The organism is Pseudomonas sp. Irchel s3b2, from assembly GCF_900187445.1.
Taxonomy (GTDB): Bacteria; Pseudomonadota; Gammaproteobacteria; order Pseudomonadales; family Pseudomonadaceae; genus Aquipseudomonas.
This window is the reverse complement of record NZ_FYEB01000001.1, coordinates 1,321,591-1,378,082: the sequence shown is the minus strand read 5'-3', so window position 1 is coordinate 1,378,082 and position 56,492 is coordinate 1,321,591. Positions and strand designations below refer to the sequence as shown.

Genomic DNA, 56,492 nt, shown 5'->3' with positions numbered 1-56,492 from the left:
CGCTTACGCTTGGTCGACATTTTGGTCAGGATGTGGCTCTTGAAAGCGTGCTTGTGCTTGATACCGTTAGCAGTTTTCAGAAACCGCTTAGCAGCACCACTTTTAGTTTTCATCTTTGGCATGTTCGGATACTCCGCATTCAGTTGATAAACATAATCAGAAGGCCTGCCGTGCCCTATTGATTACTTCTTCTTTTTCGGGGCGATGACCATGATCAGCTGGCGTCCTTCCATCTTAGGATGCTGTTCGACCGAACCGTACTCGAGCAAGTCACCTTCAACTCGCTTGAGGAGTTCCATCCCCAGCTCCTGGTGGGCCATCTCACGGCCGCGGAATCGCAAGGATACCTTGGCCCTGTCCCCATCACTCAGGAAACGTACCAGGTTGCGCAGTTTTACCTGGTAATCCCCTTCCTCCGTCCCTGGACGAAACTTGATTTCTTTAACCTGAATCTGCTTCTGGTTTTTCTTGGCCGCGGCAATCTGCTTCTTCTTCTCGAAGATCGATTTGCCGTAGTCCATCAGCTTGCAAACAGGAGGTACTGCATCGGCGGAAATCTCCACCAAATCCAGCTTGGCCTCTTCAGCCTTAAGAAGCGCGTCTTCAATTGACACAATCCCAAGCTGCTCACCTTCAGCTCCAATTAACCGAACCTCGCGTGCCGAGATATTCTCGTTGATCGGGGCTTTCGGTGCAGCTCGTTTATCTTGTCTCATTTCACGCTTAATAATAATTACTCCGAATCTGGGCGACCACGCCGGGAAACCGCTTGCGCGAGAAACTCAGCGAACTGGGCGACGGGCATCGAGCCCAGGTCAGCACCTTCACGAGTACGCACAGCGACAGTCTGCATCTCGACTTCCCGATCTCCGATAACCAAGAGATAGGGAACCTTGAGCAAAGTATGCTCGCGGATTTTAAAGCCGATCTTTTCATTTCTCAAGTCAGACTTGGCACGAAATCCGCTTTCATTGAGGGTTTTTTCAACCTCAGCGGCAAAATCGGCCTGTTTATCAGTGATATTCATGATCACTGCCTGGGTCGGCGCCAGCCACGCGGGGAATGCACCCTCGTAGTGCTCGATCAGGATTCCGACGAAACGCTCGAACGAACCCAGGATCGCCCGGTGCAACATAACCGGGTGCTTGCGACTGTTGTCTTCGGAGACGTATTCGGCTCCCAGACGGACAGGCAGGTTAAAATCGAGCTGAAGGGTACCACATTGCCAGACACGGCCGAGGCAATCTTTCAGCGAGAATTCGATTTTCGGACCGTAGAACGCACCCTCGCCCGGCTGCAGATCATACGGCAGGCCAGCACTATCAAGGGCTGCAGCCAGTGCAGCTTCGGCGCGATCCCACAACTCGTCGGAACCAACGCGTTTTTCCGGACGAGTGGACAGCTTCATCTCGACGTCTTTGAAACCGAAGTCGGCATAGACGTCCATGGTCAGCTTGATGAACGCGGCGGATTCGGCCTGCATCTGTTCTTCAGTACAGAAGATGTGAGCATCGTCCTGAGTGAAGGCGCGAACGCGCATGATGCCGTGCAGCGCACCCGACGGTTCGTTACGGTGGCAGGCACCGAACTCGGCCAGACGCATCGGCAGCTCGCGGTAGCTTTTCAGGCCCTGATTGAACACCTGCACGTGGCACGGGCAGTTCATCGGCTTGATGGCGTAGTCGCGGTTTTCCGACTGAGTGGTAAACATGTTGTCGGCGTAGTTGGCCCAGTGCCCGGATTTCTCCCACAGGCTGCGGTCAACGACTTGTGGAGTTTTGATCTCCAGATAGCCGTTGTCGCGCTGAACCTTGCGCATGTACTGCTCAAGCACCTGGTACAAAGTCCAGCCGTTCGGGTGCCAGAACACCATGCCAGGCGACTCTTCCTGGGTGTGGAACAGGCCCAGACGCTTGCCGATCTTGCGGTGATCGCGCTTCTCGGCTTCTTCGATGCGCTGGATGTAAGCCGCCAGCTGCTTTTTGTCCGCCCATGCGGTGCCGTAAACGCGCTGCAATTGCTCGTTCTTGGCATCGCCACGCCAGTAGGCGCCGGACAGCTTGGTCAGCTTGAAGGATTTCAGGAAACGCGTGTTCGGCACGTGCGGACCGCGGCACATGTCGACGTATTCTTCGTGATAGTACAGACCCATGGCCTGCTCGTTCGGCATGTCATCGACCAGACGCAGCTTGTAGTCTTCGCCGCGGGCCTTGAACACTTCGATCACTTCGGCGCGCGGAGTGACTTTCTTGATCACGTCGTAATCTTTCTCGATCAGCTGCTGCATGCGCTGTTCGATGGCGGCCAGGTCGTCCGGCGTGAAAGGACGCTCGAAGGCGATGTCGTAATAGAAGCCTTCGTCGATGACCGGACCGATGACCATCTTGGCCGTCGGGTACAGCTGCTTGACCGCATGGCCAACCAGGTGGGCGCAAGAGTGGCGAATGATCTCCAGCCCCTCTTCATCCTTTGGCGTAATGATTTGCAGCGTAGCGTCGCTGCCGATGATGTCGCTGGCGTCGACCAGCTTGCCATCAACCTTGCCGGCCACGGTGGCCTTGGCCAGACCGGCACCAATGGATGCGGCGACCTCGGCTACGGAAACCGGGTGATCGAATGAACGTTGACTGCCGTCGGGAAGAGTAATAGTTGGCATGGCGCCTCCTCTCCTAGTGGTGACCCCTACCAAAGGTCACGTGGGTTGGGATGAGCCAGTACAAGATCCGATCCAGGCCATTCAATGACGAACGCCTGCCTTACAGCGGCAGGAGCCTTGCGGCCAACCGGAAAACCGAACCAGAGTGACTGGGATTCAAATCAGGGTTATTCGCGCCTTTGCCGCTACCGGGACTGAAGGTCATCCGGAGCCTGCAAACGCCCGAGCGAGGCATGCTAGCACAGATGAATGGTCGTCGCGGCGGCAAGGTTTTCTGCTGGGGCAAATCAGGCATTTTTATGCCAGAGTGATGAACTTGAACCCCGCTTTACCTCTCAGATAACAAGACATTGACCCAAAAGGAGCATCCCAGCATGCATCTGAATCGTTTATTCGCCATCGTCGCACCCGTCGTCCTGTTGCTGCCGCTGGCTGCCCATGCCGATTGGCCAAAGGGCGAGCGCGAGAAATACATGGCTCAGTGCACTCAGGCGGCTACTCCGCAGATCGGCGCTGCGGCAGCCAAGTCTCACTGCGCTTGTGGTGCCGATGCGATCAAGTCGTACCCGGCCAGCGACATTCAGTCATTGATGGATAACAAGGCCAGCCCGGAACTGCAACAGAAGGCACTGGGCCAGATAGCCAAATGCAAGGCCAATCCACCGGCGAAAAAATGAGCAAAAAGTCCTTTTGACTCGGCCTAACGCTGATAAAAAGTGATGGTTTTCAGCTTTTTCGTACGATTCATGCAGGTTTTTCAGCTTTTTTTATTGTCTTTACTTTCGGCTGAAAGCCTTTTAAACCGGGGCTTTCAGCCACACGAAGCAACAAAGCAAACGCGACTGTAGGGCAAACAGCACACCCAGGGGGCTCCCAAAGCGAACATTTCGACTATGATAGTCCGGTGTGCCCAGTTGGCCTGAGCAGCACAGTACTACTGAAAATATAAGTTTCTTGGAGATACACCATGTCTAATCGCCAAACCGGCACCGTTAAATGGTTCAACGATGAAAAAGGCTTCGGCTTCATCACTCCTCAAGGTGGCGGTGACGACCTGTTCGTACACTTCAAAGCTATCGAAAGCGACGGTTTCAAAAGCCTGAAAGAAGGCCAGACCGTTTCCTTCGTGGCTGAGAAAGGCCAAAAGGGTATGCAAGCTGCACAAGTCCGCCCAGAGTAATTTTCTGGCGCACTAAAAAAACCCCGTCCATGTGACGGGGTTTTTTATGGGCGAAACAAAAGCCTGAAGCAATCAGCCGCAGTTGACGCGGGTGACCACCAGGTTGTTGTCGGTGTTCAGGTTCAGGCGATCGGAACGGTACTCCAGGGTCACCATGTCGTCAGGCTTGAGGAACCGGGCATTCTGCGCGCCTGCGCGGGTACGTGCCTGCTCGAGCAATTCGGGCGAAGCCTTTTTGCCAATGGTGAATTCGGCAGCCTTTGCTTCACAACGGCTGTGGCCGGTGTCGGTCGCCACAGGATCCTTTGCCGAATCGGTGGACGTACTGCTGCAACCGGCCAGCAGAGTGGCGGCCAACAAAGTACCCAATGACGCGAGCTTCCAAGGCATGAAGCCTCCTTTTTTCAATAGTTAAGCTGAAATCGTGCGACCGCCATTTTGGCGTTTGGTTTCAGGCAGGCGCTATCACCCTGCCCTCGATCCGTGCCACGGCGAGTGTGCCTGAGCATCGCCATGCCGTTCATCATTCAATCGTGACTGAATATGAACAGCGCTCAATAAACGTCGATGTAGTCGAAAGGCGGTTTCGGCCAGTTCTGCTTGAGCGCATTGAAAATCTGCGTGACCCAGACCTCATCGCTGGCCGCGACCCGCCCGACATAACCGGACCCCTTGGCCCAGGTCTCCAGGCGAAACAGCAACCCTTCGATATCCGTGCCGCCCACAATGCCCGACGAAATGTAGGCGATACCGCCCTTGGTGACCCGCAACTGAGTGTGTTCATCATCGCTGGCAGAAGCCAGCAGCCGACGCACGGCTTCGAGGGTCAAGCCGTCAGGAGTGTTCAAATCGATCTGCACAGCACGGTCCTTGAAAATTCGTCAAAGACCAAGTGTCGCATAGCCCTCCCCTCATGCCTAAGTCGGAGTGCCAAACGTCCCGCAAAATGGTTAACTCGACACTCAGCCTTTCCCGACTTCACGAGCGCCATCATGACCACCGTAAGCATCGACGCCGACATCAAAGCCAAGTGGCCACAGGGTCATAGCTCTTACAGCCCGGGCAGCCCGGAAGAGTTGGCAATCATTGGTATCGATTTGCTGGTCAAGGAGCTGGGGACGCAAGCCGCCCAGACATTCATCACACAGGTTCTCGCGAAGTACCCCGCCGACTACATGGGCGCAACAGAAACCGAATAACGTAAATACCCGCAGGCTGGCACCTGCGGGCCTACGGCTTACTTCAAACGAGCCAGACGCTGGGTCAGCAGGTCGAAGAAGCCCTGAGCGTCGCCGCTTTCAACCCAGAAGGCATTTTTCGGTGCCTTCAGGCCGTCATACCAGTCGACAATGGTCTGGCCGAAGGTCGGCCCTTCGCGGCTATCAACCACTACGTTGACCGAACGCCCGGTGAACAACTCTGGCTTGAGCAAGTAAGCGATGACTGTGGCGTCATGCACCGGGCCACCCGGAATGCCGTAGTGCTCCATGTCGCCTTTGACGTACTCGTTGAGAATATCGCCCACCAGCTTGCTGGCATTGTTGTTCAGGGCGGCGATCTGCTTCAGGCGCGCTTCACTGGTCAGGATCTTGTGGGTCACGTCCAGCGGCAGGTAGGTCAGCTTGACGCCACTTTTCAGCACCACTTCCGCAGCCTGAGGGTCGGCGAACAGGTTGAATTCGGCCACCGGGGTGATGTTGCCGCCGTTGAAATGCGCCCCGCCCATGATCACCACTTCCTTGATGCCCTGAACAATTTCAGGCTCCTGGATCAGCGCCAGCGCCAGGTTGGTCTGTGGACCGAGCATGGCGATGGTGATGCTGTGGGGTTTGGCTGCTTTCAGGGTATCGATCAGATAGTTGACCGCATTGCCTTCGGCCAGGCCTTTTTTCGGCTCGTGCACTGTGACACCCGACAAGCCTTCCTTGCCGTGGATATTTTCGGCATAGATCGGCGTGCGCATCATCGGTTTCGGTGCGCCCGCATAAACAGGTACCTCCTCGCGCCCTGCCCACTCACGGGCCAGACGGGCATTTCGCGAAGTCTTGTCCAGACGCACATTGCCAGCAACGGTGGTCAGCGCACGAATGTTCAGCTCTTCCGGCGATGCCAGGGCAAACAGCAAGGCGACCACGTCATCGGCACCCGGATCGGTGTCGATGATCAAGTCGATCTTTTCCGCCGCTTGGGCGCTTGTTGCGGTAATCAGTGACAAAAGCAGCAGACTCCGGAGCAGGTGGTGCAGTTTTTGAGCATAGCGGTGCATAGCGCACTCCTTGTGCGTGGGAAGAACGGAAAGTTAAAACGTTACTCCAGCCACCAGCACGATGTTGCAGTACGGCTGACATTCGCCTGTACGAATGATCGCCCGTGCTTGTCGGCTGAGTACTTTGAATTGGTCATGACTGAGCAATTCGCGCCGGCCCAGCGCACCTTCGGCATACAGTTCATCCAGCGCGCTCAAGGCCGACGGTTTTTTGTCCAGAATCTCATGGGCCAGCACATGGCTTTCGACCTGCATTTCGCTGAGCACAACCTTCAAGGTACTGACGAAATCCGGAATCCCGTGGGTCAGGGCCAGGTCGATCAATTCGACGCCAGGCGGAACCGGCAGGCCGGCATCGCCGATCACGACTGTATCGCCATGGCCAAGGGAGGCGATCAGCCGCGACAGCGCGACGTTGAGCAAAGGAGTCTTTTTCATGGTGCTTTAAAGGCCTGTACGTCGGACAAGGTGGGAATCGAAGGTTGCGCACCAGCCCGGGTGACCGACAGCGCTGCGGCGACCTGGCCGAAGCGGATCGCCTCGACCTCGCTTTTGCCGGCCGCCAAGGCTGCTGCGAAACCACCGACGAACGTGTCGCCGGCTGCGGTGGTGTCGACCGCCTTCACTTTCGGTGCCGGGAAATGCTCGAAGCGTTTGCCATCGGCGAACAATGATCCTTGAGAACCCAGGGTGATGATCACTTTGCCGGCACCCATGGCGATCAAGCGGGCCGCGGCGGTTTCGGCGGTGCTCAGGGAGTCCACCGGCAAACCGCTGAGGGCCGAGGCTTCGCTTTCGTTGGGGATCAGGTAATCGATGGCCGCATACCAATCCGCCGGCAGCGGGCGACTGGCCGGCGCCGGATTGAGAATCACGGTTTTACCCAGCTCATGACCGCGCTTCAGAGCATGACCGACCGTGGCATCCGGCACTTCCAGCTGACAGATAATGACATCCGCCGCTTGTAACACCGCGTCGAAACGGTCGATCACTTCGGGCGTCAGCGCACCGTTGGCACCGGCAACAATCACGATCGCGTTCTGACTATTGTTATCGACCACGATCAACGCCACGCCACTGGAATCTTCAACCGTGCAGACCGCCTGGCAATCGATCTGCTCGGCCAACAACGCTCCGCGCAGCGCTTCGCCATAGGCGTCGCTGCCGACACAACCGACCATCGACACCTGCGCGCCCAAGCGCGCCGCAGCCACGGCCTGGTTCGCGCCCTTGCCGCCGGAAACCGTGGTAAACGATTGGCCGATCAGCGTTTCACCACCACGGGGCAGCCGTGGCGCCCGGGTTACCAGGTCCATGTTCAGGCTGCCTATTACCACTACTTTTGCTGGCATACATCACTACTCGTCAATTCTGTTTCTGCGGTGCTTTCGGTTTCAGCAGTGCTTTTTGTTTAGCGATTGTCTGTTTTCAACGGAAGTGGGCGAACACACCGGCCAGCGGCGCAGTCGATTCGCGCAGGACAATACTGGGTGTCACGATGCGCTGATCGGTCGCCAGATCCGGTGTGGCAATCCGGCGCAACAGCACTTCGGCCGCCATCTCGCCAAGCTGCAGGATCGACTGCCCCACGGTGGTCAGTGCCGGATAGACGTAACGGCTCATCTGGATATCGTCGAAGCCGATCACCGACAGCTCGGTGGGCACACGAATATTGCGCTCGGCGGCGGCACGCAACACACCGATACCAATCATGTCGTTACCGGCGAAGATCGCGCTGGGCGGGTTCTTCACCAGCAGGATCGCGGCGGCGTTGTAACCGCCGGTGCTGGTGAAGTCGCTTTCCAGCATGCGCTCGCGCGGCACTTCGACACCCGCCTCCTTCAAGGCGCGGCAATAACCGGCCAGACGCATCTGCGCCACGCTTGTGCTTGCCGGCCCACCAATCGTGGCGATGTCCCGATGCCCCAGATCCAACAGGTGCCGGGTCGCCAGATAGGCCCCATATTCGTGATCGATGCGCACCAGATCCGCATTAACGCCTTCGAGCCCTCGGTCGACGATCACCATTGGCGTACGCACACCCGCCAGACCTTCGGCCAGGCCACTGTCACCACCAGCCGAGGCAACGATCAAGCCGTCAATGCGCTTTTCCAGCAACACGCGAAGGTAGCTGCGCTGTTTGTCCGGATTGTCGTCGGAGTTGCAGAGGATGACGCAATAGCCGTTGCGCTCGCAGTAATCCTCGATGCCACGGGCTAACTCGGCGAAGTACGGGTTGAGGCTGTTAGGCACCAGCAGGCCGATGGTCGCGGTGGTTTTCGCTTTCAACGACCGAGCCACGGCACTGGGCACGTAGTCGAGGCTTTTGATCGCAGCTTCGACCTTGATCCGCACTTCGTCACTGACCGGCCGCGTCTTGTTCACCACGTGGGAAACCGTGGTGTAGGAAATGCCCGCGAGTGCCGCTACATCCTTGATTGTTGCCATGACTCAGGTCCGCCGGCTTGCGCGCTGACTGCGATAAGTATCAAGCACCACCGCCACCACGATCACCGCACCGGTGATGATGCGCTTGGTTGGTTCGGTCGCGCCGATCTGCGCCAGACCGGCCGCCAGTACTGAGATGATCAGGACGCCGAAGAACGTACTGATGACCGAACCGCGCCCACCCATCAGGCTGGTGCCGCCGATCACGACCGCGGCGATCACCTGCAGCTCCAGGCCGGAGCCGGCATTCGGGTCCGCCGCTTCCAGGCGAGAAATTTGAAACAACGCAGCGATACCGGCCAACAGCCCCATCAGACTGAACACCAGAATCTTGTAGGGTTTGGGATTGATCCCCGCCAGACGCACCGCCTCTTCGTTGGTGCCGATGCCGATCAGGTAACGACCGAACACCGTACGCGTCAGCACAGCCTGGGCAATGAAGATAATCAGCAAGGCGATGATGAATGACGGCGAGATGCCGAACGCGATGGGGTTGGACAGCCAGGCGAAGGCATCACCTATGTAGGCGGTGCGCGAACCGGTCATCTGGTACGCCAGGCCCCGCGCCATTTCCAGCACGCCGAGGGACACGATGAACGACGGAATCCGCCACGCCACGGTGATCGAGCCAGTGATAGTCCCGGCCAATGCCGCTACCGCCATGCCGAGCAAGGCCGCAGGCAAGACGCTCCAGCCCCAACCGAGAATCGCCACGCTGACCGCCGAGGCCGCGAGCGCCAGCACCGAACCCACCGACAAATCGATACCGCCGATGATCAATACGAAGGTCATGCCGACCGCCAGCACCATCAAATCGGGAATCTGGTTGGCCAGTGTGCTGAAGGTGTCGTAAGACAGGAAATGGCTGCTCAGGATCGAGAACAGCGCGACCATCGCCAACAAGGCACCGGCCAGGCCCAGATAAGTGCCGAGGCCGTAAAAATTGCCACTACGTTTGCCGGCCAAAGATGCAGTATTCATGGAAGATCCCTAGGCGCTGCTTCATTGAGCAACGCATCACGTTTTTGGTAGCCGGCGAAAGCGGCGGCAAGCAAATCATCCTGGGTCCAGCTGTCACGCTCGAAAGTGTCGATCAGACGCCCTGCCGATAGCACACCGATGCGATCACAGATCAGCATCAGTTCGCGCAGGTCGCTGGACACCACCACCAGCGCTTTGCCCTGACGGGTCAACTCACCGAGCAATGCGTAGATATCGAACTTGGCGCCGACGTCGATGCCACGGGTCGGCTCGTCGAACAGCATCACCGTGCAGTCGCGCTCGAGCCAGCGGCCGATCACGACTTTCTGCTGATTGCCGCCGGACAGTTCCGAGACCAATTGCGCCGGACTGGAACTGCGAATGCGCATGGCGTTGATCTGACGCTGGGCCAGAGACATCTCGTCACCGTTATTGACGAAGCCACCGCTGGAAATCACCGGCATATTGCCCAAGGCAATGTTGGCGCTGATCGATTGCGTCAGCAGCAGGCCTTCGCCCTTTCGGTCTTCAGTGATCAGGGCGATGCCGTGACCAACCGCGTCGGCCGGCGAACGAATACTCACCACCTGAGCCGACGCCCCCAGCGCGACGGTGCCGCTGTCGGCTGTATCGGCGCCGAAGATCAGGCGCAGCAACTCGGTGCGCCCCGCGCCGATCAAACCGGAAATTCCGAAAATTTCGCCAGCGCGCACTTCGAAGGACACATCGCGGACTTTGTCGGAACGGGTTAGCCCTTTGACCGTCAAGGCCGGCGCACCAATCTTGCGCGGCCCCATGTCGATGTGCTCGCCCAATTCACGGCCGACCATCAGGGTGACCAGTTGCTCGCTGTTGTAATTGGCCATCGGCTCGACACAGACCAGGTTGCCGTCGCGCAATACCGCGATACGCTGAGCCACCCGCGCCAGTTCTTCAAGGCGGTGGGAAATGTAGATGATCGACACGCCTCGGGCTTGCAGGCGAGTGATCTGCTCGAACAGCATTTCGACTTCACGAGCTGTCAGCATCGCCGTCGGCTCGTCGAGGATCAGCACGTGGCAATCGCCGATCAGGTTGCGGGCGATCTCCACCATCTGCTGATGGCCGATACCCAGTTCGCCAACCAACGTATCTGGATCAATAGCGTCGAGGCCGACCTGGGCCATGGCCTCGATCGCCGCCTTGCGCAGTTGCTTGCGGCTGATCCAGCCGCCGTGGCTGGGCAGGTTGTCGAGAAACAGATTTTCTGCCACCGACAACGTCGGCAATAGATTGAGCTCTTGCATGACCATGCGGATGCCCAGCTCTTCGGCCTGGCTCCGGCTGCCGGGACGGTAATCCTGCCCCTGGAATTGCATCTGGCCGGTGGTCGGCGTGACCAGCCCACCAATGATCTTCGACAAGGTGCTTTTGCCGGCGCCGTTCTCACCGGTCAACGCCAGCACTTCGCCGCGCATCAGCGTCAGGTCGATACCGGTCAGGACGGGTTGGGCGTAGGTCTTACCGATACCGCTGACCGAGAGGACAGCGTTCGGGGCGCAAACGGACATAAAAACTCTCCATGTGCTCGCCCCAAGAGGCGAGCACTGTTGTGTCGCCAGAAGGACTACCGGGTAACCAGCTCTACCGGAGTTTCGATGACGCCGTTGACGCCGCTATCGACTTTCTTGCCGTTGATGATATTCAGCGCGGTCTCGATGCCGAACACCGCTTGCCGGGCAGCAAACTGGTCAGCGGTGGCCAGGACGCGACCATCCTTGAGCATTGGCTTGATGGCATTGATGTTGTCGTAACCGACCACTTGCACCTTGCCGGCCTTGCCCGCCGCGCGCACGGCAGATACTGCGCCGACCGCCATACTGTCGTTGCCGGCCAATAGGGCCTTGATGTTCGGGTATTCGCTGAGCATCGACGAGGCCACCTTGCCGCCCTTGTCGATTTCCCAATCGCCGGACTGCAGGGACACGACTTTGATCTGCGCCGCTTCCATCGCATCCTTGAAGCCCGCCGTGCGCTGCTGGGCGTTGGTGGTGGTGGACACGCCTTCGATGATGCCAACTTCATCACCGGCCTTCAGTTGTTTGGCCAGGTATTCACCCACCAGACGCGCGCCTTTGCGGTTATCCGGGCCTACGAACGGAACCGTGATGTTTTTGCTTTTGACGACGGCCGGATCGAGTTGGTTGTCGATGTTGATCACGGTAATACCGGCATCGACCGCTTTTTTGATGACCGGAACCATAGCCTTGGAGTCAGCTGGCGCGATGACCAGCGCATTGACCTTGGCCAGAATCATCTGCTCAACGATACGCGTCTGGCCGGCTGTGTCCGTTTCGTCCTTGATGCCATTGGAGATCAGGTCGAAATCGCCGGAATGGTCTTTCTGGTAGGCCTTGGCGCCGTCTTCCATGGTTAGGAAGAATTCATTGGCCAGGGATTTCATGACCAGGGCGACTTTAGGTTTTTCAGTGTCGGCGAAAGCCGAAGAGATAGGCAAAGCGGCGGATGCGGCAGCCAGCATAGCGACAGCGAGAAGACGTCCAGCGAATGGTAGCTTCATGGGTTCACTCCGATCTTATGATTATTCTGAGCAACGCTTTGCACTGGGCTCTGACCCTCACGGATCAAGCCATCAAGGAGACCGCGCAAACGTTTGCGTAGACCGAACTATGCGAACCCTGTCGGGATTTGTCAACGACCTGTTCTGTGGCCACTCCTTCTCATCAGGCCTCCTGAAAAAGCCCCCTTAAAAGAGCATCGACCTGCGCGGGGGTTCCTTAGCACCGATTTTCGATTTTGCAAGGCGACTTCTTCACCAGAGGTCGGAGAACCGAACGTAAAAGCCACACCTGTTCGGAAACCCGGACGATGGAGTGCGAAAATTTCGCCGACCTCCAAAATAATAGCTATAAAAATCATCACGTTAAAAGATCATCTTCTCCAACGTGTGGCTGGTACAGATCCTGCTCTTCTTCTACACCCCCGGCGTTCAGATCTGCCTGGGGCGCTTTTAGATGAACCTGCATCCGCACCGTCTCACTACTAGAGAAAACAATAATGAAATCTGCCTTCAACACTTTTATTCCGGGCGCCTTGGCCCTCCTGCTTCTCCTTCCGACCGCCCTTCAGGCAAAAGAAGTCGAAACCCGACAGAAACTGGCGAACGTGGTGATCCTGGCCACCGGCGGCACCATTGCTGGCGCGGGCGCGAGCGCTGCCAACAGCGCCACCTATCAAGCGGCGAAAGTCGGCATCGAACAATTGATCGCAGGGGTTCCGGAACTGAGCCAATTGGCCAATGTTCGCGGCGAACAGGTCATGCAGATCGCATCCGAAAGCATCACCAACGACAACCTGCTGCAACTGGGCCGTCGCGTGGCCGAGCTGGCCGACAGCAATGACGTCGATGGCATTGTCATCACCCACGGCACCGACACGCTGGAAGAGACCGCTTACTTCCTCAACCTGGTGGAAAAAACCAACAAGCCGATCATCGTCGTCGGCTCCATGCGCCCTGGCACCGCCATGTCGGCCGACGGCATGCTGAACCTGTACAACGCCGTCGCCGTGGCCAGCAGCAAAGATGCGCGCGGCAAAGGCGTACTGGTGACCATGAACGATGAAATTCAATCGGGTCGCGACGTCAGCAAAATGATCAACATCAAGACTGAGGCATTCAAAAGTGCCTGGGGTCCACTGGGCATGGTGGTCGAAGGCAAATCCTACTGGTTCCGTCTGCCGGCCAAGCGCCACACCATGGACTCGGAATTCGACATCAAAACCATCAAGAGCCTGCCTGATGTCGAAATCGCCTACTCCTATGGCAACGTCAGCGACACCGCCTACAAAGCCCTGGTGCAGTCGGGAGCCAAAGCCATCATCCATGCCGGCACCGGCAATGGCTCGGTCTCGTCCCGCGTGGTTCCCTCCCTGCAAGCCTTGCGCAAGGACGGCGTACAAATCATTCGTTCTTCTCACGTCAACGCCGGTGGTTTCGTACTGCGTAACGCCGAACAGCCTGACGACAAGTACGACTGGGTTGTGGCTCACGACCTGAACCCGCAAAAAGCCCGCATCCTGGCCATGGTTGCATTGACCAAGACCAACGACAGCAAAGAGCTGCAACGGATGTTCTGGGAATACTGATCCGCCCTCGCCCGACCCGTTCCGGGTCGGGCACCGTTGTCACCACTCGCCAGCCTTGGTGAGTGGTTCACGACCTTTTCTGATAAAAAAATCTCCATCGTCCTACACCAAACGGAAAAAACTACTGTCAGAGGATTTTCTTGAATTTTAAGCAGTTGCGAAAATGCCTACAGTTAAATACTGTATGCACGTACAGCTTAATAAGGATAATTCCGTGGCCACTCCCTCTGCCTCTCCTGACGCCTACGAACGCCTGGGTATGCGCGTTCAGAAAATCATCAATTCCCCCACCGCACAGAAAGCCAAAGCAGCACTGATCTTCCGTCTTCCGGACGAACCCGTGGATGAGTGGGAACGCTTGCTCGAAGAAATCGATGAGAACGACAACGTCACCCTCGCCCATCGCGACGATGGCGGTGTGCAGATTTTCTGGGTTGTGCCGAAGGAAGATTGAGTCGATGAGTGTCCGCTGGTTTGCTTTACTGTTTCTGCTCATCACCCTCGGCGCCCAGGCTGGCGCCCCACGCACCTTCAACGAAGCCAAGAAAGTCGCGTGGAAGTTGTACGCACCGCAATCCACCGAGTTTTATTGCGGCTGCAAATACACCGGCAACCGCGTAAACCTCGCCGCCTGCGGTTATGTGCCGCGCAAAAACGCCAAGCGCGCCTCGCGCATCGAGTGGGAGCACATTGTCCCGGCCTGGCAGATCGGCCATCAACGCGAGTGCTGGCAACAAGGCGGTCGCAAGAACTGCACGCGGTACGACCCGACCTATCAGAAAGCCGAGGCCGATCTGCACAATCTGGTGCCAAGCATCGGCGAGGTGAATGGCGATCGCAGCAACTTCAGCTTCGGCTGGTTGCCGGTGCAAACCGGTCAATACGGTTCGTGCCTGACACAGGTCGACTTCAAGGCGAAGAAGGTCATGCCCCGCCCTTCCATTCGCGGCATGATCGCCCGCACGTATTTCTACATGAGCAAGCAGTACGGCTTGCGCCTGTCAAAACAGGATCGGCAACTGTATGAAGCCTGGAACAAGACCTACCCAGTACAGGCCTGGGAACGTCAGCGCAATCAGAGCGTAGCGTGCGTGATGGGGCGCGGCAACGAGTTTGTCGGCCCGGTAGACATGAAAACCTGCGGCTGACCGGCTGCTTAAAAAAACAAAGGCCTGGGGCATTACACCCCGGGCCTTTGTTCGTTTCTAACCACCACTTTTTTGTAGCGCCGGTAGCCCATCAAATTGAGCGACTCCCAGACGATTACTGAGCCGTCGGGTGTTCAACGACCAGTGACTCGATGTTCCTTTTTTTCGCCCGGGTGAGCGCTGCCGTCACCTCAGCTTGCTTGGCTTCTGCCTCGGTTTTCGAATTGAACGGCCCGATCAGAATACGAACCTTTCCATTCTCCCTGATGACGCTGGAAACGAAGCTATGCTCAATCAACCAGCCGCTCAGGTCGCTGACTGCCTGGGGGGTTTCGCCGCGCACCTCGACGTCCCATTGTGGACCGGTTGTCGCCGCGGGTGCGGAAGTGACTGCCGGTTGCGGCTTTTGAGCGTCAACCCCCTTACCCTCATCGCACCCGACCAACGTCAATAATGCGATTACCAAGGCCATTTTGCGCACAACGCTTCCCTCTGAATGCTGAAAGCCGCGATTTTAACACTCATGGATCCGTCTCGAGTGCCGCAAAATTGGCGCAAAACAACGAGAATGATGGTTGCTGCCTCTGTATAGTTACATCTTGGGAATTAATGCAGCATCTGCGCGTCAGAAAGAGGCACCCAAACTGCGAGACTTCGCACTAATCTATACCTATACCGACCTCTGCACTGTCCGAATCAGGTGCCCTACAAAGCAATCAAGGAGAAAATCATGCTGATACTCACCCGCAAAGTCGGTGAAAGCATAAACATCGGTGACAATATTACGATCACCATTCTGGGCGTTAGCGGCCAGCAAGTCAGGATTGGCATCAACGCCCCGAAAGACGTTGCGGTGCATCGCGAAGAAATCTATCAACGCATTCAGGCTGGCCTGACCGCCCCAGACAAGCCGCAAACACCCTGAATCCTGCGGTGGTCAGTAGCCAGCCCATTCAGCCTCGAATAACGGCTGGCTAAAGATTCAGGCACCGCTTTGCTCTGCGCCAGCCTCTCTTTGCGAAACAGTCTCAACGTGGAGCCGATACTACCGCCCCATCTCATCAGATGTTTCGAAATTACTGCGAGAAAAAGCTTCCTCCTTCCCGGCTAACCAAACGTTACCCCACGCGCCATTCCCGTGGCGGCCACGACCATCAGCACCAACAGCAGCGCTTCGATATGACTGATACGGGCAAACAGCGTTGCGCGCCCGGTATCGATAACCGCCCCACGCCCTAGCGCAATCCGCCATTTGATCAGCGCCACCATCGGCGCAATTTCAAGCAACAGAATGAAGACGAAAAGTGTCATTTTGAGATGAAACAGCGGTTGGTGGAGATAGTAATCAGTGCCTTTATCGTACCCACCAAAGGCCCGCACTCCTCCCGTGATTAACAGAACGACCGCAGATATCCCCCACAGATTGTCTGCAATCAAAACACTGCGAGCTTCCCCCACACCGGCAGTCAGACGACGCAAGGCCGTGCCGCGGGTCAGTACTGCCCAGAAACCCAGCGCAAAGGCCAAGAGGTGGATCGCCGCCAGAAACCAGTGAGCCAGCATCGACATACTCCTTACAGACGAAGTTGAAACAGCCCTACAGTAGTAGCCCATCGGAGGATATTTGCCCATGTGCATGGCTCCGCTGATTACCCGCACATCACCACCGCCAGGGCGACCAATATTCCGGGTGTTTCAACTTCAGACCCAACTGGTAAATCGCGGGCGCAAAAAAGCCGGGCTCCTGATGGATACCCGGCTTTTTGAGAAAGTTTGGACTTAATCGATTCTTTTTGAAGTCGAAGTACGAGCGTTGCTTAATCCTTTCACATTATGATCACCCGGCGTAGAGGCCGAAATGGCAGAGGCCTTCGTTACTCCTCGTGTATCCCGGGAATTCGCGATGCCCGAAGTCACTGAACCATGGCCGCGATCACTGTTACGATCGCTACCGTAGTGGTTGCCACTGACGCCACGGTCGCGAACAGCTTTGCCTGCGTGATCACTGCTCAAGCCATTGCCGTGGCCATTGCTGACGCCGCCGGAATGACCTGAACCACCGTGGCCACCGCTGCCACCATGACCACCACCGTTACCGCCGCCATTGCCTCCACCATTGCCTCCGCCGTTACCACCACCACCACCACCACCACCACCACCACCACCATCCTTCGCGTAGGCGGAGCTCATGATGGACAGGTCAGCGGGCAATAATGGGGCGGCTGCAAGCATCATCACGCAAGACATGACAGCTGCAAAACTCTTGTTTTTTAATAACATGGTGGGTTCCGTGAGGTTGTTGTTGCACGGAGTAATTGACCGTCTCCACCCCAAACAGTTCAGAGACCGACGACCAACGGGCAGGCAATGTGCCGTTATCGAACAATGCACATTGCTTCCCGTGATTTTGCTGGTCGTTATGCTACGAAGGCGCGATTAAAATTTTGGGCTTTCATGTCAATCGAACGCGTCATTGAGAACTTCGTAGATGATTCCGGTAGCGATCGCCACCAATATCAAGTCTGTACCAGCCTGCCGCCACTCGTAGCCATCGTAGTGCGGAAGCCTGCCAAGCAATCGACCATCGAGTTTTTTGGCAATCCCCGGCGGTAGCGGTTTTCCGCGGGCGAGATTTTTTTGAATGCCGGGTGGCAAGGCGGGCCCGGGGCTCCAGTAGTCGCGATAACCGCCCACGATTCCAAGGACGCTACTGTGGTTGACGCTGGGGCCGTGACTCCAATCGTCACCCCCTGAACCTTTGCCTTTGTTGCCATGGCTGGGGTCCCCATGGTCCTGGATGTTTTGTGGATTTCCCTTGCCGCTTCCCTGGCCCTTCCCGTTTCCCGGGTCGGCCAATGCAGTCATTGAACCGGACGCCAAGGCAAGACACGTCATAGCGGCAATCAACGAGCGAGATCTAAACATATCCGTTCTCTCAGAAAGGGGATGTCCCCTGCAATGTAGACGGTTATGGCTGTGTTAGTTCAGAAACGTGTTCACTGGAGTTGGCGACAGGGCCGGATGGGAAAATCGAACGAATGGAGAGTAGAGCTGGCCCAGTCAGTTGATGGCTGGGGGTTTCGAGCAGGAATGCATTCAGGCGTTGATGGAATATGACGAAAAGACGATCGAGTATTGGGAGATGGGCGCCGAGTTGCCATTTTGCAAAATTTTTGCAAATCGCAGGCAACAAAAAAGGGCCCACCTTTCGGTGAGCCCTTCTAGACCGCCCAGCAGAGCGGATTTTGTTTGGTAGGCGCGATTGGACTCGAACCAACGACCCCCACCATGTCAATGTCTGCTTGAGCAAGCTGCAAGCCCTGCTGCTCTTGGTTTTCACAGAACGCCCATTCACATCATGAGGCGTCAACAATGGCCAATATTCGCTCCCTTCCGTCCGGCAACTGGAACGCTCAGGTACGAGTAAAAGGTAAATCTCCACAGTCGAAAACCTTCAGCACCAAGGCTGAAGCAGAGTCATGGGCGAAGCAGATCGAAGCCGTGACGATGGATCGCAAGCATCACACCATTTATACGTTGGGCATGACGTACTGCGAAACCATGCTCAAGGGGAAAGGTAGCTATGACCACGCACTGAAGATCGTGGAGCATCTGAGCAGGCACTTCACTCAGCCCATCCAAGACATCACCCCGCAGATGATCAACGACTTCAAGATTATGCGATTGAAGACGGTGAAGCCATCCACGTGCAGGACGCAGCTCGCATTCATGTCACGGTTCTACAGATTCGCCAAACGTGGCTTGCTGATCGACATCCACAACCCTGTCAGTGACATCGCCCTTCCAAAGCCTGACCGATCTTCTGACAAGGTTATCCGTGCAAGTGAGCTTGAACAGCTACTGGCGAAACTATCTCCCACCATGAAACTGATTGTTGAACTGGCATACGAAACCGCCATGCGGCGATCTGAAATCCTAAAGCTGACGAAAGACTGCCTGCACCTCAACGACCGCATTGCCGATGTGATCGACGGAAAGAACGGCACTAGGTCAGTCCCCCTCACCCACCGTGCAGTGGAAATACTTCAGCTCGCCCAACTGCTGGCCACTGTGGAACGTCACTCGAACAACCTGATCTTCACGGTCACTCCCCATGCCGTGTCTCAGGCTGTGCGTCTGGCACGTGTAAAGGCAGGTTTGGATAGTAGTGTCAGACTGCACCAGCTCAGGCACACCAGAATCACCAACGTGGCGAAGAAGGGATTCAACAACGCCCAGATCATGATTGTCTCAGGGCACAGGGATACGCGATCCGTAGCACGTTACTCACATCTGAACGTTAGGGACGTGCTGCATCTCATCGACTGACCAACGGAGACGGACTGCCACCCAAGATGCACCAAGGGCGGCAGTCCTCCATTCAAACATGAGTGGCTAACGCCGACGCAATTGGCGCCGGGATCGCAAGATTGGTCTCAACAACGGTTGTTAAGCGAGACCGGTCGTCGAGGCCCTGACTGGTATCACTTAAATAGCAATTGACAGTTTATGAGCCCTCGGATAAAGTGATCCCACGTTAAGCGATACCAAGGGATCACACGATATGTCTCGTACCTTCATCTACTGCCGAATCTTCACCGCCACCGAGCTCACCGATCTCATCCAGAATCAAGTGCTGGAAGTGAAAGCTGCTGGCTTCGATGTACAGGCGAGCCAGGTAGTTGAGGAGATCATCTCAGGTAGCGTTGCAGCCAAGAAACGTCCCGGTTTTCAGAAGCTCTTGCATCGTATGGAATCGTCTGACGCACTGATCGTGACCAAGCTTGACGGTCTAGGCCGTAACGCCATGGATGTACGCAAGACCATTGAGGATCTGGCAGAGCATGGCATCCGGGTTCACTGCCTTGCCCTTGGCGGTGCAGACCTAACATCAGCAGCAGGCAAGATGACCATGCAAGTGCTAGAGGCAGTGGCTGAGTTTGAGCGTGACTTGCTGATTGAGCGTACACAGGCTGGGCTGGCTCGTGTCAAGAAAGAAGGCATGAAGCTAGGAAGACCGGAAGCACTAGGCACAACTAAATCGATTCTCACTTTGAAGGATCAGGGGAGATCGCAGTCTGAAGTGGCTGCGGAGCTTGGTCTTGGTATTGCCACAGTGAAGCGGCATTGGAATAAGGTAATGGTAGTGAGTACACCGAAAGGAACGCATGTACTAGGACAGCCGAAAGCTTAGAGCCTCAACATCCAGAATTTGAACGAACACAACTGCCGAGCGTTGCTCAGGCATTTATAACACCGTGCGAATAGTCAACAGGGAAATGCAGATGTTAACAAAACATCGCTGCAAGGCTTCTCATCGAATGGAAAGTGGCTACACTGCTCTTTAATAACGTATGACCACCGCCACACTGCTAGAACCAAATCCTATTACAACACTAACACAACCAAGGAGCAATATTATATGACAACCATCACAGAAATCCGGGCTGTACGTGCCACACTGGAAAACTTCTACCATGCCGTAATTATTCCTTACTGCAAGGCTGAAGGAACTGATCCCGTGAAAATGTTAAAAATTGTAGTTCGCCATACTGCACGCCTTGCCGAGCAAGACCAACTTGATGCTCACCGCAGTGCCTACTTCACACTGCCTGCATCAGGATCACCATACGAATACACCAATCGACCCAGCATAGTTTTGGCTCACTAAATACACAACAACTCCGAGCTCTGCGTCCAGATCCCCCAACCACACACCGCATCAATGTAATTTCGTTACCAATAGTCGTGTCCAACTAACTCGCCTGCATTACTGCGGACGCTGTTGGCTGGCTATTGCTCCAAAAAAAACCAATTGGCACTACCTGTGAGGTACGCCTATATCCCAATCAAACAAGGAGACACCATATGCAAGAATCTCATATCAAAGCATCCGCACTTAACGAGACCGCTGAACTAATCGCCTATCACCATGCTAAAGGCGAACATAGCTTTTGCCAACGACATCCTCATCAGGAACGGCCCTTTGGCGCTCATCTCCGACCAGGACTATCACTATACAGATGACAGGCCTTCCATCTCCGAAATAAAAGAAGAGCAAGCCTTCATCCGCCAACATATGATCAGCCTAAAGACCCACCCAGAGAAAGCCACACAAGAGCAATCAGATGCGATTGTTCGAGCCTTATACAATCTGTTAGACGATAGCCTTAAGCACCTTGAAGTCAGCTCACCAGCCTAGGATCACGCAGGTTGCTTGCAGCTAGACTTCTATATCAGTGATCGGCGGACCAGCTTAACCAGCAATCCCCAGGCATGATGTAGTGAAGCAGTAACAATATCAGAGCCGCAACAATAGAGGTGAAAACCAACCCATAACAAACAAGGAGATTATAAGAGTGTCAAACTATATCATCATACATAAAGCATCTAACTTGATCGTAAAGCTGATTGCGTCGAGCATCAAGTTAAAAGACTCTATGAAGTTTCGAGCAATTCGAGTGTCCGATGCCATGCTGGCCAAGTACGATAAGCTGCTAAAGCTGAAGTCCCGCAATGGTACCTTGGTAGACGCAGGTGAACTAGCTACCGTCAGCCCTGCGTTTTTTGAATTACTACAGGCTCACCGCTAAACCCAACTATTTGTTGGCCAAAATCCATATAAAAAGTCCTACCCCTAGCTACCCTACAGGGCGGGAGTTCTTACATGGGTTTCAGCCAATGAATGCGGGGGTGCAATTACCGAAATCGGGCAAAGCACACCCTCAGCAAGATAGTACAGAAACTAACCCGGCAGCTACCCCAGAGGAATTGCCTATGACATGAACTTGAACAGGAGTATTACCTATGCAGCACGCACTCACTTTGAATTTGACCTCAAGCACTGCCGATACTATTAGTCTTGCTCGATCTCCCAGGCTGTTATCCCCAGCAGAGCTCGATGCTCTGGACGCACGAATAGCCTCTAATGCTGACAATTGGCTGGCCGACAATGCCCCGAAGCCAAATACTAAAGCCAAGACTGACCTAGAGCCAAAGAGAGCCACAGGACGGAAACCCAAATCCATTAATAACCCGTTCTTTGGGTTTATTGGATGCACTACATATTGGGGTCGATACCCTGCCTTTGCATCGGACGTTATAGAAGGGGTTGCACGGTTAGACTGGCATGATCGCCCTGTAGGCGTAGGCGGGAAATCCATGCCATTGTCTGTACGAGATCTCACTGTGATCTTGGAAAGTCTTCCCGATGTTACGACTGAGTCGGTGATGGAACTACTGCGGCTGGGTGCAAGACATGCTCGGCGTTACGTCAAGGCGATTGAGCTGATCATGCCATGGATGATGGTTAGCCGGCCTCGGTCGCTTTGCAGAGAGATGGAGGGCATCGACTCTGATCCTACGCCATGTGCATGGAAAGATCAGGATGCACTGTTAAAGCCAAGTGCCGAAGAGTTGGCCAAGTTACATTACGACTTGCGTACCCTAACGCAGTACAAGAGTGCTGAAGAGTACGAGACCGAAGAGGCAATAGGTAGTGCGTTCACTGGCGATGTCGTAGCCAAAACGTCACGACAACAGCATTCAAAGAAATATGAGGTGCTGTCGCTACTGGCGAAGGGAACTCCGATTAAGGCAATTGAGCGTGAGACTCGCGTGCAGCCGAAGACTATCAGGAAGTGGAGAAATGAAGTATTCGCACTGGCAGCATAGGGGGGGTACAGTTTCGGCCGCATGTATCATAAGAGCAATCTCTCTGCGGAAGCGGAGAGATGGACTGCCTCTCCGAGGGAGTCTTGCTTTTGACTAGATGTACCTTGGGAGTGAATGCACGGTGAAGGAACTTCACGACTGGAAACCTTGTGGAGAGGCGACAACTTGAAGTAGTACTGGGATAATTGATATTTATATCATCCCAGCATTTGAATCTAAGCTTTCGCTTGAGGCGTACTATCGTCAGCTTAGGTTACTACATGATGCTACGCATCCGTCTTGCACTGCAAACAAGATCAATAGCAACAGCGAAGCTGGATTGTGTTTATGTGCAAGACCGGAAGGTCACGGGTGTTATCTCCAAGGAACGACAGTTAAAGTGTATGGGCGGATTGATACATCAATATATCCGCCCAGCCTCTCTGAAGGATAACTCTAAGGCTATCACCTCTATCAAGGTGATTCCATTTTGAAGTGACATCCTATTTAGAATGTTCCTTCTGTGCAATTTAGAATGTTCCTTCTGTGCAATCCACTTCAAGACATAGGCAGGAAACATTATATCTCTCTCCCGCCAATCCGAATACAGTTCCTGCAACATGGTAGTGCATGTGCACACTCGTTAATCGGTACACGATTGAAAGCTAACCGCTTTCGGTGCAATCATTAATAAGCCCCTACCCTTCTACACTATCAATGGTGAAGTTGATGAACGCTGAACAACAGATCAACATGAATCGAGCATCAGCCTTAGTCAGTTCAGAGATATCCATCAATGCATGACGTATACCGTCGGAGTCATTAGTATAACCGTACAGCGATGAAAAGGCCTTCTTAAGTGCAGGATGCAACTTGTGGCTATTTTCCAAAATTTTCAGCGCCCCATCGAGAGTAGCAGAAGAACTGCCAACCAGTTGTTTGGCTAAGGACTCAACAGCACTGATGCTCTCTTTGATCGAGTTCCGATAGTCAGGATTCTCCCTATTCGTCAGAAAGCCCAATGAAGTTTGTAAGTGTGTAGTGACACCAGCGTAAGTGGACGCATTAGTGATTGCATCTTCGATCTCTTTGATTTCTTCCGGTGAAGTGATTTCGGTAATCTTCCCAGCAACAAACCGATATGCGGAGTTCTCCCGATCCAACACTTGATTGCAAAGTCTAATGAACCTAGCAGCTCTATCAGTTCTTTCGGTTTTGTATTGTGGTCCGTGCTCTACCGTAAACTCAACAAAGCTATAAACTCTGTCCCACGTGCAGCCAAAAAAATTCTGGCGGACTACTAATAAAAACGCATCCCATCGCAGATCTATTGTGTCGACAGGCTTTTTGTAATGTAAGGAGTACAAGGCTTTCGCATATGTATCGAAATTTGAGCCTCTTACGAACCTATATCCTTTATCCGCAGGAGCGTACATACTCCAGTATGTTTCAGTCAGTACATTCCATAACGATATGCGAAGCTCCAAATCCATTCCGTTAGCTTGAATTATCTTCGTAGCTGGAGCTAGCCCCATTCGCTGTGAGAAATCCATTGTCACCTCGTTCGTCTGATCGCTCTGAATGGCCAAGTCTGACCAGGCCTTTATGGGAGCATTGTACATGGTGGCGGGTCGCCAGTTGTTACGCAGAATGCTTCTCACGAAAACCTACAGATAACGCGGATTAACTCAAGGAAAAACCTATGCTCGTCACTGGTTCAACCTAGTGCTGGCGCCAAATATATCGCTGTAGCCCCCATCCCATAAGGGCCGTAACCACCGAATGCCAAGCAAGTCGCCTTCCTCTCTCTAAAACCTTAGTTTTACGCTGATCAACCGCTTTTCACCCTGAATTGTCGGTCCTGTGAGTCCAGCGCCTTGGCAGCAATGTCAACGCTTTAGGCTTGCAGCTATCCATCATGAGGGGCTGCGGAGTCGCAGCAGAGGTGTAGTCTCAGGAGTTGGGCTGTACGATGTTGATTCCACCATCAAGGACGATTCCCATGTCAGACAATCTAGACGCCAACATTGCCACAGCTGACGTACTGACTCTGCTGTTGCATAACCAGCACGCATTAGCTGCTGCAATCGAGGAAGTGACCCTATGGGCAAGGGCAACTGGTTCAACCGAGACTCATGACAACGCCATCACAGCACTGAACACCCTCGACATGAATGCATCCGCCATCACCGCTGGAATCCTAAAACTGAGACGGTAGCCTCTATCAAAGAAGTCTACTTGTCTGGTAGTTCGATAACGGCCAACAAACCGCTATCAAATATCTATTGCTGATAGCTTTATGATTAGATTATCATAGATCTATCTAAACAGATGTTAAAGGATAGTCAAGCCATGAACGCCCACCTCTACTTGCGAGCCAGTACCAAAGACCAAGACGCGCTACGTGCCAAGGCATCGCTTGAGGCGTTCGCTGCTGACAAGGGCCTCTCCATCGCTGACACCTACAGCGAAAACATCAGCGGCACCAAGCTCAACCGTCCAGAGTTGATACGTTTGCTCGCCACTGCCGAGAAGGGTGAAGTGTTGTTGGTTGAGTCTGTAGACCGCCTGAGTCGTCTGTCACAGGCTGATTGGGAAACGCTCAAGACTGCGATCAAGGACAAAGGCTTGTGTCTGGTGATTGCCGACCTGCCCACCAGTCATATGATGGTGGAGGACAAGGGCATCACGGGCCAGATCATGGAAGTGATCAACAACATGCTTCTTGACCTAATGGCGACGATGGCAAGGCTGGACCAAGAAAAGCGTGTTGAGCGTATCAATGAAGGATTGAAGAACAAGAAGCTCGCTGATCCTGAGTGGAAGCCAGCAGGGAAGGCCAAGAATGCAGCGATGTGGGACAAAGTTGTTACCCTCATGACCAAACATCCCGGTATGTCTGCCGATGATGTGGCTAAGCTCGCTGAGTGTGGTGTTGCTACTGTGTACAGGATCAAGCGTGAGATGAAAGACTGATTTAATCGCGTCTTCCATGCTGCCTACAGGCCCGCCAAGAGCGGGCTTTGTCATATCTGTGACCTGGCTAACTGCGCGATTGATCGTCTGTAACAGACTCACAGACTGCTCCAGAAGGGCTCTCAGCTTATTTACAGGTTTCAGACGTTTCCATTCGCCCCCTCTGCACACCGCTCAACAGTTCGGGTAGAACCGAGTGAATCTCACGGCCAAGTGCCCATCATTATTTTTCTGGCTGGCGTACAGATCGACCCCCACCCCATACAAGTCTGTCTGAAACGGGGGGCCAAAATCCTGTGGAAAGCGGTCTTGGTCACTTCTTGCAGGGGTAGGCACCATGTAATGCACCCAGTATCAGGTGTGAGCTTGGGAGATGAAGGATGGTTGGATTGTCTTGCAAGTGTTTAACGACAATCCGCACGGCTTGTTTATTCACCAACTTGGGAGGAAAACAGGTTTTCATGTCTTTCGGTAGGAATTCATCCAGCAGGTACATCGTGTTCATTACGCCGATGACTTGACCGTTGCAGTAACTGGACGCCGAAGGATCACGGCTCACCCTTGTCTCTTGAAAGCGTATGGCCTCTGAACAGTCCGCGAGTAAGTCAATGCCATCAGCCATGGCAGCACCACTCTCCATCAGCCCTACCAGTGCAACCGCCACAGCTATCCCTGCCTTCATGATCATATTCCCGTATATGGCGAACTGAGCGTGCTGACCCGACTTCTAATGACTACTCGTCATCGTCTTCCTCATCATCTGATAAAGTGGTCCCTGAAATAGTCCCGCTGTTTTCATCGATGTAGGACTGGCAGCCTTCGTTAAAAGATTGGGATGGAGTGCTGCAAGACGACTCATCATCTATATCGTTCTGCTCGGCCCAGTCATACCCAGCTTGATGCCCTGAGCAGTCGCCCTTGCATTGGAAGCCATCGAACGTAGCAGCGGTAGCCGTTGTGCTGCCCAGAACTGATACCAGCAGCGTCATTGCAAATAATATCTTCATGATGCTGAACCTCCTTGTGCGTCACCCGATCCTACTCCTTCGGTGTGTCCTGTCGTCACTCATTCGCCCTGGAGATGCTTCCTGATGGATTTGAATTGGACTGACGGGGCATGAGACCTCAACCACTATCAGGATGAAGATATGATACAACTCACATCGCAAATCTGGGTTTTGCACATCGTTCCAAAGAAGCCTATTAGGAAAGATGTGCACTCTCAAGATTCACAAGCAACCCAAAATATTGACACTGCTTCAATACAATTTAAGAAAGGTCCATAAACTCGCTTTCTTCTTCATGCTTTGCCACCAACCCCCTCATTCTAATAAAATCCTTTTGCAAGTTTTCGATGATAGTGACGACATACTGAATCATACCCGCCTCAAATCTTTCACCTCTATCAACCGCAATTTCATAGTACGTTCTTTCTGTACTGGATGGATTTTTTTGAAAACTAACCATCCACTCGGGCGTTTCCGGGCTCCAAGTAAACATTTTTGAAAACACTTGTGTATCAATAGAAGCCAAGTGCTTAAAATTATTGGACCTCATTTTTTCAACTACATATTTTTCAGCACTCGTAGTGGTCCGAGGCTTCTTAACAACCTTCAATAATTGAAGATAACCTATCGCAACCTCACTCGTAACATCGGGCTGACCACCCAAAATATACAAGACTGCTCGCTCAGCATCAGGAATGTAAAAATATTTCATCGCTCTGTGAGAGTCTATCTGACGTAAAAAATTCAACTCTTCAGGCCATAGCGACCACTTACCATTAAGGACCTGATCATAAAAACGCTGAGCAACGATGTCGGTCCGGGTTTTAATATATCTTGCCGCGAAAAACTCTTGGACACTTGCGTGCACAAATGCCATTTTTTTACCCTCTTCAATCAGAAGACAGGTAATTTTTCTAATATCATCTAAAAATGGTTGAGGCTCTGCATCAAAACCAACCTCACCAATACTATCAACAGCTATTTGGTAAGCCACCTCTTGATCTATCGAAGTGAACTGCTTTTTTCTTGTAGAAAAGCAAAACGCCTCGAATATATGCTGAATTTGGCGATCATCAAGCTTAGACTTTCTATGCCTACGCCAGCCCAGCTTAGATGCATCATGACGAATTAATAGAATTTGAAATAACTCATCATAAAATTCTGAAAATCCAAGAGGGATTTTTTGTGCACTACGATAGGAGATTGCCAAAAGAGTAGCCAATAACGGAGTAGTAACTAGCTCTCTGATCTTGGTTGGCGATGCTTTTATAGCTGAGTGAATTCGTGCAGAAAACTCAGAGTCCTTTGTTATTTTTTTGTAGAAGCCAATTAAATCCTCATGATTCAACGGTTGAATTTTATATGAATGAAAATTAGTAAGATGCTTACATTCCGAATCCGGCCTCGAAGTCAAAATAATTTTGCAGTCCGGGCACTTAAAAGAAAGCTCCTCGATATCTAACAACAATTTGACAACATTTCCCGGTTCAACTTCATCAAAACCATCAAGAAGAATCGATATTTTCCCCTCACTTGAAAATAAAGAAAAAAGCTCATCATCGGAAGCAATCCCCATCACTGCGGCAAACTTATCTACCAAATGCTCCCACAACGTCTTTTTATCAGCATTTCTAAGCTCGATAAATATAGGAATTCTGGTTCCAGATCGAATTTCACTTCCTAAAAGATAACGCAATAGAATAGATTTACCCTGACCAACGGTACCAAATATTATATTATGATTACTCTTAAATGGTTCGAGATTCTTTAAACGAATAGGTTTTGTGGGCGTCGGTTCGTTTTTAACTATTTGAACTGGATAGAAAAATGATGTCAGACTGAGCGGCCGATCAGTATGCCAAATGGTTTTCACTCTTTGGCTTTCATATAGCCTCTTATGGAGTAGCTTTACCTTTGCAGCAGTCCGAATCACCGCAACTTTTTGCTTTAGTTCTTTATCAACCTTTAAATATAGCTCATCAATCGGTTTACGAAGCAAGGATATCGCTATTGAAAAATCAGGCATTCCATCACCATTTCCACTCAGTGCCCCTCTCGATTCGAGGTCTTTGGGGCTGGACCATTTCACGGGCCACCATTTGGCCTTTATCAATACTCACAATAACGCCTCACGCAACACGGGTAAACCAGCAGTGAGCTTTATAACCAACAATTCCTTCAAGCTTTGAGGCCAAATCAGGAGCGCGACCGAAAATACTCGTCGAAATATCCCAGACTCGATGCCACAGGTGGTTTTGTAGTGATGCCTAAACAGCGTGCTAGCCGTCAGGCCGAAAATCCCCATTGAGAGCCAATACTCAGTGATGTGAAACCTGTCATCCCCCCAAGAGGCAGCCTCAGCTATGCCTGCACCACTCCACCTTCTAGTTCACAACTCTGGTAAAGTCACGAGTTTTTACAAGGAGTAGTTCATGAACCGTCGCATTCTTATTGCTATCTTAGGATCAGCCCTGATCCTTATAGCCGCTATCCTAACCGTGTACTTACTGTCGTTTGGCTTTCACCGCTCCGAGGATCAGGCCGTCTGGGGGGCCTTTGGCGATTACTTTGGGGGCATTCTAAACCCTGTATTTGCCTTGTTCGCATTCGTTGCGGTTTTATGGTCATTACACTTACAGTCCAAACAACTTGGACAGCTTGCTCTGGATAAGCGAGGAGAAGAAGTTTTACAAGTGGTAAAGGATATTGACGCTCGGCTCACCGAATTGCTGAAAAAAACCACAGGCTCGACTGATTTTTTGCAAATAGTTGCAGAATCCGAGCGTGTCTCGATCACTTCTGAGAAATCGGAGCCGTATTCAAGGTTCCTTCGACACGCGAAAGAAGCTGGATCAGAAACCGAGGCAACCGTAAGGGATATGTGCATTCAGGTTTCAACGATGCACAATTTTCTACAGCGACACCCCCAGCAGCAGAGCGGAGGGTTCACTCCGGTCATCGAGTATTACGCCATCAAAACATCAAGGTTGATTCCAATGCTCGCAGCAGCAGGAACTCTACCCGAGCCTACTATTACCTTTTTCAAAGTCAGCTGCACTTCCTAAACGCAATAAAGTAAATCTGAATACCAAGAGCAACAATGCCTGATCATCCGACTCAATGCTGAAATAGGAATTGCCTGATCAGGCATGCACGACCCGCTAAAGTTCTTTCGCTGACGATCACCCAGACCCACCTCAGACACAGAGAAAAATCAAAGCATTGAACGAACACTTTTGGCGTTCACATTGCCCAGTGTGAACGAACCCGATATTTTGTGAACGTTCTGCGTGAAATCCAAGGCAACAAAAAAGGGCCCACCTTTCGGTGAGCCCTTCTAGACCGCCCAGCAGAGCGGATTTTGTTTGGTAGGCGCGATTGGACTCGAACCAACGACCCCCACCATGTCAAGGTGGTGCTCTAACCAACTGAGCTACGTGCCTGCTGTGAGGCGGCATTCTACGGAATTCCGGAGGGGTGTCAACACCTTTTTTTCACCTAACCCTATGAATATGCAAAATATTTAATTTTGCTGTGGCAAAGAAGATTTTCCGCTGGCTGGCGGTCGATTTTTAACTCGGGTAGGATCGATGCACTCGTAAAATATATTAAACAGAGGCTGCAGGATGGCGAACACTCCCTACCCAGAATCCTATTACGCCGCGTCGGCCAATGCGGCGCCTCCGCGCCCGGCCTTACAGGATGATGTAGAGACTGATGTCTGTGTAATCGGCGCCGGTTACACCGGTCTGTCCTCTGCCCTCTTTCTGTTGGAGAACGGTTTTCGGGTAACGGTCCTGGAAGCGGCCAAAGTGGGTTTTGGCGCATCGGGGCGCAACGGTGGCCAGATCGTTAACAGCTACAGCCGTGATATCGATGTGATCGAGCGCAGTGTCGGCCCCAAGCAAGCTCAGCTGCTAGGGCAGATGGCATTCGAGGGTGGACGGATCATTCGGGAGCGGGTGGCCAAATACAACATCCAGTGCGACCTGAAGGACGGCGGTGTGTTCGCCGCCATTACCACCAAACAGATGGGCCATCTGGAATCCCAGAAGCGCCTGTGGGAGCGTTTCGGTCACACGCAACTTGAGCTATTGGATCAGCGACGCATCCGTGAAGTGGTGGCTTGCGATCAATACATCGGCGGTATGCTCGACATGAGCGGCGGGCATATTCATCCGCTCAACCTTGTCTTGGGCGAGGCAGCCGCCGTGGAGTCGTTGGGCGGCACTATCTACGAGCAGTCGCCAGCGGTGCGCATCGAGCGCGGCGCCAATCCGGTGGTGCATACGCCTCAGGGCAAGGTCAGGGCCAAATTCATTATCGTCGCCGGCAACGCTTATATCGGTAATCTGGTGCCGGAACTGGCGGCCAAGTCGATGCCCTGCGGGACTCAAGTGATCGCCACCGAACCCTTGGGCGATGAATTGGCCAAGCGCCTGCTGCCCCAGGACTACTGCGTCGAAGACTGTAACTACCTGCTCGACTACTATCGCCTGAGCGCCGACAAACGTCTGATTTTCGGCGGCGGCGTAGTGTATGGCGCGCGGGATCCGGCGAACATCGAGGCGATCATTCGACCGAAGATGCTCAAGGCCTTCCCGCAACTCAAGGACGTGAAAATCGATTACGCCTGGACCGGCAATTTCCTGCTGACGCTATCGCGACTTCCCCAGGTCGGGCGACTCGGCGACAACATCTATTATTCACAGGGTTGCAGTGGCCATGGCGTGACGTATACACACCTGGCAGGCAAAGTGCTGGCCGAAGCCTTGCGCGGTCAGGCCGAGCGCTTCGACGCCTTTGCCGACCTGCCCCACTACCCGTTCCCCGGCGGACAATTGCTGCGCACGCCGTTCGCGGCGCTGGGTGCCTGGTATTACGGATTGCGGGACAAGCTCGGATACTGACCGATAGAAATAAAAAGGGACCGCTGAATACGGCCCCTTCGCTGACTCAGAAGTCGACCGTCGCCGAAAGGAGGTAGGTGCGCGGGGTCGCGAGCGTCAAGCCAGGCTCGCTGTCATCCGAGGCCCCGGCCGAACTCCAGTAGCGTTTGTCCGCCACGTTCTCGACATTGGCACGCAGGGTGATGTTCTTTTCGTCGATCTTGAACGCGTAGCGTGCACCTACGTCGAAACGCTCCCAGGAGTCGATTTCCTTGTTGTTGGACTGATCCAGATACTGCGAGCTGGAATAGAGGCCGCGGCTGGTCAGGGTCAGGCCCTGTACGGTCGGCACATCCCACTCGGCGCCCAGGTTAACGTTGTATTTCGGCGTGGCAGGCGCCCGGTTGCCGTCGGAGGTGCCATTGGTGGTGTCGGTCAGCTCGCTGTCGATGTACATGACACCGCCGAGCAGTCGAAAACCTTTGAGCGGCTCACCGAACACACTCAGCTCCACGCCCGTATTCTCGCGCTTGCCGTTAGGGCCGAAAACTCGCGTCGTGGCGTTGGTCTCATAGGCCGGCTGCTTGATCCGGAACACCGCGGCGGTCACCGCGAACGCACCCGCGTCATACTTGGCACCGACCTCGACCTGTCGACTGATGAACGGCGGGAATATCTCGTCCTCGTTCACAGAGGTCGACGGCGCGATCTTGCCTTGGCTCAGGCCCTCCATGTAGTTGGCATACAGCGACAACTTATCGGTTGCCTTGAACAGGATGCCGCCCGACGGCGAAACCTTTTCCTCATCGTAAGCCGTGGCGCCTTTGACATCATCCGTCCAGTCGTCAACCTTCACGCGCTGCCAGCGGGCGCCGAGGGTCAACAGCAGTCGGTCATCGAAGAAACCCAAGGTGTCGGACAACGCCACGCCGCTGAAGCGGTTCTCGGTGTAGACCTTCGAATCGACTCGAGTGGGCCTGCCCGGTGTTGGCGTTTCCACGGGATCATAGAGATTACTGCGGGCCGCGGCATAACGGGCGCCACCATTTTCGAAATCCATGTAGAAATAGCTGGCGGCCAGGTTGACCTCATGGCTCACCGGGCCGGTATGAAACCAGTTGCGCACCCCTGCCGTGGCCGTCCGGACATTTTCGTCACGAGTGAAGTCACGCGGCTGAACACTGAAATCGCCGGCGTCGTTGGTGACCGCAACAGCATGCCGGAGGAAGTCGTGATTGCTTTTACGCGCGCCCACGCCGCCGTACAGCATGACCGAATCGCTGACATCGAATTCGCCGTTCACCATCCCGAACGTGTCGTTGGTACTCGCCTTGCTCCAGGGCTGCGCATAGTTGTCGCGCACATCGTTCGCATTCGGCACCTTGGCGTTGGCGCCGACCTGCACGCGCTCCTGCGGGGCATCGGTATCACGCTCGGTGCGCCCGATGTCCGTCGAGAGTCGCAGGCGTTCGCCGCGAAAATCCAGGCCCAGCACGGCCATCTCGCGGTCGACGCTCTGGTGATCCCATTCGGTGTCGCCGGATTGCTTCACGCCGTTGAAGCGAATACCGAACTTGTTGTCTTCACCAAAGCGCCGGCCGACATCCACGGCACCGCCGACCTGGTTGTCGGAAGCGTAGCTACCGGTAAACGAAGTGATGGGCTTGTCGGTCGCGCGCTTGGGCACCACGTTGATCCCGCCACCCACACTGCCCCGCGGCGAGATGCCGTTGATGAGCTGGCTCGGGCCTTTGATGATATCGACGCGGTCCGCCATCTCCATATCGATCGTGTAAGTCGGCAGGACGCCGTAGAGACCGTTGTAGGCGACATCACTGTTGAACAGGCTGAACCCGCGAATGGTGAACTGCTCATAGCGCCCACCCGCCGGGTTGGTGGCGCGAACCGAGGGATCACTGGCGATCAGGTCGCCCAAGGTACGAGCCTGCAGGTTTTTGACTGCCTCGCCGGTGTAGGTGGTCATGCTGAACGGCGTCTCCATAAAGTCTTGCGAGCCCAGCAAGCCTTGCGAACCGCGGCGCGCGACCTGGCCGCCGGCATACACCTCGCCGCCTGTTCCGCCCGTGGCACCGAGAATCGAAGTAGGGGCCAGTTGCAAGCTGCTGCCTTCTGGCGCCGGGGTCAGGATGTAGGCCTGTTCGCCCACCGGTTGCAGTTGCAGACCGGAACCCTGCAACAACCGGGCAAAGCCCTCCTCGACCGCGTATTCACCGGAAAGACCAGGGCTGGTGCGACCTCCCACCAGTGCCGGGTCGACCGAAAGATTGACGCCAGACAGACCGGCAAACCGGGTCAGCGCATCGCTCAGGCTGCCGGCAGGCACCTGATAATTGCGCCGGGCACTGTCTTCGGCCCAACTGGCAGTGATGAACAATGGACTGGCACTCAAGCCCAACAACAGGCTCAAGTGCAACAACGGACGCAGGCGGGAAGAAGCCGGGCGCGGACAGCAAGGTATTACTGCGGGCATTGATAGAGCTCTCTTGATTCGTTCACATGCCTTGAATGACAAGCGAGTCGAAAAAAGGGGACAGGCTTCACACACTATTTTTGCGCGGCAGTAACGTAACCCAATATCGCGTACGCGAATGCACCTCCAACGGCAGACTGGCCGCAAGCAACGCGAGGACGCGATCGGTATCGTCCAGACGGAAACTACCGGTGACACGCAACGCTTCAAGCTCCGGCTCCCAACGCAGCACACCCGGCCGATAAGTGCCGAGTTCGCGCAAGAAATCTCCCAGCGGCTGGTTGTTCGCCATCAGCACGCCTTCTCGCCAACCTGGCGCAAGCACATCGAATGGGCTGATCGGCCCGACACCAAGTGCTTGAAGACTGACTTGTTGACCACTGCGCAAAGCCAACGCCGGTCCCTGCAAGGGCTGCAATTGCACGGTGCCGTTGTACACCGACACGCGGCAACCGCGCGCCTCCTGACGAACACAGACTTCGCTTTGGCTGACGATGATCTGTCCAAACTTCGTTTGGATCATCAGCGGCGACGCGCCCGGCACCTTCAGCGACAGCTCGCCCTCAATCAGCTTCAAGCGCCGGCTCTGCAAATCCACATCGACGGCACTGGCGGTGTTGAGTTGCAAGGAGCTTCCATCAGCGAGCTGCACCTGTTTGCGCTCCCCGGTGGCCGTATGCAGATCGGCTCGCCAGACATCCAAGGGCAATTGTCGGCTAATCAGCCATGCCGCCGGCACCAACGCCACCGCACCCAACGCACGCTTGAGCACCACGCGCCGACCCGGCTCGGGACGATCCAGGCTTTTGAGCGCCAACGCTGAAGGCAGACTGGCAAACCGCTGACGCAAGGCTTGAGCCTTCTGCCAAGCCTGCTCGTGACTGACGCAACTGTCGCGCCAACGCTGCAGATTCGCACAATCCTGCTCACTGGCACTTCCAGATTCCAGTAAGGCGAGCCACTGCGCGGCAGTTCGCACCGCCTGACGAGCATCAGGCGCTGGACCGTTCACAGTTCCACCAACAGGCAATGCTCATAGGCTTGCGCCATGTAGCGTTTGATCGTGCGCTCCGATACTCGCAGGCGCTCGGCGATTTGCTGATAGTTCAAGCCTTCCAGCTGACTCCAGAGAAACGCCCTGCGCACTGCCGCGGGTAATCCATCGAGCAGTTCATCCAGCGCTTGCAGGGTTTCGAGCAACAACCAGCGCTGCTCGGGCGACGGCACACAGTCTTCCGGTAGCGCCGCCAGTGCCGTCAGATAAGCCTGCTCGAGGCTTCGACGCTTATAGAAATTACTCAGCAGGCGTTTGCCCACGGTCAGCAGATAGGCACGGGGCTCTTGCAGATCGGCAATTCGTTGAGAGCTGGCGAGTAAACGCAGGAACGTATCCTGACTGAGGTCCGCCGCATCACAGCCATTGCCCATGCGTCTTCTCAACCAGCCTTCCAGCCAGCCACGGTGATCGCGGTACAAATCGTGGAAGGTTTGCTCCTTCGGCATCGCTGCATCACTCATCTCAAGAAGCCCTGTGCCAAGGAGTTATCGTAAATGAGAGTGATTCTAATTAATGTCGGAGCGGTGAACCAAGTCCTTTATGCATCTGGCACACAGAAAGGTCTGATCGGGAGGGCAAGAGGGAAGAAAAGCCAAATCGCAGACACAAAAAACCCCGGTCTTTCGACCAGGGTCTTTGCTATCGACTCGAAACAGACACTGGCGTTACCAGCGGCTTGCTTCGTAGCTTCAAGGCGTTCAGTAGGCCTTGAGGCAGATATGGCGCAGCGGACGGGACTCGAACCCGCGACCCCCGGCGTGACAGGCCGGTATTCTAACCGACTGAACTACCGCTGCGTATCGCTTTGGACTTTCGCCCAAGTAACTCGTCTGATTGAAAACTCAGAAGCTTTTCAATCTCGAATCAGATAAATCTGACTCGGAAAATATGGCGCAGCGGACGGGACTCGAACCCGCGACCCCCGGCGTGACAGGCCGGTATTCTAACCGACTGAACTACCGCTGCGCGTCGGTGGAGGCTTTTAAAAGCTTCCATCTTGCTTTCGCAAGACTCTCGGAAGTGGTGGGTGATGACGGGATCGAACCGCCGACATTCTGCTTGTAAGGCAGACGCTCTCCCAGCTGAGCTAATCACCCGTTTGCATCTCCGAGGCCGCGAAATTTACGCAGGTACCGAAGCTAAGTCAATACCCTGCTTGAAGTTTTTCTGAAAAAGACAAAAAATTGTGTCATTCCGAACGAGGTCGACAACCGTCAGACCGCTTTCGCGAGCCTGCTCGCGAAGACGGCGGCACATTCAACATCAATGCTGGAGATGGCGCCCCGCCCTGTTATTCGCTGTAAATCATCTTCTTGGTCATGCCACCGTCCACCACGAACTCCTGGCCCGTGACGAACCCGGCGTTCTTCGACAGCAACCACGCCACCATCGCCGCCACGTCCTCGACTGTCCCCACCCTGCCCGCCGGGTGCTGGGCATGATCGGCGTCGGTCAGCGGTTCGGCACGGCGCACGGAAGGGTCGCGGGCATCGATCCAGCCGGGGCTGACCGCATTGACCCGGATCTCCGGGCCAAGGCTGATAGCCAGGGCGTGAGTCAGGGCCAGCAAACCGCCCTTGCTCGCGGCATACGCCTCGGTGTCGGGTTCCGACTGCCCGGCACGGGTCGAGGCCAGATTGACGATGGCGCCGTTGTGAGCGCGCAAGTACGGCGCACAGTGCTTGGCCAACAGCATCGGCCCGCCGAGATTCACCGCCAGCACCCGGTTCCAGTAGGCAAGATCGAGACTTTCCAGGGTGATGTTATGCGGATCGGCCACCGCCGCATTGCACACCAGCGCATCCAGACGCCCAAACTGCCCCAGCACCTCGGCCACGCCCAGTGCCACTTGCGCTTCACTCGCGACGTCCATGGCGATAAACCAGGCGTTGTCGCCCAGCACCTTCGCCACTTTCGAACCGCGCTCCCGATCCAGATCGGTCAGCACCACCTGCCAGCCTTCGCTGATCAGCCAGGCCGCAATCCCCAGACCGATGCCGCGCGCAGCACCGGTGACCAGTGCGACGCGGCCATGGGCGCCCGTGGCCGGCGTCGACAACTCAATCACAAGGCCGCCAACCCGCGCGTCAGATCGGCCTGCAGGTCTGCCACGTCTTCCAGACCGACCGCAATGCGGATCAGGCTGTCACGAATGCCCGCCGCTTCACGCTCTTGCGGCGCCAGACGGCCGTGAGAGGTGGTGCTCGGGTGCGTGATGGTGGTTTTGCTGTCGCCCAGGTTGGCCGTGATAGAGATCAGGCGCGTCGCATCGATAAAGCGCCAGGCGCCCTCTTTGCCGCCCTTGACCTCGAAACTCACGACCGCACCGAAGCCCTTCTGCTGACGTTGGGCCAGTTCGTGCTGTGGATGGCTCTTGAGACCGGCGTAATGGACTTTCTCGATGCCGTCCTGTTGCTCCAGCCACTCGGCCAGCTGCTGGGCATTGGCGCAATGCGCTTTCATGCGCAGGCTGAGTGTTTCCAGCCCCTTGAGGAAGATCCAGGCGTTGAACGGGCTAAGGGTCGGCCCGGCGGTACGCAGGAAACCGACGACTTCTTTCATTTGCTCGCTGCGACCGGCCACAACGCCGCCCATGCAACGGCCTTGGCCGTCGATGAACTTGGTCGCTGAATGCACAACGATGTCTGCGCCCAGCTTCAGCGGTTGCTGCAACGCAGGGGTGCAGAAGCAGTTGTCGACTACCAGCATCGTGCCCTTGGCGTGCGCGATTTCTGACAGCGCCTTGATATCCACTAGTTCGGCCAGCGGGTTGGACGGCGACTCGACGAACAATAACTTGGTGTTGGCCTTGATTGCCGCATCCCAGCCGGACAAGTCCGCCAGGGGCACGTAATCGACTTCGATGCCGAAGCGCTTGAAGTACTTTTCGAACAGGCTGATGGTCGAGCCGAACACGCTACGCGAGACCAGAACATGGTCCCCGGCGCTGCACAGGCTCATCACCACCGCCATGATCGCGGCCATGCCGGTCGCGGTGGCCACGGCTTGTTCGGCGCTTTCCAGCGCGGCAATACGCTCTTCGAACGCGCGCACGGTCGGGTTGGTGTAGCGCGAGTAAACGTTGCCCGGCACTTCGCCAGCAAAGCGCGCAGCCGCGTCGGCGGCGGTACGGAATACGTAGCTGGAAGTGAAGAACATCGGATCACCGTGTTCGCCTTCCGGCGTGCGGTGCTGACCGGCGCGTACGGCCAGGGTATCGAACGCTACGCCTTCGAGGTCGCTGTCCAGCCGACCGGCATCCCAATCCTGACTCATGCTGTCACTCCTTGCCCTGCTCTTGATATAGAGAGCTAATCAGTAGATACAAAACCGGCCCCTCAGGGCCGGTAGTTACTCAGTTGTTGTACAGATCGATGATCGCACTGACTGCCTGGGTCTTGACCTTGGAGGCATCGTTACGTGCCTGCTCGATCTTGTTCAGGTAAGCCTCGTCGACGTCACCGGTGACGTACTGGCCGTCGAACACCGCGCAATCGAATTTCTCGATCTTGATCTTGCCGCCACCGACCGCTTCGATCAAGTCAGGCAGGTCCTGATAGATCAACCAGTCGGCGCCGATCAGGTCGGCCACGTCCTGGGTCGAACGGTTGTGGGCGATCAACTCGTGAGCGCTTGGCATGTCAATGCCGTAGACGTTCGGGTAACGCACGGCCGGTGCCGCGGAGCAGAAATAAACGTTCTTGGCGCCGGCTTCGCGAGCCATCTGGATGATCTGCTTGCAGGTGGTGCCGCGAACAATGGAATCATCCACCAACATCACGTTCTTGCCGCGGAATTCCAGCTCGATGGCGTTGAGCTTCTGGCGTACGGACTTCTTCCGTGCAGCCTGACCCGGCATGATGAAGGTCCGGCCGATGTAGCGGTTCTTCACGAAGCCTTCGCGGAACTTGACGCCCAAGTGGTTCGCCAGCTCCAAGGCCGCGGTGCGGCTGGTATCCGGAATCGGGATGACCACGTCAATGTCGTGATCCGGACGCTCGCGCAGGATCTTCTCGGCAAGCTTCTCGCCCATGCGCAGGCGGGCCTTGTAGACCGAGACGCCGTCGATGATCGAGTCCGGACGCGCCAGGTAGACGTGTTCAAAAATGCACGGGGTCAGCGACGGGTTGGTCGCGCACTGACGGGTGTGCAGCTTGCCGTCTTCGGTGATGTAGACCGCTTCGCCCGGTGCCAGGTCGCGAATCAGGGTGAAACCGAGCACGTCCAGCGAAACGCTTTCGGAGGCGATCATGTACTCGACGCCTTCGTCAGTGTGACGCTGACCGAAAACGATCGGACGGATGCCGTGCGGATCGCGGAAACCGACGATGCCATAACCGGTCACCATCGCCACGACCGCGTAACCACCGACGCAACGGTTGTGCACGTCAGTGACGGCAGCGAACACGTCTTCTTCGGTCGGCTGCAACTTGCCGCGCTGGGCCAGCTCGTGTGCGAACACGTTGAGCAGCACTTCCGAATCGGAATTGGTGTTGACGTGGCGCAGGTCAGATTCGTAAATCTCCTTGGCCAGTTGTTCAACGTTGGTCAGGTTACCGTTGTGCGCCAAGGTGATGCCATACGGCGAGTTGACGTAAAACGGTTGAGCTTCGGCCGAGGTCGAACTGCCCGCTGTCGGGTAACGCACATGGCCAATGCCCATGTGACCGACCAGACGCTGCATGTGACGCTGATGGAACACGTCACGAACCAGGCCATTGTCCTTGCGCAGGAATAACCGGCCATCATGGCTGGTCACGATACCGGCAGCGTCCTGGCCGCGGTGCTGGAGGACGGTTAGCGCGTCATACAGCGCCTGATTGACGTTCGACTTACCGACGATACCGACGATGCCACACATGCGACGCAACCCCTACTTAATGGATCTGAACTGAACACAACTCACTGAGGCGTTTTGGCCGTCGGCAAGAGGTGCTCCTTGAACGGTATATCAGCGGGTACGCTGATTCCGCTGGCAAGCCACTGACTACTCCAACCCAGGATCAGGTTTTTGGACCAGTCTGCAACCAATAGAAATTTTGGCACGAGCTGTGACTCTTGCCACCACCCGTCCTGCTGTACCGGCCCCAGGCTCAACAGCCCGACCGCCACAACCACCAGCAACACGCCACGCGCAGCGCCGAAGGCCATGCCGAGGAATCGATCGGTCCCGGATAGCCCGGTGACGCGAACCAACTCGCCGATAAGATAATTGATCATTGCGCCTACGATTAAAGTGGCGACAAACATGATGGCACAGCCCGCGATCACGCGAGCCGACGGCGTTTCGATGTATCCGCCGAGGTACTCAGACAATGAACCACCGAACATCCAGGCAACGCCTCCTGCGATGATCCAGGTCAGCAGCGAGAGTGCTTCCTTGACGAAGCCGCGGCTCAGACTGATCAAAGCGGAGATGGCGACGATTGCAACGATCGCCCAGTCAACCCAGGTAAATGGCACAGTGCAGCCTACAGACAGATAAGGCGGCGCATTTTAGCAGAGCCCATGGCTGTCGGTAAGCTGAGATTATCAGTGCTTTTCAAATCGGGGCGATAGTTTTAACCGCGCTCAGGCTGAAAACGCACCACAAAACCTTTGAGATTCTGCTGACGGCTCAACAAGTCACGCAGACGATCAGCTTCCGCACGCTCGATCAGCGGCCCGACGAACACCCGATTTTTGCCATCGGCGGTGCGGATATAAGCGTTATAGCCTTGGCTGCGCAGGTTTTTTTGCAGGCTTTCAGCGCTTTCACGGCTCGACAGGCTAGCCAGTTGCACTGACCAGCTGACCGACAGACCATTGGCATCGACGCGACTTGGGGTGGTACTCGGTTTGGTCGGTGCAGCAGCGATTGGCTGGGCAGGTGCCGGTACAGGCTTGGCGACTGGCGCTGGAGGCGTGACCGGTTTGGCAGCCGGCGGCGCTGGTGGCGCTGCCACAGGAGCACTTGGCGCAATCGGTGTCGACGGCGCTTGCTGCTCGGCAATTTCGTCATCGCTTGGCACAGGCTCCTGCGGTAATGCCTGCGGTTCAGGCACCACTACCGGCTCGACCTGCACTTGCGGCACAGCTGGCGCTTGCGGTGCAGCCGGTGCGTCGACTCTCACCTGGCGCTGTTCGTCCTGACGGGAAAACAGCATCGGCAGGAAAATCACCGCCAGCGCCACCAGCACCAGGGCACCGACCATGCGCTGTTTGTACGCCTTATCCAGCAAAGCCATTTGCCGCTTCCTCCGTGGCGTGCCGGGCCAGCCATTCAAGGGCCTCGGCGACACAATAAAATGATCCGAACAACAGAATTTCATCGTCGCTCGTCGCCTGCGCGCACTGCCCTTCCAGGGCGGCGGCCACGCTGTCATAAGATGTCACCGAAGCGCCAAGGTTCTGCAACGCCGCGTGCAACTGCTCAACGGGCCGTGCCCGCGGCGAATCCAGCGGGGCGACAGCCCAATGCTGGACACTAGCATTCAATTCACCGACAACACCATCCAGATCCTTGTCCGCCAATAACCCGAACACCGCCAGACGCTTGCCGGCCGGCGGTCGACTGGCCAGACGACGGGCCAGGTATTCTGCCGCATGAGGGTTGTGGCCCACGTCCAGCAGCAGATTCAGACGCTTGCCCTGCCAGTCGAACTGACGGCGATCGAGACGACCGACCACGCGTGTCGCTTTCAGGGCTTCAATAATCTGTGCATCCACCCAAGGCAAACCAAGCAGCAGATACGCCTGCAATGCCAGTGCGGCGTTTTCCATTGGCAGATCGAGCAATGGCAGATCATGCAACTCGACTACACGCCCCTGAGCATCAAGGCCGCGCCATTGCCAGTTGTAATCGGTGATACCCAAGTCGAAATCGCGCCCACGCAGGAAAAACGGGCAATTGAGCTCGCGCGCCTTATCCAGCAGAGGTTGAGGGGGATTCAGATCGCCACAGAGCGCAGGCGCGCCTTGGCGGAAAATACCGGCCTTTTCGAAGGCCACGGATTCGCGGGTGTCGCCCAGGTAATCGGCATGATCGACACCAATGCTGGTCACCAGCGCGATATCGGCATCGACCACATTGACGGTATCCAGACGTCCGCCCAGACCGACCTCCAGCACCACCGCATCAAGCCCTGCCTGTTGAAACAGCCAGAACGCCGCCAGGGTGCCCATTTCGAAGTACGTCAGGGAAGTGTCGCCACGACCGGCCTCAACCGCAGCGAAGGCCTCGCACAGCTCGGCGTCAGTGGCTTCGAGACCATTGACCTGCACCCGCTCGTTGTAACGCAGCAGGTGCGGAGAATTGTAGACACCGACGTTCAGGCCCTGCGCCCGCAGCAACGAAGCCACGAACGCACAGGTAGAACCCTTGCCGTTGGTGCCGGTGACCGTGATCACCCGAGGCGCCGGCTTGCCCAGCCCCATGCGGGACGCTACCTGTTGCGAACGCTCCAGCCCCATGTCGATGGCCGAAGGATGCAACTGTTCAAGGTAGGCGAGCCACTCGCCAAGGGTGCGTTGGGTCATAGGTTGGCAGGCACCGGTGGAACCACGATTGGCTCGATCGGCGCGGCGACGAATTTTGGCGTCGGCAGGCCCATCATTTGTGCCAGCAGGTTACCCAGACGCGGACGCAGTTCCTGACGGTGAATGATCATGTCGATCGCGCCGTGCTCCAGCAGGAACTCACTGCGCTGGAAGCCTTCCGGCAGTTTTTCGCGAACGGTTTGTTCGATCACGCGCGGGCCGGCGAAACCGATCAGGGCTTTCGGCTCACCGACGATCACGTCGCCAAGCATCGCCAGACTGGCGGAAACACCGCCATAAACCGGGTCGGTCAGTACCGAGATGAACGGAATGCCTTCTTCACGCAGACGCGCCAGCACCGCGGAGGTCTTGGCCATTTGCATCAGGGAGATCAGCGCTTCCTGCATCCGCGCACCACCGGAGGCGGCGAAGCAGATCATCGGGCAGCGGTTTTCCAAGGCGTAGTTGGCGGCGCGCACGAAGCGCTCACCGACGATGGCACCCATCGAACCACCCATGAAGGAGAATTCGAAGGCCGATACCACGACCGGCATGCCCAGCAAGGTACCGCTCATGGAGATCAGCGCATCTTTTTCGCCGGTCTGCTTTTGCGCAGCGGTCAGGCGATCCTTGTACTTCTTGCCGTCGCGGAATTTCAGACGGTCAACCGGCTCCAGGTCCGCGCCCAGTTCGGCACGGCCGTCAGCGTCGAGGAAGATGTCGATGCGCGCGCGCGCGCCGATACGCATGTGGTGGTTGCACTTAGGGCAAACGTCCAGGGTCTTTTCCAGCTCTGGACGATACAGCACCGCCTCGCAAGACGGGCATTTGTGCCACAGACCTTCAGGCACCGAGCTCTTCTTGACCTCGGAACGCATGATCGAAGGGATCAGTTTGTCTACTAACCAGTTGCTCATGCTTTCTTTCTCCAGTACCGGCGGCCCGAACGCTCTGGTTCGCAGCCCCGCGTATGCCCTTGAGCTAAATTCATGTGTGGCGATGATCGGTGGATGGCCGGGTCAGCGAAACTGACCTTCGTACAACCCAAAAAATCCTCAGCCTCTTTTCTACCAAGCTGTGGACGGCGGCAGTCTGCCAGCCGTCACATCATCACAGGCTCCTGCGTACTGCTTTAATGAATGCCTGAATCTTTGCGTGATCCTTGATGCCCTTGCTCGCCTCTACTCCGCCACTGACGTCCACTGCGTAAGGCCGAACCCGCGCAATCGCCTCGGCGACGTTTTCCGGTGTCAAGCCGCCAGCCAGGATGATCGGCTTGCTCAGACCTTGCGGTATCAATGACCAATCAAAGGCTTCACCGGTTCCGCCGGGAATGCCCTCGACATAGGTGTCGAGCAAGATCCCGCTGGCACTGGCGTAGGCATCGCAACCGGCCGCAATGTCATCACCAGCCTTGACCCGCAACGCCTTGATGTAGGGCCGGCGCCAGCTTTCACAGTCGGCCGCGGTCTCGTCGCCATGGAACTGCAACAGGTCCAGCGGCACGGCATCGAGGATTTCCCCCAGCTCGCAGCGGCTGGCATTGACGAATAAACCCACGGTGGTCACGAACGGCGGCAAGGCCTTGATGATCGCCCTCGCCTGCTGGAACGTCACAGCCCGCGGGCTTTTGGCGTAGAACACAAATCCGATGGCATCGGCACCGGCCTCGACCGCCGCCAACGCATCCTCTATGCGGGTAATCCCACAAATTTTGCTGCGAACGGCTGACATGTCGATAGAACCTCAGGACAAATCCGGGAAAGTCCCGGATGGTAACAAAAGCGTTCGAGGGCGTCAGCCGTCAAGTTCCGAGAAGCCGGTGAGGAAGTGTGGGCCGATGTAACGCTCGGGCAGTTCGAACTCGTCGCGGTACTCGACTTGCACCAGGTACAGGCCGAACGGATGGGCCGTCACCCCGCCGGAACGACGCACACGACTTTCCAGGACTTCCTTCATCCACTCCACGGGACGCTCGCCGGCACCGATGGTCATCAGCACCCCGGCGATGTTGCGCACCATGTGGTGCAGGAACGCGCCGGCGCGGATATCCAGCACGATCATTTTGCCATGGCGGGTGACGCGCAGGTGATGCAACTCCTTGATCGGCGACTTGGCCTGGCACTGGCCGGCGCGGAATGCGCTGAAGTCGTGGGTGCCGACCAGATACCGAGCGGCCTCGGACATGCGCTCGACGTCCAGTGGACGGTGGTTCCAGGTGATTTCTTCGTTCAAGTGCGCCGGGCGGATCTGATCGTTGTAGATCACGTAACGATAACGACGGGCAATGGCTTTGAACCGCGCATGAAAATCCGCCGGCATGACTTTGGCCCAACTGACGCTGACGTCGTGCGGCAAATTGATGTTGGCGCCCATGACCCAGGCCTTCATCGAGCGCTCGACCTGGGTGTCGAAATGCACTACCTGCCCGCAAGCATGCACACCGGCGTCGGTGCGCCCGGCGCAATGCAGCGACACGGGTGAGTCGGCGACTTTGGACAAGGCCTTTTCGAGGGTTTCCTGCACCGTGGCCACACCAGAGGCCTGACGCTGCCAGCCGCGATAACGCGAACCTTTGTATTCAACGCCCAACGCGATCCGGAAAAAGCCGTCGGCCGCCATTTCGGCGGCCGGATTATCTATATTTGCCAAGGGGTGACAGCCTGCTGATCTACGCAAAGGCAGGCATTATAAGGCCGCCGGACCGGGATGCCAGTGCAACAGCCGACACGGTATTGAATATTGATCGTTCCCACGCTCCGCGTGGGAATGCCGCCAGGGACGCTCCGCGTCCCGTTTCTGAATGTGATGCAGAGCGTCACGGGATGCATTCCCAGGCAGGAGCGTGGGAACGATCTGTCGTCGGCCCAAACAAAAACGGCAACCTCGATGGGCTGCCGTTTTGTTTATGCCTTACCGATGACTCACGCCAGACGCGACAGCATTTCCTTCGCTTCGCTCTTCTGACCGGCATCACCCTCGGTCACCACCTCATTGAGGATGTCCCGAGCGCCGTCGTTGTCGCCCATGTCGATGTAGGCCTGCGCCAGATCGAGCTTGGTGGCGACTTCGTCGGTGCCAGAGAGGAAGTCGAAGTCCGGCTCATCAGCCGCGGAGGCCAAGGCGTCTTCGGCGGTGAAGCTCGGCTCGCCAAGGCTCTGGGACAGACGATCCAGCTCGGCATTGACGTCGTTGAGTTCGTTTTCGAAGGCGTCAGGCTGATCCGGGGCGGCGTCCATTTCGTCGGCCAGTGACAGGTCGAAATCCGCAGGCAACTCCAGGTCGTCGAGCGTCGGCTCGGTCACGGGTGGTGCTTCGGCGACAGGCAAGTCCTTGAGGTCTTCATCCAGACTCAGCAGGAAGTCGTCTTCGGCCAGCGTTTCCGGGGAGGCATTGCCGCCCAGATCCATGTCCAGATCGAAGACCGACAGATCGTCGAGGTTTTCCTTGATCTCCGTCTGTTGCTGCAACACCGACTCAAAGCTCAGGTCATCGTCCAGCGGGAATTCGTCCAGCTCAGCCAGAGGTTCTGGTTCTGGTTCTGGTTCTGGCTCTGGCTCTGGCTCTGGCTCTGGCTCCGACTCTGGCTCCGCCGCAACAACAGGAGAGATTGGAGTAGCCGCCCCCAGATCGTCCAGGCTCAGATCGAAGGCGCTGTCGAAGTCGGACAATGCCGGTTCCGGGGCTTGCGGTTCGTCCAGTAGCAGCTCCTTGACGTATTGCGCGTCCAGCTCGGCGGCGATGGCGGCGGCAGCCAGACCGCTGGCAGCCACAACCGCCATGGCCGGGAAGCGGCTTTTCAGCTGTTCGACGCGGGCGAAGTTGTCGCCGTTGGCCACCAGCTGACGCTCCTGGACGACGAATGCATCGCGGTCGCCCTGCTGACCGTAGACTTCCATCAGCTTCAAGCGCAGGTCACTGCGCTGTGGCTCTTGCTTGATCGCGCCTTCCAGCAAAGCGGCGGCCTGATTCAGACGACCGCCTGCAATGTGCGACTGCGCCTGAGTCAGTACGTCGTCGGAACGCTCGGCGGCAGGCGATATCAGTGGTGCAGCGATCGGCGGCGTCATCACAACCGGAGCAATCACCGGGGCTGGTGCAGGTGCAGGTGTTGGCGCGGTCGCAAGTTTCACGCTCGGCGGCGGAACCTCCAAACCTTCGAAGCTGCTTTCCGGCAGGTCCTGGTCGACGGAGAACTCTTGCTCCTCCTCCAAGGCACGGGCCATGCGCAGATGCTTCTCAGCCGCTTGCTGAGCTTTGCGGCGACGGGCCAGCAACAGCAGCAAGAGCAGCAGCACCACCGCACCGCCACCCACCAACCCCAACAGGATCGGGTTGGTCAGCAGCTCGTTGAACTTCTGATCATCGGATGCGACAGGCGTCGGCTCGACGGCTTGCGGTGCAGCAGCGTCTGGCGCAGGTGTTGCCGGAGCCACGTCTGCTGGCGTTGCCGCAGGACTGGCCGCCAGCTCAGCCGACATCGCCGGAGCGCTCGTAGCCGGTGCGTCCGCGCCGCCTTCGACCTGCAGCTTGGCCAGCTGATTGTTCTTCAATTCGATCAGGCGCTGCAGCTTGTCTACCTGACTTTGCAGATCGCTCATGCGGCTTTTCAGCTCAGCATTGTCACGACGAGTGGTGTCGAGGCTTTCCTGGGTGACAGCCAGTTTGTTGCTCAACGCTTTCGCATCACCGGCGGGACCTTTGCCACCCTTGCCGGTATCGGCAGAGACCAGGCTCAGTGTGTCGGCGGCGGCTTGCGATGAAGCACCTTCACCGCGAACGCGCTTGGTGGCATCGAGTTGCTGCTGACCGGTTCCAGGTTTCGCCACGTAGCGACGACCCTGACGCCACGCGGTGTTCTGCGCGGCAACCTCAGCGATGGCCTTGGGTTGCGGCAGGTGGGAGCTCTGTACCTGATCAGGCAAACGCAGCACCTGACCGGTTTTCAGTCGGTTGATGTTGCCATCGATAAAGGCATCCGGGTTCAGCGCCTGGATGGCCAGCATGGTCTGCTGGATCGAACCGCCGTTACGCGCCTTCGCGGCGATTTCCCATAGGGTATCGCGCGGCGTGGTGGTGTATTGCGACGATTTGGTCGCGCCAGTGACTGGCGCGGTTACCGCTTGGGCTGGCGCCGGTTGCGTGGCGGCGTCGGCGGTCTGCGGCGAGAATTTGGACGGATCGAGCAGCACGCTGTAATCGCGCAGCAGACGACCGTTGGGCCACATCACCTGAACCAGGAATTTCACCATCGGCTCGGAGAGCGGTTTGCTGGACGTAACGCGCAGGATGCTTTTGCCGCTGGCATTAAGCACTGGGGTGAAAGTCAGGTCATTCAGAAACGCCTGACGATCGACACCGGCTTTGGCGAAATCATCGGGCGAGGCCAGGCTCGGCACCACTTCGGCAGCCGTGAGGTCCTTGACGTCGAGCAACTCGATTTCCGCCACCAAAGGCTGGTTCAGCGTCGACTTCAGGGTCAGTTCCCCAAGCCCGAGGGCATGCGCCATACCGGAGGACAGCGCCGAGGCGGCCGCTATTGCTAACACCAGTTTGCGAACTTGAACCATAACCTCTTCCTTTGTTTGAACATTCCTCGGCCAGCGAGAAGGTGTTGATTGCCGCTGCCGTAAGGCATTGCGCGCGGCGGCGAAGGGTCGTCGCGCGCGATCATTTCATTCATGCAATGGAAAGCCCTGCGGGGTGGCTCACCTTAAGCATTCCGGCCAAGCATGACGCTCGACGGGAATCATTCGATAAATTGTCGCCAAGTATCTTTTACAGCAGGTCTTTTATCAACAATTCAGCCACCTGCACCGCATTGAGCGCGGCGCCTTTGCGTACGTTATCTGACGTCAGCCACACATTAAGTTCCGCCGGGTCGTCGATCCCGCTGCGAACCCGACCAACGTAAACCACATCCTGCCCTACCGCATCGCCTACCGGGGTCGGGTAATCGCCCGCCTCGACCAGTTCGATGCCGGGCGCCGCTTCCAGCGCTGCGTTGACTTTCGCCAGGTCGACTGCGCTCGCTGATTGCAAGGTCACACTAAAGCTATCGCCAAAAAACACCGGGGCTTGAATGCAAGTGACGGAAATCTTTAATAAAGGCAGCGCCATGACCTGACGCAACTCGCGCACCAGACGTTTTTCCAGCAGCGTATGACCCTGAGCATCCGGCGTACCGACTTGCGCCAGCAGGTTGAAAGCCATCTGCCGATCGAAGAATGCTGGCTCCAGCGGACGCACGTTGAGCAGCTCGGCGGTTTGCCGGGCCAGTTCGGAGACGGCTTCGCGACCCTGGGCAGACACCGCCAGACTGGCAGTCAGGCTGATGCGCTGCAGGTCGAGCACATCGAGCAACGGTGCCAGCACCACCGCCAGCGTCGTCGCCGAAGGGCTTGGGCTGCTGACCTGGAAGGGCTTTTTCAGACCGCTCAGGATTTCAGCATTGGCCTCGGGCACCACTTGCGGCGCTTGGTCGGCCGGCAAGGCGCCGGACAGGTCGATCAGCGAGCAACCGGCGGCCGTGGCACGCGGAGCGAAACTGAGGGTCACCGCCGGGCCGGCGGCAAAGAACACCAACTGGACTTTACTGAAGTCGAACTCATCGACTTCCCGCACCCGCACGTTCTTGCCGCGAAACGGCACCGAATGCCCGGCCGACTCACTGCTCGCCAGCAGGTGCAGGTTACCGACCGGAAAGTCCCGCTCTTCGAGAATCTGGACGAGTGTTTCGCCGACAGTACCGGTGGCGCCGATCACGGCAATATCGAAGGACTGGCTCATGGTTCTACCTCTGGCGAAACGGGGGGAGCGGCACTTTACCGGGTGGTTGGCAGTGAGGCAATTCACGCCCCATCCTGATCGTCCTGATCGTTCCCACGCTCCGCGTGGGAATGCATCCCGTGACGCTCCGCGTCACCGCTTCAAGAGCGGACGCAGAGCGTCCATGGCGGCATTCCCACGCAGAGCGTGGGAACGATCGGTGGGCAAAAAAAAACCCGCACCTCTTTCAAGGCACGGGCTCTTTCGTTACATCAATCGATCAACGCTCAAGCAGAATCCGCAGCATGCGACGCAGCGGTTCGGCCGCGCCCCACAGCAGTTGGTCGCCGACGGTGAAGGCACCGACGAACTGCGAACCCATGTTCAGCTTGCGCAGACGGCCGACCGGTACGTTCAGGGTGCCGGTGACTTTCGTCGGGCTCAGCTCCTGCATGCTGATCTCACGGTTGTTCGGCACCAGCTTGACCCAAGGGTTGTGCTGGCTGATCAGCCCTTCGATGTCGGCGATCGGCACGTCTTTGTTCAACTTGATGGTCAGCGCCTGGCTGTGGCAGCGCATGGCGCCGATGCGCACGCAGATGCCGTCGACCGGGATCGGGCTCTTGAAGCGACCGAGGATCTTGTTGGTCTCGGCCTGGGCCTTCCACTCTTCGCGGCTCTGGCCGTTCGGCAGTTCCTTGTCGATCCATGGGATCAGGCTGCCGGCCAGCGGTACGCCGAAGTTTTCGGTCGGGTACGCGTCGCTGCGCATGGCATCGGCAACACGACGGTCGATGTCGAGGATCGCGCTGGCCGGATCGGCCAGTTGATCGGCGACAGCGGCGTGGGTCACACCCATTTGCTTGATCAGTTCACGCATGTGCTGCGCGCCGCCACCGGAGGCCGCCTGATAGGTCATGGCGCTCATCCACTCGACCAGACCGGCTTCAAACAGGCCGCCCAGGCCCATCAGCATCAGGCTGACGGTGCAGTTGCCGCCGATGTAGTTCTTGGTGCCCGCGTCGAGCTGCTGGTCGATGACCTTGCGGTTCACCGGGTCCAGCACGATCACTGCGTCATCCTGCATGCGCAGGCTGGAAGCGGCGTCGATCCAGTAACCCTGCCAACCGGCTTCGCGCAGTTTCGGGAAGACTTCGCTGGTGTAGTCGCCACCCTGGCAGGTCAGAATCACATCGAGGGTTTTCAGCTCTTCAATGCTGTAAGCGTCCTTGAGCGGAGCAATGTCCTTGCCCACGGACGGGCCTTGGCCACCGACATTGGAAGTGGTGAAAAACACCGGCTCGATAAGATCGAAATCCTGCTCTTCCAGCATCCGCTGCATGAGCACGGAACCGACCATACCGCGCCAACCGATCAGACCTACACGTTTCATCGCAACTACACCTTCTTAAAAGTGGGCCGCTGCTTTCATGGTTGAAAGTTGCAGCGGGCCAAAGAGATTACAGATTCCGCAGCGCGGCGACTACTGCATCGCCCATTTCCTGCGTACCAACCTTGGTGCAACCGGCCGACCAGATGTCGCCCGTGCGCAGGCCTTGATCCAATACCAGGCTTACGGCCTGCTCGATGGCATCGGCCGCATCCTGCAGATTGAAGCTGTAACGCAACATCATCGACACCGACAGAATGGTCGCCAACGGGTTGGCAATGCCCTTGCCAGCGATGTCCGGCGCCGAACCGTGGCACGGCTCGTACATGCCTTTGTTGTTGGCATCCAGCGACGCCGACGGCAGCATGCCGATGGAACCGGTGAGCATCGACGCTTCGTCGGAAAGAATGTCGCCGAACAGGTTGTCGGTGACGATTACGTCGAATTGCTTCGGTGCACGCACCAGTTGCATGGCGGCGTTGTCGACGTACATGTGGCTCAGTTCGACGTCCGGGTAGTCCTTGGACACCTGCTCGACGATTTCACGCCACAGTTGGCTGGAGGCCAGCACGTTGGCCTTGTCCACCGAGCACAGCTTCTTGCCGCGCACGCGGGCCATGTCGAAACCGACACGGGCGATACGGCGGATTTCAGTTTCGCTGTACGGCAGGGTGTCGTAGGCCTGGCGCTCGCCGTTTTCCAGTTCACGCACACCGCGTGGCGCGCCGAAGTAGATGCCGCCGGTCAGCTCGCGAACGATCAGAATATCCAGACCAGCGACAATTTCTGCCTTCAGGCTGGAAGCCTCGGCCAGTTGCGGGTACAGGATGGCCGGACGCAGGTTACCGAACAGGCCCAGTTGCGCACGGATTTTCAGCAGACCGCGCTCAGGACGGATGTCACGTTCGATGGTGTCCCATTTCGGACCGCCCACGGCGCCCAGCAATACTGCATCGGCGGCACGGGCACGGGCCAGGGTTTCGTCGGCCAACGGCACGCCGTGCTTGTCGATGGCGGCGCCACCGATCACGTCGTGACTCAGTTCGAAGCCCAGGCTGTACTTATCGTTCGCCAGCTCCAGCACCTTGACCGCTTCGGCCATGATTTCCGGGCCAATACCGTCACCCGGGAGAATCAGAATCTGCTTGCTCATGCTTTCCTCATGTCATCAGTCGGTGCGCCCTTGGGCACGCCCGGAAAAAGTCTATCGCTCGGTGCTTATGTTGCAGAGCTTACCGTTCAGAGCTTATCGCTCAGCCCACAGCACCAGCACATCGGTACTGAACGAACCATCGGCCTCAATCTCGAAATATTCGCGAACTTCATTGCCCATCGATTGCTGCAACTCGCGGATCGCCGCGCGCATCACCTGCGGTGTGCGCATGCGCTCGACCCAGGAGGTGTATTCCAGACGCAGCCGTTGGCGCGTAGTGCTGCGGGTATGCAATCCCGCCTCGCTGACCTGACGCAACCACTCGCCCGCAGAATAATCGCGCACGTGGCTGGTGTCGCGCAGCACTTCGACGCTTTGCAGGTAAGTGTCGAACAACGGGCTGCCCGGTGACAACACATCGATGAACGCCGCCACCCCGCCCGGCTTCAGTACCCGACGAACTTCGCGCAGGGCCAGCCCGAGGTCGCTCCAATGGTGTGCCGAATAACGACTGAAGACGAAATCGAACTCGCCGTCAGCGAATGGCAGGCGTTCGGCAGCACCGAGCACAGTGGACACGTTGCTCAAGCCGCGATCGACGGCCGCAGCGGCCACCACGTCGAGCATCTGTTGAGACAGGTCGTAAGCCACCACTTCCTTGACCAGCGAGGCCACGTGAAAACTCACGTGACCGGCGCCGCAACCGAGGTCGAGCACGCGGGCATCGCCCTGCCCTGCCAGTTCAGCCTGTAGCAGCGCGAACTCAGTGCCTTGAGCGTGTACGGCGCTGCTCAGGTAGGCCGAGGCCTGTTCACCAAATTGCTTTTGTACTACCTGACTGTGGTGGGCGGTGCTGGTCATGGGGACTTCCTTTTTGGGGTTTAGCCTTGTGTTGTCTGGGTGGGCCTCTTCGCGGGCAAGCCTCGCTCCTACAGGGATTTGCGGTGTTCACAAAACCTGTGGGAGCGGGCTTGCCCGCGATGAGGCCGGTCCTATCGTTAAAAATCCCGGATCAATCACGCATCACGAAACAACCACGGCTGGCTCGCGCGGTGTTTGGCTTCAAACGTGGCAATCGCCTCGTGGTCCTGCAAGGTCAGGCCGATATCGTCCAGGCCATTGAGCAGGCAGTGCTTACGGAACGCGTCAATCTCAAAACTCAACACCTTGCCGTCCGGACGGGTCACGGTCTGAGCTTGCAGATCAACTTGCAACTGATAGCCCGGAGTCGCCTCAACCTGCTGGAACAGCTCATCGACTTCAGCGTCGCTCAGGATGATCGGCAGCAAGCCGTTCTTGAAGCTGTTGTTGAAGAAGATGTCGGCATAGCTCGGCGCGATGATGCTGCGGAAACCGTACTCTTCCAGCGCCCACGGCGCGTGTTCGCGACTGGAGCCGCAACCGAAGTTCTCGCGGGCCAGCAACACGCTGGCACCCTGATAACGCTCGGCATTGAGGACGAAGTCTTTGTTCAGCGGGCGCTTGGAGTTGTCCTGATACGGCTGACCGACATCCAGGTAACGCCACTCATCGAACAGGTTCGGACCGAAACCGGTGCGTTTGATCGACTTCAAGAACTGCTTCGGAATGATCTGATCGGTGTCGACGTTGGCACGATCCAAAGGCGCGACAAGACCAGTGTGCTGGGTAAAAGCTTTCATGCTGCGCTCCTTTAAATCAATTCACGGACGTCGACGAAACGACCGTTCACCGCGGCAGCGGCGGCCATGGCCGGGCTCACGAGGTGCGTACGGCCACCGGCGCCCTGACGGCCTTCGAAGTTACGGTTGGAGGTCGACGCACAATGCTCGCCCGACTCCAAACGGTCCGGGTTCATCGCCAGGCACATCGAGCAACCCGGCTCGCGCCATTCGAAACCGGCCTCGAGGAAAATCTTGTCCAGGCCTTCGGATTCGGCCTGAGCCTTCACCAGCCCTGAACCCGGCACCACGATGGCCTGTTTGATGGTCGAAGCCACTTTGCGGCCCTTGGCGATCACGGCGGCGGCGCGCAGGTCTTCGATCCGCGAGTTGGTGCAGGAGCCAATGAATACGCGGTCCAACTGAATGTCGGTGATCGCCTGATTGGCGGTCAAACCCATGTATTTCAAGGCACGGACGATCGAGTCACGCTTGACCAGGTCCATTTCCTTGGCCGGATCGGGAACGTTCTGATCGACAGCCAAGACCATCTCGGGCGAGGTGCCCCAGCTGACTTGCGGCTTGATCTGAGTGGCATCGAGCTCGACGATGGTGTCGAATTTGGCATCCGCGTCGGAAACCAAGTCTTTCCAGGCCTCGACGGCCAAGTCCCATTCCGCGCCTTTCGGGGCGAATGGACGGCCCTTCACGTAAGCCACGGTTTTTTCGTCAGCCGCCACCAGACCTACACGAGCGCCGGCCTCGATGGACATGTTGCAAATGGTCATGCGGCCTTCAACGGACAAATCGCGAATCGCGCTACCGGCGAACTCGATGGCATGGCCGTTACCGCCGGCGGTGCCGATCTTGCCGATTACCGCGAGGACAATGTCCTTGGCGGTCACGCCGAACGGCAATTGGCCTTCGACGGACACCAGCATGTTCTTCATTTTTTTCGCGACCAGGCACTGAGTGGCGAGCACGTGCTCGACCTCGGAAGTGCCGATACCGTGAGCCAGGGCACCGAACGCGCCGTGGGTCGAAGTATGGGAGTCGCCGCAAACCACGGTCATGCCCGGCAAGGTTGCGCCCTGCTCCGGGCCGATGACGTGGACGATGCCTTGGCGGACGTCATTCATCTTGAATTCGACGATGCCGTATTCGTCACAGTTATCGTCGAGGGTCTGAACCTGCAAACGCGAGACCTGGTCGACAATCGCTTCGATGCCGCCCTTGCGCTCCGGGGTGGTCGGTACGTTGTGGTCCGGGGTCGCGATGTTGGCATCGATGCGCCAAGGCTTGCGCCCGGCCAGACGCAGGCCTTCGAAGGCTTGCGGCGAGGTCACTTCGTGGATGATGTGACGATCGATGTAGATCAGCGCCGAGCCATCGTCTCGCTGCTTGACCAAATGCGAATCCCAGAGCTTGTCGTAGAGCGTTTTGCCGGCCATCGGACGGTTCCTCATCAGCTTGTTTCTATGCCCCGGGCTTTGAACATTTCAATAACCCTTTGGCTTGTGAGGTCGATCCTAGGGGGTTACATTAAATAACTCAAATTCATATTTTTTATGCTTTGCATAACCAACTGGAATGCCACTGAGACATCATCATGGACCTCGCCAACCTCAACGCTTTTATCGCGATTGCCGAGACCGGAAGCTTCTCCGGCGCTGGCGAACGGCTGCACCTGACACAACCCGCCATCAGCAAACGCATCGCCGGCCTGGAGCAGCAATTGAAGGTGCGGCTGTTCGATCGACTGGGCCGGGAAGTCAGCTTGACCGAAGCCGGTCGCGCCCTGCTGCCACGGGCCTATCAGATCCTCAATGTGCTGGATGACACCCGTCGCGCCCTGACCAATCTCACCGGCGAAGTCACCGGTCGTCTGACATTGGCCACCAGTCATCACATTGGCCTGCACCGTTTGCCGCCCTTATTAAGAGAGTTCACTCGACGCTACCCACAAGTGGCGCTGGATATTCAGTTCCTCGATTCGGAAGTGGCCTACGAAGAAATCCTCCATGGCCGCGCCGAACTGGCGGTAATCACTCTTGCACCGGAACCTCACGTACTGGTCAAAGCCACGCCCGTGTGGGACGACCCGCTGGATTTCGTGGTCGCCCCGGAGCATTCGCTGATCGCTAACGGCCCCGTCAGCCTGGCGGATATTGCCCTGCACCCCGCGGTTTTCCCCGGTGGCAACACCTTTACCCACCACATCGTGCAGCGCCTGTTCGAGGCCCAAGGCCTGACGCCGAACATCGCCATGAGCACGAACTATCTGGAAACCATAAAGATGATGGTCTCGATCGGCCTGGCCTGGAGCGTTTTGCCGCGCACCATGCTGGACGATCAAGTAGCGCGCATACCTTTGCCGGGCATACAGCTCACTCGCCAGCTAGGCTATATCCTGCACACCGAACGGACGCTGTCGAATGCGGCACGGGCCTTTATGGCCCTGCTGGATGCACAAATCGATCAGCCAGGGACTCGCGGCTAAGCTGTGCTTCTTCTTTTTGTGCTACGCCTATAGAGCCCCAAAACCCTGTGCCTAACGCCCAATTCAGCCCAAGGCCTGTTATCCATGCCCAAATCTGTTGAACGTATGCCGCCGATGCCGCGTATTCAGGCACTTGACCCCAAACGGTCCGAGCAGAGCTGGGAAAACGCCCCGCAGTTGCTGGCGGCCCTCAATGGTGCGCGGCTGGGCGCCTGGTATTGGGACATCGAGCGCGGGCAAATCAGTTGGTCACGGGGCACTCAGGCGTTGTTCGGCTTCGATCCCCGGCAACCGTTGCCGGAAGACCTGGAATACCTCGACCTGCTGCCTCAGGAGGATCGGGCGAAAACCATTCGCGCCTTCCATGCGGTGATCGCCGGCGCCCCGCTGGAACAGGCGATGCACCACCGCATCCGCTGGCCGGACGGCAGCCTGCACTGGCTGGAAATCAACGGCAGCCTGCTGCCAGACAAAAACGGCCGGCCGCGAATGATTGGGGTCATTCGTGAAATCACCCATCAGCGCCAGCGCGAACAGGCGCTGAGCAACTCGGAAAAACGCTTCGCCACGCTGTTTCACCTGTGCCCGAACATGGTGCTGCTGACCCGTCAGGAGGACGGGCTGA

57 protein-coding genes and 4 tRNA genes (2 of these 61 only partly in view) are annotated in these 56,492 nt (G+C 56.6%); 18 read left to right on the top strand and 43 right to left on the bottom strand.

The features are described 5' to 3' along the window. The 3 genes in view from rpmI to thrS are tightly spaced (at most 60 nt apart) and all read right to left on the bottom strand, a layout consistent with a single transcriptional unit that may run on beyond the window. Positions 1-122, bottom strand: the 5' portion of a protein-coding gene (rpmI, locus tag CKW20_RS06500; protein WP_002553160.1) for a 50S ribosomal protein L35. 73 nt of this gene lie to the left of the window's left edge; the window shows 122 of its 195 coding nt (coding positions 1-122); the start codon lies at positions 120-122; its stop codon lies beyond the left edge, outside the window. Between the two features lie 60 nt (positions 123-182). Beyond that, positions 183-734 (bottom strand): translation initiation factor IF-3, encoded by a 552-nt coding sequence (gene infC / locus CKW20_RS06495; protein WP_172435341.1) that lies wholly within the window; start codon positions 732-734, stop codon positions 183-185. Then, a complete protein-coding gene (gene thrS / locus CKW20_RS06490) occupies positions 734-2,656 on the bottom strand; it encodes a threonine--tRNA ligase (protein WP_095052172.1) in 1,923 nt (640 codons plus the stop codon). The genes infC and thrS overlap by 1 nt, the downstream gene beginning before the upstream one ends. 374 nt (positions 2,657-3,030) lie before the next feature. On the opposite strand from thrS, the gene CKW20_RS06485 reads away from it, so the two are divergent. Next, on the top strand, positions 3,031-3,333 hold the full coding sequence (locus tag CKW20_RS06485; RefSeq protein ID WP_095052171.1) for a hypothetical protein: 303 nt from the start codon (positions 3,031-3,033) through the stop codon (positions 3,331-3,333). A gap of 290 nt (positions 3,334-3,623) precedes the next feature. Then, on the top strand, positions 3,624-3,836 hold the full coding sequence (locus CKW20_RS06480; RefSeq protein ID WP_003179963.1) for a cold-shock protein: 213 nt from the start codon (positions 3,624-3,626) through the stop codon (positions 3,834-3,836). Positions 3,837-3,908: 72 nt separating this feature from the next. Here CKW20_RS06480 and CKW20_RS06475 read toward each other — a convergent pair whose 3' ends face one another. Beyond that, a complete protein-coding gene (locus CKW20_RS06475) occupies positions 3,909-4,226 on the bottom strand; it encodes an I78 family peptidase inhibitor (protein ID WP_095052170.1) in 318 nt (105 codons plus the stop codon). 164 nt (positions 4,227-4,390) lie between these two features. Further along, positions 4,391-4,696, bottom strand: a complete 306-nt coding sequence (locus tag CKW20_RS06470) for a hypothetical protein (protein WP_095052169.1) — start codon at positions 4,694-4,696, stop codon at positions 4,391-4,393. A gap of 132 nt (positions 4,697-4,828) precedes the next feature. On the opposite strand from CKW20_RS06470, the gene CKW20_RS06465 reads away from it, so the two are divergent. Further along, on the top strand, positions 4,829-5,035 hold the full coding sequence (locus CKW20_RS06465; RefSeq protein WP_095052168.1) for a hypothetical protein: 207 nt from the start codon (positions 4,829-4,831) through the stop codon (positions 5,033-5,035). A gap of 38 nt (positions 5,036-5,073) precedes the next feature. Here CKW20_RS06465 and CKW20_RS06460 read toward each other — a convergent pair whose 3' ends face one another. From CKW20_RS06460 to CKW20_RS06430, 7 genes are all read right to left on the bottom strand, one after another. Continuing rightward, positions 5,074-6,102: a nucleoside hydrolase gene (locus CKW20_RS06460; protein ID WP_095052167.1), complete on the bottom strand. Its 1,029-nt coding sequence runs from the start codon at positions 6,100-6,102 to the stop codon at positions 5,074-5,076. 33 nt (positions 6,103-6,135) lie between these two features. Then, positions 6,136-6,540, bottom strand: a complete 405-nt coding sequence (gene rbsD, locus CKW20_RS06455; RefSeq protein ID WP_038980103.1) for a D-ribose pyranase — start codon at positions 6,538-6,540, stop codon at positions 6,136-6,138. After that, the gene (gene rbsK / locus CKW20_RS06450; RefSeq protein WP_095052166.1) at positions 6,537-7,454 is read right to left on the bottom strand and encodes a ribokinase; all 918 of its coding nucleotides are present in this window, start codon (positions 7,452-7,454) and stop codon (positions 6,537-6,539) included. Before rbsK ends, rbsD begins: the two co-directional genes overlap by 4 nt. Before the next feature lie 76 nt (positions 7,455-7,530). Then, complete coding sequence (locus CKW20_RS06445; protein WP_095052165.1) at positions 7,531-8,550, bottom strand: LacI family DNA-binding transcriptional regulator; 1,020 nt, start codon at positions 8,548-8,550, stop codon at positions 7,531-7,533. Positions 8,551-8,553: 3 nt separating this feature from the next. Then, positions 8,554-9,531 carry an ABC transporter permease gene (locus tag CKW20_RS06440; protein WP_095052164.1) on the bottom strand — a complete coding sequence of 326 codons (978 nt, stop codon included), beginning with the start codon at positions 9,529-9,531 and terminating at the stop codon, positions 8,554-8,556. After that, positions 9,528-11,081, bottom strand: coding sequence for a sugar ABC transporter ATP-binding protein (locus CKW20_RS06435; RefSeq protein WP_095052163.1), 1,554 nt, complete (start codon positions 11,079-11,081; stop codon positions 9,528-9,530). The genes CKW20_RS06440 and CKW20_RS06435 overlap by 4 nt, the downstream gene beginning before the upstream one ends. 56 nt (positions 11,082-11,137) lie before the next feature. Then, on the bottom strand, positions 11,138-12,091 hold the full coding sequence (locus tag CKW20_RS06430) for a sugar ABC transporter substrate-binding protein (RefSeq protein ID WP_095052162.1): 954 nt from the start codon (positions 12,089-12,091) through the stop codon (positions 11,138-11,140). 497 nt (positions 12,092-12,588) lie between these two features. Between CKW20_RS06430 and CKW20_RS06425 the strand changes: the two genes are divergently transcribed. The 3 genes from CKW20_RS06425 to CKW20_RS06415 all read left to right on the top strand — a co-directional run bounded on the left by CKW20_RS06425 (position 12,589) and on the right by CKW20_RS06415 (position 14,825). Beyond that, positions 12,589-13,677 (top strand): asparaginase, encoded by a 1,089-nt coding sequence (locus tag CKW20_RS06425; protein ID WP_095052161.1) that lies wholly within the window; start codon positions 12,589-12,591, stop codon positions 13,675-13,677. Between the two features lie 163 nt (positions 13,678-13,840). Then, a complete protein-coding gene (locus CKW20_RS06420) occupies positions 13,841-14,131 on the top strand; it encodes a DUF1654 domain-containing protein (protein ID WP_095052160.1) in 291 nt (96 codons plus the stop codon). A 4-nt stretch (positions 14,132-14,135) separates the two neighbouring features. Beyond that, positions 14,136-14,825 (top strand): endonuclease, encoded by a 690-nt coding sequence (locus CKW20_RS06415; protein ID WP_095052159.1) that lies wholly within the window; start codon positions 14,136-14,138, stop codon positions 14,823-14,825. A gap of 115 nt (positions 14,826-14,940) precedes the next feature. Here CKW20_RS06415 and CKW20_RS06410 read toward each other — a convergent pair whose 3' ends face one another. After that, positions 14,941-15,306, bottom strand: coding sequence for a penicillin-binding protein activator LpoB (locus CKW20_RS06410; protein WP_095052158.1), 366 nt, complete (start codon positions 15,304-15,306; stop codon positions 14,941-14,943). Positions 15,307-15,555: 249 nt separating this feature from the next. Here CKW20_RS06410 and csrA point away from each other — a divergent pair, with 249 nt between their 5' ends. Beyond that, the gene (gene csrA / locus CKW20_RS06405; protein WP_007905913.1) at positions 15,556-15,750 is read left to right on the top strand and encodes a carbon storage regulator CsrA; all 195 of its coding nucleotides are present in this window, start codon (positions 15,556-15,558) and stop codon (positions 15,748-15,750) included. Between the two features lie 182 nt (positions 15,751-15,932). Here csrA and CKW20_RS06400 read toward each other — a convergent pair whose 3' ends face one another. The 3 genes from CKW20_RS06400 to CKW20_RS06385 all read right to left on the bottom strand — a co-directional run bounded on the left by CKW20_RS06400 (position 15,933) and on the right by CKW20_RS06385 (position 17,750). Beyond that, positions 15,933-16,388, bottom strand: coding sequence for a DUF2214 family protein (locus CKW20_RS06400; RefSeq protein ID WP_095052157.1), 456 nt, complete (start codon positions 16,386-16,388; stop codon positions 15,933-15,935). Between the two features lie 216 nt (positions 16,389-16,604). Then, a complete protein-coding gene (locus CKW20_RS29795) occupies positions 16,605-17,105 on the bottom strand; it encodes a hypothetical protein (RefSeq protein ID WP_256584993.1) in 501 nt (166 codons plus the stop codon). A gap of 177 nt (positions 17,106-17,282) precedes the next feature. Next, positions 17,283-17,750, bottom strand: a complete 468-nt coding sequence (locus tag CKW20_RS06385; RefSeq protein ID WP_095052155.1) for an anti-virulence regulator CigR family protein — start codon at positions 17,748-17,750, stop codon at positions 17,283-17,285. Between the two features lie 447 nt (positions 17,751-18,197). Between CKW20_RS06385 and CKW20_RS06375 the strand changes: the two genes are divergently transcribed. From CKW20_RS06375 to CKW20_RS06355, 5 genes are all read left to right on the top strand, one after another. Further along, positions 18,198-19,154 carry a site-specific integrase gene (locus CKW20_RS06375; protein ID WP_095052153.1) on the top strand — a complete coding sequence of 319 codons (957 nt, stop codon included), beginning with the start codon at positions 18,198-18,200 and terminating at the stop codon, positions 19,152-19,154. A 235-nt stretch (positions 19,155-19,389) separates the two neighbouring features. Next, positions 19,390-20,019, top strand: coding sequence for a recombinase family protein (locus CKW20_RS06370; RefSeq protein ID WP_095052152.1), 630 nt, complete (start codon positions 19,390-19,392; stop codon positions 20,017-20,019). A gap of 228 nt (positions 20,020-20,247) precedes the next feature. After that, the gene (locus CKW20_RS28945) at positions 20,248-20,496 is read left to right on the top strand and encodes a hypothetical protein (RefSeq protein WP_141228916.1); all 249 of its coding nucleotides are present in this window, start codon (positions 20,248-20,250) and stop codon (positions 20,494-20,496) included. Positions 20,497-21,184: 688 nt separating this feature from the next. Beyond that, positions 21,185-21,418 carry a hypothetical protein gene (locus tag CKW20_RS06360; protein ID WP_095052150.1) on the top strand — a complete coding sequence of 78 codons (234 nt, stop codon included), beginning with the start codon at positions 21,185-21,187 and terminating at the stop codon, positions 21,416-21,418. A gap of 214 nt (positions 21,419-21,632) precedes the next feature. Further along, the gene (locus CKW20_RS06355; RefSeq protein WP_095052149.1) at positions 21,633-22,499 is read left to right on the top strand and encodes a hypothetical protein; all 867 of its coding nucleotides are present in this window, start codon (positions 21,633-21,635) and stop codon (positions 22,497-22,499) included. A gap of 677 nt (positions 22,500-23,176) precedes the next feature. Here CKW20_RS06355 and CKW20_RS06345 read toward each other — a convergent pair. Then, positions 23,177-24,031: an AbiJ-NTD4 domain-containing protein gene (locus CKW20_RS06345; RefSeq protein ID WP_141228915.1), complete on the bottom strand. Its 855-nt coding sequence runs from the start codon at positions 24,029-24,031 to the stop codon at positions 23,177-23,179. Positions 24,032-24,480: 449 nt separating this feature from the next. Between CKW20_RS06345 and CKW20_RS06340 the strand changes: the two genes are divergently transcribed. After that, the gene (locus CKW20_RS06340; RefSeq protein ID WP_095052146.1) at positions 24,481-24,696 is read left to right on the top strand and encodes a hypothetical protein; all 216 of its coding nucleotides are present in this window, start codon (positions 24,481-24,483) and stop codon (positions 24,694-24,696) included. Positions 24,697-24,830: 134 nt separating this feature from the next. Continuing rightward, positions 24,831-25,454 carry a recombinase family protein gene (locus tag CKW20_RS06335; RefSeq protein ID WP_095052145.1) on the top strand — a complete coding sequence of 208 codons (624 nt, stop codon included), beginning with the start codon at positions 24,831-24,833 and terminating at the stop codon, positions 25,452-25,454. A gap of 313 nt (positions 25,455-25,767) precedes the next feature. Here CKW20_RS06335 and CKW20_RS06330 read toward each other — a convergent pair whose 3' ends face one another. The 3 genes from CKW20_RS06330 to CKW20_RS06320 form a co-directional block, all read right to left on the bottom strand. Further along, a complete protein-coding gene (locus tag CKW20_RS06330; RefSeq protein ID WP_095052144.1) occupies positions 25,768-26,136 on the bottom strand; it encodes a Rap1a/Tai family immunity protein in 369 nt (122 codons plus the stop codon). A 52-nt stretch (positions 26,137-26,188) separates the two neighbouring features. Further along, on the bottom strand, positions 26,189-26,461 hold the full coding sequence (locus CKW20_RS06325) for a hypothetical protein (RefSeq protein WP_256584992.1): 273 nt from the start codon (positions 26,459-26,461) through the stop codon (positions 26,189-26,191). Between the two features lie 262 nt (positions 26,462-26,723). Continuing rightward, a complete protein-coding gene (locus tag CKW20_RS06320; RefSeq protein ID WP_095052143.1) occupies positions 26,724-28,487 on the bottom strand; it encodes an NACHT domain-containing NTPase in 1,764 nt (587 codons plus the stop codon). 406 nt (positions 28,488-28,893) lie between these two features. Between CKW20_RS06320 and CKW20_RS06310 the strand changes: the two genes are divergently transcribed. Continuing rightward, positions 28,894-29,526 (top strand): hypothetical protein, encoded by a 633-nt coding sequence (locus tag CKW20_RS06310; RefSeq protein ID WP_095052141.1) that lies wholly within the window; start codon positions 28,894-28,896, stop codon positions 29,524-29,526. Positions 29,527-29,827: 301 nt separating this feature from the next. Here CKW20_RS06310 and CKW20_RS06305 read toward each other — a convergent pair. Then, positions 29,828-29,904: transfer RNA gene (locus CKW20_RS06305), tRNA-Val, on the bottom strand. A gap of 183 nt (positions 29,905-30,087) precedes the next feature. Here CKW20_RS06305 and CKW20_RS06300 point away from each other — a divergent pair. Continuing rightward, on the top strand, positions 30,088-31,371 hold the full coding sequence (locus CKW20_RS06300) for an FAD-binding oxidoreductase (RefSeq protein WP_095052140.1): 1,284 nt from the start codon (positions 30,088-30,090) through the stop codon (positions 31,369-31,371). A gap of 46 nt (positions 31,372-31,417) precedes the next feature. On the opposite strand, the gene CKW20_RS06295 is transcribed toward CKW20_RS06300, so the two are convergent. The 22 genes from CKW20_RS06295 to leuC form a co-directional block, all read right to left on the bottom strand. Then, positions 31,418-33,841, bottom strand: coding sequence for a TonB-dependent receptor (locus CKW20_RS06295; RefSeq protein ID WP_095052139.1), 2,424 nt, complete (start codon positions 33,839-33,841; stop codon positions 31,418-31,420). 67 nt (positions 33,842-33,908) lie between these two features. Beyond that, the gene (locus tag CKW20_RS06290; protein ID WP_095052138.1) at positions 33,909-34,853 is read right to left on the bottom strand and encodes a FecR domain-containing protein; all 945 of its coding nucleotides are present in this window, start codon (positions 34,851-34,853) and stop codon (positions 33,909-33,911) included. Further along, complete coding sequence (locus tag CKW20_RS06285) at positions 34,850-35,359, bottom strand: sigma-70 family RNA polymerase sigma factor (RefSeq protein WP_007905929.1); 510 nt, start codon at positions 35,357-35,359, stop codon at positions 34,850-34,852. Before CKW20_RS06285 ends, CKW20_RS06290 begins: the two co-directional genes overlap by 4 nt. 259 nt (positions 35,360-35,618) lie before the next feature. Further along, positions 35,619-35,695: transfer RNA gene (locus tag CKW20_RS06280), tRNA-Asp, on the bottom strand. A gap of 92 nt (positions 35,696-35,787) precedes the next feature. Continuing rightward, positions 35,788-35,864: transfer RNA gene (locus tag CKW20_RS06275), tRNA-Asp, on the bottom strand. Between the two features lie 55 nt (positions 35,865-35,919). Beyond that, positions 35,920-35,995: transfer RNA gene (locus tag CKW20_RS06270), tRNA-Val, on the bottom strand. Between the two features lie 194 nt (positions 35,996-36,189). Further along, positions 36,190-36,966, bottom strand: a complete 777-nt coding sequence (locus CKW20_RS06265; protein ID WP_095052137.1) for an SDR family oxidoreductase — start codon at positions 36,964-36,966, stop codon at positions 36,190-36,192. Then, complete coding sequence (locus CKW20_RS06260; RefSeq protein WP_095052136.1) at positions 36,963-38,174, bottom strand: O-succinylhomoserine sulfhydrylase; 1,212 nt, start codon at positions 38,172-38,174, stop codon at positions 36,963-36,965. Before CKW20_RS06260 ends, CKW20_RS06265 begins: the two co-directional genes overlap by 4 nt. A gap of 79 nt (positions 38,175-38,253) precedes the next feature. Further along, on the bottom strand, positions 38,254-39,759 hold the full coding sequence (gene purF, locus CKW20_RS06255; protein WP_007905939.1) for an amidophosphoribosyltransferase: 1,506 nt from the start codon (positions 39,757-39,759) through the stop codon (positions 38,254-38,256). A 41-nt stretch (positions 39,760-39,800) separates the two neighbouring features. Beyond that, entirely contained in the window at positions 39,801-40,361 is a 561-nt protein-coding gene (locus CKW20_RS06250; RefSeq protein WP_052965529.1) for a CvpA family protein, read from the bottom strand. A 98-nt stretch (positions 40,362-40,459) separates the two neighbouring features. Next, the gene (locus tag CKW20_RS06245) at positions 40,460-41,125 is read right to left on the bottom strand and encodes an SPOR domain-containing protein (RefSeq protein WP_095052135.1); all 666 of its coding nucleotides are present in this window, start codon (positions 41,123-41,125) and stop codon (positions 40,460-40,462) included. Further along, entirely contained in the window at positions 41,109-42,416 is a 1,308-nt protein-coding gene (folC, locus tag CKW20_RS06240) for a bifunctional tetrahydrofolate synthase/dihydrofolate synthase (RefSeq protein ID WP_095052134.1), read from the bottom strand. The genes CKW20_RS06245 and folC overlap by 17 nt, the downstream gene beginning before the upstream one ends. After that, a complete protein-coding gene (accD, locus tag CKW20_RS06235) occupies positions 42,413-43,333 on the bottom strand; it encodes an acetyl-CoA carboxylase, carboxyltransferase subunit beta (protein WP_038980081.1) in 921 nt (306 codons plus the stop codon). The genes folC and accD overlap by 4 nt, the downstream gene beginning before the upstream one ends. 193 nt (positions 43,334-43,526) lie before the next feature. Continuing rightward, on the bottom strand, positions 43,527-44,150 hold the full coding sequence (locus tag CKW20_RS06230; RefSeq protein ID WP_095052133.1) for a phosphoribosylanthranilate isomerase: 624 nt from the start codon (positions 44,148-44,150) through the stop codon (positions 43,527-43,529). Between the two features lie 63 nt (positions 44,151-44,213). Next, positions 44,214-45,038: a tRNA pseudouridine(38-40) synthase TruA gene (gene truA / locus CKW20_RS06225; protein WP_095052132.1), complete on the bottom strand. Its 825-nt coding sequence runs from the start codon at positions 45,036-45,038 to the stop codon at positions 44,214-44,216. A 302-nt stretch (positions 45,039-45,340) separates the two neighbouring features. After that, positions 45,341-47,986 carry a FimV/HubP family polar landmark protein gene (locus CKW20_RS06220; protein ID WP_095052131.1) on the bottom strand — a complete coding sequence of 882 codons (2,646 nt, stop codon included), beginning with the start codon at positions 47,984-47,986 and terminating at the stop codon, positions 45,341-45,343. A 208-nt stretch (positions 47,987-48,194) separates the two neighbouring features. Then, positions 48,195-49,205: an aspartate-semialdehyde dehydrogenase gene (locus tag CKW20_RS06215; protein ID WP_095052130.1), complete on the bottom strand. Its 1,011-nt coding sequence runs from the start codon at positions 49,203-49,205 to the stop codon at positions 48,195-48,197. 259 nt (positions 49,206-49,464) lie between these two features. Then, the gene (asd, locus tag CKW20_RS06210; RefSeq protein ID WP_095052129.1) at positions 49,465-50,577 is read right to left on the bottom strand and encodes an aspartate-semialdehyde dehydrogenase; all 1,113 of its coding nucleotides are present in this window, start codon (positions 50,575-50,577) and stop codon (positions 49,465-49,467) included. Positions 50,578-50,644: 67 nt separating this feature from the next. Beyond that, a complete protein-coding gene (gene leuB / locus CKW20_RS06205; RefSeq protein WP_095052128.1) occupies positions 50,645-51,727 on the bottom strand; it encodes a 3-isopropylmalate dehydrogenase in 1,083 nt (360 codons plus the stop codon). Between the two features lie 93 nt (positions 51,728-51,820). Further along, the gene (locus CKW20_RS06200) at positions 51,821-52,588 is read right to left on the bottom strand and encodes a class I SAM-dependent methyltransferase (protein WP_095052127.1); all 768 of its coding nucleotides are present in this window, start codon (positions 52,586-52,588) and stop codon (positions 51,821-51,823) included. A gap of 155 nt (positions 52,589-52,743) precedes the next feature. Continuing rightward, positions 52,744-53,388: a 3-isopropylmalate dehydratase small subunit gene (gene leuD / locus CKW20_RS06195; protein WP_007905962.1), complete on the bottom strand. Its 645-nt coding sequence runs from the start codon at positions 53,386-53,388 to the stop codon at positions 52,744-52,746. A gap of 11 nt (positions 53,389-53,399) precedes the next feature. Beyond that, on the bottom strand, positions 53,400-54,818 hold the full coding sequence (gene leuC, locus CKW20_RS06190) for a 3-isopropylmalate dehydratase large subunit (RefSeq protein ID WP_095052126.1): 1,419 nt from the start codon (positions 54,816-54,818) through the stop codon (positions 53,400-53,402). A gap of 158 nt (positions 54,819-54,976) precedes the next feature. Between leuC and CKW20_RS06185 the strand changes: the two genes are divergently transcribed. Continuing rightward, positions 54,977-55,867 (top strand): LysR family transcriptional regulator, encoded by an 891-nt coding sequence (locus tag CKW20_RS06185; protein ID WP_030132382.1) that lies wholly within the window; start codon positions 54,977-54,979, stop codon positions 55,865-55,867. A gap of 84 nt (positions 55,868-55,951) precedes the next feature. Further along, a protein-coding gene (locus tag CKW20_RS06180) for a bifunctional diguanylate cyclase/phosphodiesterase (RefSeq protein ID WP_095052125.1) crosses the window boundary here: on the top strand, positions 55,952-56,492 show its 5' portion. 2,738 nt of this gene lie beyond the right edge of the window; 541 of the gene's 3,279 nt are visible here — the first part of the coding sequence; the start codon lies at positions 55,952-55,954; its stop codon lies beyond the right edge, outside the window.

Excerpts from the sequence above, each read along its gene's own strand:
- thrS (WP_095052172.1), bottom strand. The coding sequence starts at position 2,656 with ATGCCAACTATTACTCTTCCCGACGGCAGTCAACGTTCATTCGATCAC.
- CKW20_RS06485 (WP_095052171.1), top strand. The coding sequence starts at position 3,031 with ATGCATCTGAATCGTTTATTCGCCATCGTCGCACCCGTCGTCCTGTTG.
- CKW20_RS06480 (WP_003179963.1), top strand. The coding sequence starts at position 3,624 with ATGTCTAATCGCCAAACCGGCACCGTTAAATGGTTCAACGATGAAAAA.
- CKW20_RS06475 (WP_095052170.1), bottom strand. The coding sequence starts at position 4,226 with ATGCCTTGGAAGCTCGCGTCATTGGGTACTTTGTTGGCCGCCACTCTG.
- CKW20_RS06465 (WP_095052168.1), top strand. The coding sequence starts at position 4,829 with ATGACCACCGTAAGCATCGACGCCGACATCAAAGCCAAGTGGCCACAG.
- CKW20_RS06460 (WP_095052167.1), bottom strand. The coding sequence starts at position 6,102 with ATGCACCGCTATGCTCAAAAACTGCACCACCTGCTCCGGAGTCTGCTG.
- rbsD (WP_038980103.1), bottom strand. The coding sequence starts at position 6,540 with ATGAAAAAGACTCCTTTGCTCAACGTCGCGCTGTCGCGGCTGATCGCC.
- rbsK (WP_095052166.1), bottom strand. The coding sequence starts at position 7,454 with ATGCCAGCAAAAGTAGTGGTAATAGGCAGCCTGAACATGGACCTGGTA.
- CKW20_RS06445 (WP_095052165.1), bottom strand. The coding sequence starts at position 8,550 with ATGGCAACAATCAAGGATGTAGCGGCACTCGCGGGCATTTCCTACACC.
- CKW20_RS06440 (WP_095052164.1), bottom strand. The coding sequence starts at position 9,531 with ATGAATACTGCATCTTTGGCCGGCAAACGTAGTGGCAATTTTTACGGC.
- CKW20_RS06435 (WP_095052163.1), bottom strand. The coding sequence starts at position 11,081 with ATGTCCGTTTGCGCCCCGAACGCTGTCCTCTCGGTCAGCGGTATCGGT.
- CKW20_RS06430 (WP_095052162.1), bottom strand. The coding sequence starts at position 12,091 with ATGAAGCTACCATTCGCTGGACGTCTTCTCGCTGTCGCTATGCTGGCT.
- CKW20_RS06425 (WP_095052161.1), top strand. The coding sequence starts at position 12,589 with ATGAAATCTGCCTTCAACACTTTTATTCCGGGCGCCTTGGCCCTCCTG.
- CKW20_RS06420 (WP_095052160.1), top strand. The coding sequence starts at position 13,841 with ATGCCTACAGTTAAATACTGTATGCACGTACAGCTTAATAAGGATAAT.
- CKW20_RS06415 (WP_095052159.1), top strand. The coding sequence starts at position 14,136 with ATGAGTGTCCGCTGGTTTGCTTTACTGTTTCTGCTCATCACCCTCGGC.
- csrA (WP_007905913.1), top strand. The coding sequence starts at position 15,556 with ATGCTGATACTCACCCGCAAAGTCGGTGAAAGCATAAACATCGGTGAC.
- CKW20_RS06400 (WP_095052157.1), bottom strand. The coding sequence starts at position 16,388 with ATGCTGGCTCACTGGTTTCTGGCGGCGATCCACCTCTTGGCCTTTGCG.
- CKW20_RS29795 (WP_256584993.1), bottom strand. The coding sequence starts at position 17,105 with ATGTTATTAAAAAACAAGAGTTTTGCAGCTGTCATGTCTTGCGTGATG.
- CKW20_RS06385 (WP_095052155.1), bottom strand. The coding sequence starts at position 17,750 with ATGTTTAGATCTCGCTCGTTGATTGCCGCTATGACGTGTCTTGCCTTG.
- CKW20_RS06375 (WP_095052153.1), top strand. The coding sequence starts at position 18,198 with ATGGCCAATATTCGCTCCCTTCCGTCCGGCAACTGGAACGCTCAGGTA.
- CKW20_RS06370 (WP_095052152.1), top strand. The coding sequence starts at position 19,390 with ATGTCTCGTACCTTCATCTACTGCCGAATCTTCACCGCCACCGAGCTC.
- CKW20_RS28945 (WP_141228916.1), top strand. The coding sequence starts at position 20,248 with ATGACAACCATCACAGAAATCCGGGCTGTACGTGCCACACTGGAAAAC.
- CKW20_RS06355 (WP_095052149.1), top strand. The coding sequence starts at position 21,633 with ATGCAGCACGCACTCACTTTGAATTTGACCTCAAGCACTGCCGATACT.
- CKW20_RS06345 (WP_141228915.1), bottom strand. The coding sequence starts at position 24,031 with ATGGATTTCTCACAGCGAATGGGGCTAGCTCCAGCTACGAAGATAATT.
- CKW20_RS06340 (WP_095052146.1), top strand. The coding sequence starts at position 24,481 with ATGTCAGACAATCTAGACGCCAACATTGCCACAGCTGACGTACTGACT.
- CKW20_RS06335 (WP_095052145.1), top strand. The coding sequence starts at position 24,831 with ATGAACGCCCACCTCTACTTGCGAGCCAGTACCAAAGACCAAGACGCG.
- CKW20_RS06330 (WP_095052144.1), bottom strand. The coding sequence starts at position 26,136 with ATGAAGGCAGGGATAGCTGTGGCGGTTGCACTGGTAGGGCTGATGGAG.
- CKW20_RS06325 (WP_256584992.1), bottom strand. The coding sequence starts at position 26,461 with ATGAAGATATTATTTGCAATGACGCTGCTGGTATCAGTTCTGGGCAGC.
- CKW20_RS06320 (WP_095052143.1), bottom strand. The coding sequence starts at position 28,487 with ATGCCTGATTTTTCAATAGCGATATCCTTGCTTCGTAAACCGATTGAT.
- CKW20_RS06310 (WP_095052141.1), top strand. The coding sequence starts at position 28,894 with ATGAACCGTCGCATTCTTATTGCTATCTTAGGATCAGCCCTGATCCTT.
- CKW20_RS06300 (WP_095052140.1), top strand. The coding sequence starts at position 30,088 with ATGGCGAACACTCCCTACCCAGAATCCTATTACGCCGCGTCGGCCAAT.
- CKW20_RS06295 (WP_095052139.1), bottom strand. The coding sequence starts at position 33,841 with ATGCCCGCAGTAATACCTTGCTGTCCGCGCCCGGCTTCTTCCCGCCTG.
- CKW20_RS06285 (WP_007905929.1), bottom strand. The coding sequence starts at position 35,359 with ATGAGTGATGCAGCGATGCCGAAGGAGCAAACCTTCCACGATTTGTAC.
- CKW20_RS06260 (WP_095052136.1), bottom strand. The coding sequence starts at position 38,174 with ATGAGTCAGGATTGGGATGCCGGTCGGCTGGACAGCGACCTCGAAGGC.
- purF (WP_007905939.1), bottom strand. The coding sequence starts at position 39,759 with ATGTGTGGCATCGTCGGTATCGTCGGTAAGTCGAACGTCAATCAGGCG.
- CKW20_RS06245 (WP_095052135.1), bottom strand. The coding sequence starts at position 41,125 with ATGGCTTTGCTGGATAAGGCGTACAAACAGCGCATGGTCGGTGCCCTG.
- folC (WP_095052134.1), bottom strand. The coding sequence starts at position 42,416 with ATGACCCAACGCACCCTTGGCGAGTGGCTCGCCTACCTTGAACAGTTG.
- accD (WP_038980081.1), bottom strand. The coding sequence starts at position 43,333 with ATGAGCAACTGGTTAGTAGACAAACTGATCCCTTCGATCATGCGTTCC.
- CKW20_RS06230 (WP_095052133.1), bottom strand. The coding sequence starts at position 44,150 with ATGTCAGCCGTTCGCAGCAAAATTTGTGGGATTACCCGCATAGAGGAT.
- truA (WP_095052132.1), bottom strand. The coding sequence starts at position 45,038 with ATGGCGGCCGACGGCTTTTTCCGGATCGCGTTGGGCGTTGAATACAAA.
- CKW20_RS06220 (WP_095052131.1), bottom strand. The coding sequence starts at position 47,986 with ATGGTTCAAGTTCGCAAACTGGTGTTAGCAATAGCGGCCGCCTCGGCG.
- CKW20_RS06215 (WP_095052130.1), bottom strand. The coding sequence starts at position 49,205 with ATGAGCCAGTCCTTCGATATTGCCGTGATCGGCGCCACCGGTACTGTC.
- asd (WP_095052129.1), bottom strand. The coding sequence starts at position 50,577 with ATGAAACGTGTAGGTCTGATCGGTTGGCGCGGTATGGTCGGTTCCGTG.
- leuB (WP_095052128.1), bottom strand. The coding sequence starts at position 51,727 with ATGAGCAAGCAGATTCTGATTCTCCCGGGTGACGGTATTGGCCCGGAA.
- CKW20_RS06200 (WP_095052127.1), bottom strand. The coding sequence starts at position 52,588 with ATGACCAGCACCGCCCACCACAGTCAGGTAGTACAAAAGCAATTTGGT.
- leuD (WP_007905962.1), bottom strand. The coding sequence starts at position 53,388 with ATGAAAGCTTTTACCCAGCACACTGGTCTTGTCGCGCCTTTGGATCGT.
- leuC (WP_095052126.1), bottom strand. The coding sequence starts at position 54,818 with ATGGCCGGCAAAACGCTCTACGACAAGCTCTGGGATTCGCATTTGGTC.
- CKW20_RS06185 (WP_030132382.1), top strand. The coding sequence starts at position 54,977 with ATGGACCTCGCCAACCTCAACGCTTTTATCGCGATTGCCGAGACCGGA.